This is a genomic window from Brevundimonas sp., assembly GCF_013912065.1.
Taxonomy (GTDB): Bacteria; Pseudomonadota; Alphaproteobacteria; order Caulobacterales; family Caulobacteraceae; genus Brevundimonas.
Genome location: NZ_JACESA010000001.1, coordinates 169258 through 223789 on the forward strand (window position 1 = coordinate 169258; position 54532 = coordinate 223789).

58 protein-coding genes and 1 pseudogene (2 of these 59 running past the window's edge) are annotated in these 54532 nt (G+C 66.1%); 37 read left to right on the plus strand and 22 right to left on the minus strand.

What is annotated here, in order from left to right; translation table 11 throughout:
- Positions 1–982, minus strand: the 5' end (the start) of a protein-coding gene (locus tag H2037_RS00795) for a lytic transglycosylase domain-containing protein (RefSeq protein WP_292116379.1). The gene continues 1079 nt to the left of window position 1, outside the view; only the first 982 of its 2061 coding nucleotides appear in the window; its start codon is at positions 980–982; its stop codon lies beyond the left edge, outside the window.
- A 125-nt stretch (positions 983–1107) separates the two neighbouring features.
- Here H2037_RS00795 and dapA point away from each other — a divergent pair, with 125 nt between their 5' ends.
- Positions 1108–1992, plus strand: coding sequence for a 4-hydroxy-tetrahydrodipicolinate synthase (dapA, locus tag H2037_RS00800; protein WP_292116381.1), 885 nt, complete (start codon positions 1108–1110; stop codon positions 1990–1992).
- Positions 1992–2465 carry an SsrA-binding protein SmpB gene (gene smpB, locus H2037_RS00805; protein ID WP_008259266.1) on the plus strand — a complete coding sequence of 158 codons (474 nt, stop codon included), beginning with the start codon at positions 1992–1994 and terminating at the stop codon, positions 2463–2465. The genes dapA and smpB overlap by 1 nt, the downstream gene beginning before the upstream one ends.
- Before the next feature lie 30 nt (positions 2466–2495).
- Here the strand turns inward: smpB and H2037_RS00810 are convergent, their stop codons facing one another.
- The 3 genes from H2037_RS00810 to H2037_RS00820 form a co-directional block, all read right to left on the minus strand.
- Entirely contained in the window at positions 2496–2690 is a 195-nt protein-coding gene (locus tag H2037_RS00810; RefSeq protein WP_292116384.1) for a hypothetical protein, read from the minus strand.
- 100 nt (positions 2691–2790) lie between these two features.
- The gene (locus H2037_RS00815; protein WP_292116387.1) at positions 2791–3429 is read right to left on the minus strand and encodes a uracil-DNA glycosylase; all 639 of its coding nucleotides are present in this window, start codon (positions 3427–3429) and stop codon (positions 2791–2793) included.
- On the minus strand, positions 3426–3968 hold the full coding sequence (locus H2037_RS00820; protein WP_292116390.1) for an NYN domain-containing protein: 543 nt from the start codon (positions 3966–3968) through the stop codon (positions 3426–3428). The genes H2037_RS00815 and H2037_RS00820 overlap by 4 nt, the downstream gene beginning before the upstream one ends.
- Here H2037_RS00820 and folK point away from each other — a divergent pair.
- The 10 genes from folK to H2037_RS00870 all read left to right on the plus strand — a co-directional run bounded on the left by folK (position 3967) and on the right by H2037_RS00870 (position 12974).
- Entirely contained in the window at positions 3967–4542 is a 576-nt protein-coding gene (folK, locus tag H2037_RS00825; RefSeq protein WP_292116393.1) for a 2-amino-4-hydroxy-6-hydroxymethyldihydropteridine diphosphokinase, read from the plus strand. The two genes, H2037_RS00820 and folK, sit on opposite strands and share 2 nt — an antisense overlap.
- Positions 4543–4626: 84 nt before the next feature.
- Positions 4627–4986: a DNA-directed RNA polymerase subunit omega gene (rpoZ, locus tag H2037_RS00830; RefSeq protein ID WP_292116396.1), complete on the plus strand. Its 360-nt coding sequence runs from the start codon at positions 4627–4629 to the stop codon at positions 4984–4986.
- A gap of 137 nt (positions 4987–5123) precedes the next feature.
- Positions 5124–7277 (plus strand): bifunctional (p)ppGpp synthetase/guanosine-3',5'-bis(diphosphate) 3'-pyrophosphohydrolase, encoded by a 2154-nt coding sequence (locus tag H2037_RS00835; RefSeq protein WP_292116960.1) that lies wholly within the window; start codon positions 5124–5126, stop codon positions 7275–7277.
- Positions 7278–7315: 38 nt separating this feature from the next.
- A complete protein-coding gene (pyrE, locus tag H2037_RS00840) occupies positions 7316–7900 on the plus strand; it encodes an orotate phosphoribosyltransferase (RefSeq protein WP_292116399.1) in 585 nt (194 codons plus the stop codon).
- 24 nt (positions 7901–7924) lie between these two features.
- The gene (locus tag H2037_RS00845) at positions 7925–8665 is read left to right on the plus strand and encodes a pyridoxine 5'-phosphate synthase (protein ID WP_292116402.1); all 741 of its coding nucleotides are present in this window, start codon (positions 7925–7927) and stop codon (positions 8663–8665) included.
- Positions 8662–9063, plus strand: coding sequence for a holo-ACP synthase (acpS, locus tag H2037_RS00850; protein ID WP_292116405.1), 402 nt, complete (start codon positions 8662–8664; stop codon positions 9061–9063). Before H2037_RS00845 ends, acpS begins: the two co-directional genes overlap by 4 nt.
- A gap of 58 nt (positions 9064–9121) precedes the next feature.
- Positions 9122–10069, plus strand: a complete 948-nt coding sequence (gene lepB, locus H2037_RS00855; RefSeq protein ID WP_292116408.1) for a signal peptidase I — start codon at positions 9122–9124, stop codon at positions 10067–10069.
- Positions 10069–10779 (plus strand): ribonuclease III, encoded by a 711-nt coding sequence (gene rnc, locus H2037_RS00860; RefSeq protein ID WP_292116411.1) that lies wholly within the window; start codon positions 10069–10071, stop codon positions 10777–10779. The genes lepB and rnc overlap by 1 nt, the downstream gene beginning before the upstream one ends.
- Entirely contained in the window at positions 10776–11723 is a 948-nt protein-coding gene (gene era / locus H2037_RS00865; RefSeq protein WP_292116413.1) for a GTPase Era, read from the plus strand. Before rnc ends, era begins: the two co-directional genes overlap by 4 nt.
- A gap of 15 nt (positions 11724–11738) precedes the next feature.
- On the plus strand, positions 11739–12974 hold the full coding sequence (locus H2037_RS00870) for a serine hydrolase domain-containing protein (protein ID WP_292116416.1): 1236 nt from the start codon (positions 11739–11741) through the stop codon (positions 12972–12974).
- Between the two features lie 202 nt (positions 12975–13176).
- Here the strand turns inward: H2037_RS00870 and H2037_RS00875 are convergent, their stop codons facing one another.
- Positions 13177–14688 carry an acetyl-CoA hydrolase/transferase family protein gene (locus H2037_RS00875; protein ID WP_292116419.1) on the minus strand — a complete coding sequence of 504 codons (1512 nt, stop codon included), beginning with the start codon at positions 14686–14688 and terminating at the stop codon, positions 13177–13179.
- 206 nt (positions 14689–14894) lie between these two features.
- Between H2037_RS00875 and H2037_RS00880 the strand changes: the two genes are divergently transcribed.
- The 3 genes from H2037_RS00880 to recO are packed head-to-tail and all read left to right on the plus strand — an operon-like array spanning position 14895 to position 16765.
- Positions 14895–15500, plus strand: coding sequence for a flavodoxin family protein (locus H2037_RS00880; RefSeq protein WP_292116423.1), 606 nt, complete (start codon positions 14895–14897; stop codon positions 15498–15500).
- A gap of 21 nt (positions 15501–15521) precedes the next feature.
- A complete protein-coding gene (locus H2037_RS00885) occupies positions 15522–16034 on the plus strand; it encodes a nuclear transport factor 2 family protein (protein WP_292116425.1) in 513 nt (170 codons plus the stop codon).
- On the plus strand, positions 16034–16765 hold the full coding sequence (gene recO / locus H2037_RS00890; protein ID WP_292116428.1) for a DNA repair protein RecO: 732 nt from the start codon (positions 16034–16036) through the stop codon (positions 16763–16765). Before H2037_RS00885 ends, recO begins: the two co-directional genes overlap by 1 nt.
- 7 nt (positions 16766–16772) lie before the next feature.
- Here the strand turns inward: recO and H2037_RS00895 are convergent, their stop codons facing one another.
- Entirely contained in the window at positions 16773–17255 is a 483-nt protein-coding gene (locus tag H2037_RS00895; RefSeq protein ID WP_292116431.1) for a hypothetical protein, read from the minus strand.
- A gap of 393 nt (positions 17256–17648) precedes the next feature.
- Between H2037_RS00895 and H2037_RS00900 the strand changes: the two genes are divergently transcribed.
- The 12 genes from H2037_RS00900 to H2037_RS00955 all read left to right on the plus strand — a co-directional run bounded on the left by H2037_RS00900 (position 17649) and on the right by H2037_RS00955 (position 22340).
- Entirely contained in the window at positions 17649–17987 is a 339-nt protein-coding gene (locus H2037_RS00900) for a RebB family R body protein (RefSeq protein ID WP_292116433.1), read from the plus strand.
- 32 nt (positions 17988–18019) lie between these two features.
- On the plus strand, positions 18020–18343 hold the full coding sequence (locus H2037_RS00905; RefSeq protein ID WP_292116436.1) for a RebB family R body protein: 324 nt from the start codon (positions 18020–18022) through the stop codon (positions 18341–18343).
- A gap of 100 nt (positions 18344–18443) precedes the next feature.
- Positions 18444–18809, plus strand: coding sequence for a RebB family R body protein (locus H2037_RS00910; RefSeq protein WP_292116438.1), 366 nt, complete (start codon positions 18444–18446; stop codon positions 18807–18809).
- Entirely contained in the window at positions 18806–19132 is a 327-nt protein-coding gene (locus H2037_RS00915) for a hypothetical protein (RefSeq protein WP_292116441.1), read from the plus strand. Before H2037_RS00910 ends, H2037_RS00915 begins: the two co-directional genes overlap by 4 nt.
- Before the next feature lie 25 nt (positions 19133–19157).
- Positions 19158–19385: a RebB family R body protein gene (locus H2037_RS00920; RefSeq protein ID WP_292116444.1), complete on the plus strand. Its 228-nt coding sequence runs from the start codon at positions 19158–19160 to the stop codon at positions 19383–19385.
- Between the two features lie 3 nt (positions 19386–19388).
- Positions 19389–19724: a RebB family R body protein gene (locus tag H2037_RS00925; RefSeq protein ID WP_292116447.1), complete on the plus strand. Its 336-nt coding sequence runs from the start codon at positions 19389–19391 to the stop codon at positions 19722–19724.
- Positions 19725–19743: 19 nt separating this feature from the next.
- A complete protein-coding gene (locus H2037_RS00930) occupies positions 19744–19977 on the plus strand; it encodes a RebB family R body protein (RefSeq protein ID WP_008262209.1) in 234 nt (77 codons plus the stop codon).
- A gap of 31 nt (positions 19978–20008) precedes the next feature.
- On the plus strand, positions 20009–20392 hold the full coding sequence (locus H2037_RS00935) for a hypothetical protein (RefSeq protein ID WP_292116451.1): 384 nt from the start codon (positions 20009–20011) through the stop codon (positions 20390–20392).
- Positions 20393–20414: 22 nt separating this feature from the next.
- Positions 20415–20765: a hypothetical protein gene (locus tag H2037_RS00940; RefSeq protein WP_292116453.1), complete on the plus strand. Its 351-nt coding sequence runs from the start codon at positions 20415–20417 to the stop codon at positions 20763–20765.
- An 18-nt stretch (positions 20766–20783) separates the two neighbouring features.
- Positions 20784–21047 (plus strand): hypothetical protein, encoded by a 264-nt coding sequence (locus H2037_RS00945; protein ID WP_292116456.1) that lies wholly within the window; start codon positions 20784–20786, stop codon positions 21045–21047.
- Positions 21044–21358 carry a hypothetical protein gene (locus H2037_RS00950; protein WP_292116458.1) on the plus strand — a complete coding sequence of 105 codons (315 nt, stop codon included), beginning with the start codon at positions 21044–21046 and terminating at the stop codon, positions 21356–21358. Before H2037_RS00945 ends, H2037_RS00950 begins: the two co-directional genes overlap by 4 nt.
- Before the next feature lie 427 nt (positions 21359–21785).
- Positions 21786–22340, plus strand: coding sequence for a sigma-70 family RNA polymerase sigma factor (locus H2037_RS00955; protein WP_292116461.1), 555 nt, complete (start codon positions 21786–21788; stop codon positions 22338–22340).
- Here the strand turns inward: H2037_RS00955 and H2037_RS00960 are convergent.
- Positions 22337–24067: a cytochrome c biogenesis protein DipZ gene (locus H2037_RS00960; RefSeq protein WP_292116464.1), complete on the minus strand. Its 1731-nt coding sequence runs from the start codon at positions 24065–24067 to the stop codon at positions 22337–22339. The two genes, H2037_RS00955 and H2037_RS00960, sit on opposite strands and share 4 nt — an antisense overlap.
- Positions 24068–24214: 147 nt before the next feature.
- On the opposite strand from H2037_RS00960, the gene parC reads away from it, so the two are divergent.
- Complete coding sequence (gene parC / locus H2037_RS00965) at positions 24215–26416, plus strand: DNA topoisomerase IV subunit A (RefSeq protein ID WP_292116467.1); 2202 nt, start codon at positions 24215–24217, stop codon at positions 26414–26416.
- On the opposite strand, the pseudogene H2037_RS00970 reads toward parC, so the two are convergent.
- Both H2037_RS00970 and H2037_RS00975 read right to left on the minus strand, forming a co-directional pair.
- Positions 26363–27169, minus strand: a pseudogene (locus tag H2037_RS00970) (arginyltransferase); the annotation flags it as partial. The gene parC and the pseudogene H2037_RS00970 sit on opposite strands and share 54 nt — an antisense overlap.
- Before the next feature lie 114 nt (positions 27170–27283).
- Positions 27284–28183 carry a flagellar motor protein MotB gene (locus H2037_RS00975; RefSeq protein ID WP_292116473.1) on the minus strand — a complete coding sequence of 300 codons (900 nt, stop codon included), beginning with the start codon at positions 28181–28183 and terminating at the stop codon, positions 27284–27286.
- Between the two features lie 255 nt (positions 28184–28438).
- Here H2037_RS00975 and H2037_RS00980 point away from each other — a divergent pair, with 255 nt between their 5' ends.
- Complete coding sequence (locus H2037_RS00980) at positions 28439–29299, plus strand: NAD(P)-dependent oxidoreductase (protein WP_292116476.1); 861 nt, start codon at positions 28439–28441, stop codon at positions 29297–29299.
- 3 nt (positions 29300–29302) lie between these two features.
- Here the strand turns inward: H2037_RS00980 and H2037_RS00985 are convergent, their stop codons facing one another.
- Positions 29303–29812 (minus strand): GNAT family N-acetyltransferase, encoded by a 510-nt coding sequence (locus H2037_RS00985; protein WP_292116479.1) that lies wholly within the window; start codon positions 29810–29812, stop codon positions 29303–29305.
- On the minus strand, positions 29797–31971 hold the full coding sequence (locus H2037_RS00990) for a S9 family peptidase (RefSeq protein ID WP_292116482.1): 2175 nt from the start codon (positions 31969–31971) through the stop codon (positions 29797–29799). The genes H2037_RS00985 and H2037_RS00990 overlap by 16 nt, the downstream gene beginning before the upstream one ends.
- Before the next feature lie 92 nt (positions 31972–32063).
- Here H2037_RS00990 and H2037_RS00995 point away from each other — a divergent pair, with 92 nt between their 5' ends.
- On the plus strand, positions 32064–32882 hold the full coding sequence (locus H2037_RS00995; RefSeq protein ID WP_292116485.1) for a serine protease: 819 nt from the start codon (positions 32064–32066) through the stop codon (positions 32880–32882).
- Positions 32883–32890: 8 nt separating this feature from the next.
- Here the strand turns inward: H2037_RS00995 and H2037_RS01000 are convergent, their stop codons facing one another.
- A complete protein-coding gene (locus H2037_RS01000; RefSeq protein WP_292116488.1) occupies positions 32891–34675 on the minus strand; it encodes an acyl-CoA dehydrogenase in 1785 nt (594 codons plus the stop codon).
- Between the two features lie 122 nt (positions 34676–34797).
- On the opposite strand from H2037_RS01000, the gene H2037_RS01005 reads away from it, so the two are divergent.
- Together H2037_RS01005 and H2037_RS01010 are read left to right on the plus strand one after the other, a co-directional pair.
- A complete protein-coding gene (locus H2037_RS01005; protein WP_292116491.1) occupies positions 34798–35349 on the plus strand; it encodes a cytochrome b in 552 nt (183 codons plus the stop codon).
- Entirely contained in the window at positions 35346–36275 is a 930-nt protein-coding gene (locus H2037_RS01010; RefSeq protein ID WP_292116494.1) for an L-threonylcarbamoyladenylate synthase, read from the plus strand. Before H2037_RS01005 ends, H2037_RS01010 begins: the two co-directional genes overlap by 4 nt.
- Here H2037_RS01010 and H2037_RS01015 read toward each other — a convergent pair.
- From H2037_RS01015 to metC, 7 genes are all read right to left on the minus strand, one after another.
- Positions 36272–37339, minus strand: a complete 1068-nt coding sequence (locus H2037_RS01015) for a patatin-like phospholipase family protein (protein ID WP_292116497.1) — start codon at positions 37337–37339, stop codon at positions 36272–36274. The two genes, H2037_RS01010 and H2037_RS01015, sit on opposite strands and share 4 nt — an antisense overlap.
- 24 nt (positions 37340–37363) lie before the next feature.
- Positions 37364–38221, minus strand: coding sequence for a 3-hydroxybutyrate dehydrogenase (locus tag H2037_RS01020; RefSeq protein WP_292116501.1), 858 nt, complete (start codon positions 38219–38221; stop codon positions 37364–37366).
- Positions 38222–38273: 52 nt separating this feature from the next.
- On the minus strand, positions 38274–39059 hold the full coding sequence (gene yaaA / locus H2037_RS01025) for a peroxide stress protein YaaA (RefSeq protein ID WP_292116504.1): 786 nt from the start codon (positions 39057–39059) through the stop codon (positions 38274–38276).
- 238 nt (positions 39060–39297) lie between these two features.
- Positions 39298–40710, minus strand: a complete 1413-nt coding sequence (locus H2037_RS01030) for an FAD-binding oxidoreductase (RefSeq protein WP_292116507.1) — start codon at positions 40708–40710, stop codon at positions 39298–39300.
- A gap of 48 nt (positions 40711–40758) precedes the next feature.
- Positions 40759–42834 carry a DNA topoisomerase IV subunit B gene (locus H2037_RS01035; RefSeq protein WP_292116509.1) on the minus strand — a complete coding sequence of 692 codons (2076 nt, stop codon included), beginning with the start codon at positions 42832–42834 and terminating at the stop codon, positions 40759–40761.
- Positions 42809–44158: an O-antigen ligase gene (locus tag H2037_RS01040; protein ID WP_292116512.1), complete on the minus strand. Its 1350-nt coding sequence runs from the start codon at positions 44156–44158 to the stop codon at positions 42809–42811. The genes H2037_RS01035 and H2037_RS01040 overlap by 26 nt, the downstream gene beginning before the upstream one ends.
- A 23-nt stretch (positions 44159–44181) precedes the next feature.
- Complete coding sequence (gene metC / locus H2037_RS01045) at positions 44182–45360, minus strand: cystathionine beta-lyase (protein ID WP_292116514.1); 1179 nt, start codon at positions 45358–45360, stop codon at positions 44182–44184.
- Between the two features lie 81 nt (positions 45361–45441).
- On the opposite strand from metC, the gene H2037_RS01050 reads away from it, so the two are divergent.
- Complete coding sequence (locus H2037_RS01050) at positions 45442–46536, plus strand: amino acid ABC transporter substrate-binding protein (protein WP_292116517.1); 1095 nt, start codon at positions 45442–45444, stop codon at positions 46534–46536.
- A 33-nt stretch (positions 46537–46569) separates the two neighbouring features.
- Entirely contained in the window at positions 46570–47892 is a 1323-nt protein-coding gene (locus H2037_RS01055; RefSeq protein ID WP_292116520.1) for a dicarboxylate/amino acid:cation symporter, read from the plus strand.
- On the opposite strand, the gene sseA is transcribed toward H2037_RS01055, so the two are convergent.
- From sseA to H2037_RS01070, 3 genes are read right to left on the minus strand one after another with little or no spacing between them, the layout of a single operon-like run.
- Positions 47889–48740: a 3-mercaptopyruvate sulfurtransferase gene (gene sseA, locus H2037_RS01060; RefSeq protein ID WP_292116522.1), complete on the minus strand. Its 852-nt coding sequence runs from the start codon at positions 48738–48740 to the stop codon at positions 47889–47891. The two genes, H2037_RS01055 and sseA, sit on opposite strands and share 4 nt — an antisense overlap.
- Positions 48741–48755: 15 nt before the next feature.
- A complete protein-coding gene (locus H2037_RS01065; protein ID WP_292116525.1) occupies positions 48756–49976 on the minus strand; it encodes a cyclopropane-fatty-acyl-phospholipid synthase family protein in 1221 nt (406 codons plus the stop codon).
- A gap of 19 nt (positions 49977–49995) precedes the next feature.
- Positions 49996–51441, minus strand: a complete 1446-nt coding sequence (locus tag H2037_RS01070) for a deoxyribodipyrimidine photo-lyase (protein ID WP_292116962.1) — start codon at positions 51439–51441, stop codon at positions 49996–49998.
- 118 nt (positions 51442–51559) lie between these two features.
- On the opposite strand from H2037_RS01070, the gene kdsA reads away from it, so the two are divergent.
- The 3 genes in view from kdsA to rfaD are tightly spaced (at most 18 nt apart) and all read left to right on the plus strand, a layout consistent with a single transcriptional unit that may run on beyond the window.
- A complete protein-coding gene (gene kdsA, locus H2037_RS01075) occupies positions 51560–52438 on the plus strand; it encodes a 3-deoxy-8-phosphooctulonate synthase (protein WP_292116528.1) in 879 nt (292 codons plus the stop codon).
- Positions 52439–52456: 18 nt separating this feature from the next.
- Positions 52457–53938 carry a D-glycero-beta-D-manno-heptose 1-phosphate adenylyltransferase gene (gene rfaE2, locus H2037_RS01080; RefSeq protein WP_292116531.1) on the plus strand — a complete coding sequence of 494 codons (1482 nt, stop codon included), beginning with the start codon at positions 52457–52459 and terminating at the stop codon, positions 53936–53938.
- Positions 53935–54532 carry the 5' portion of an ADP-glyceromanno-heptose 6-epimerase gene (rfaD, locus tag H2037_RS01085; protein ID WP_292116534.1) on the plus strand. Its footprint extends 404 nt past the window's final position, so only the first 598 of its 1002 coding nucleotides appear in the window; it begins with the start codon at positions 53935–53937; its stop codon lies beyond the right edge, outside the window. The genes rfaE2 and rfaD overlap by 4 nt, the downstream gene beginning before the upstream one ends.

A 54532-nucleotide genomic window follows, 5' to 3' on the forward strand; every position in this document is an offset into this window, starting at 1 on the left:
AGCCGTGGCCGTTCATCGCCTCATAGGCGGCGCGCCAGTTCCCCTGTTGCAGGGCGTCCAGATAATAGTTCCGGCGTTCGGTCCAAAGCGTGTTGTCACCTGTCGTATGGCCCGGCGCCGGCGGTAGGTTGGCCAGCAGGGGGAAGGCTTCCGACTGGCGATTTTGGGAGCGCAGGATGCGAACCCGTTCCAGCGTCACCGCAGGGTCCGTCGCCTGGGCCGAGGTCAGGCCAGCGACGACGGCGTCGGGGCTATAGGCCGTGCGCAGGCTGATGACGGTGTTCGCGACGGCCGCCCGTTCCGGCGAGACCAGCCCCAGCATGGCGAGCGTGGCCGGACCGTGAGGGCCCAGCAGCAGCAGGTTCAGTCGCGCCTCGTGATCGGCGGGGGTCAGCCAGCCGGACCAAGCGGATAGGATGCGCGATTGGGGCGCCTCGTCGAAGGAGCGGGTACGCCACCAGTCGCGAATCAGGGCGCGGGCCTGGTCGCGACGTCCGCGCTGCTCAAGCGCCGAGGCATAGGCGATGGCCCCTTCGACCGTCTCGGGCTCCTGATCGGCGAACAGGGCCAGGGCGGCGTCCGGGCCGACGCCAGAGCGGTCCAAGACTTTTTCGGTCGCCTCGCGTCGCGATTCGGCGCGTGGCCAGCCGGCGAGGGCGGTCTGGGCCTGGGCCAGTTCGGCGTAGGACAGCTGCTCGCCCGAAGTGTCGATCAGGGCCCACTCAACAAGCTTGCGCGCGGTTGGGTCGCGCAACTGGGAAATCGCCGACTGGGCGCCGAAGACGTCGCGGGCGCGGGCGGCGGCGAGCCCTTGCCGGAACAGGGCCGTGTCCTGATCATTCAGCACGCGGCCTTGATAGGTCGGGCTGTAACCCGGCACGGACTGGGACACGGACGCATAGGGAACGGGCTGGCCAGACGGCATATCCTGGGGGTTCGGCGCAAGCACGGCGAGGGCCGCAGCCAGACTGGTCGCAATCATGATCTTTCCTGTTCTCATTCATCCCGGTTGCGGCGGAGCCGCTGGCGACCTAACGTCCCGCGCTCTAAAGACAGAGGCGTTGGACATCCGTCCTTCGCCCCTCCCCACGCAGGCTAGCTAGTCCCATGACCGCCCCTTTGTTCAAGGGCGTGATCACCGCCCTGATCACACCTCTTCGTGACGGAAACGTGGACGAAGCCGCATTCGCCACCCTGATCGACCGTCAGATCGCCGCAGGCGTCAGCGGGCTCGTGCCCGTCGGGACGACCGGCGAAGGCGCCAGCATGGATCTGGACGAGCATAAGCATGTGATCGAACTGTGCGTGCGGCTGGTGGCGGGCCGTGTCAGCGTCATCGCTGGAACAGGGTCGCCCTATACCAAGGAAGCGCTCGAACTCACGCGCCACGCCAAGGCGGTGGGCGCGGATGGGGCCCTGATTGTCACGCCCTACTATATCCGCCCGTCGCAGGCGGGCATGGCGGCGCATTTCGAGACCATCGCCGACGCCGTCCAACTGCCGATCCTGCTCTATAACGTGCCGGGGCGAACGGGGGCCGATCTGGCCAATGAGACCGTGGCGCGGCTGGCGGCTCATCCGAACATTGTCGGCGTCAAGGACGCCACCGGCGACATGAGCCGGGCCGCTTGGATGCACGCCAACATCAGCGGCCAGTTCGACCTGATCTCGGGCGATGATTCGAGCTATCTGGGTTATCATGCCTGCGGCGGCGTCGGACTGATCTCGGTGGCGTCCAATGTCGCGCCCGAGGCCATGGTAGCCCTTCACAATGCGCTGGCGGCCGGCGATTACGCCACCGCCCGAGACTGGCAGGACCGGCTGATCGGCCTGTGCAAGGCGCTGTTCCTCGACAATTCTCCGGCGCCGACCAAATACGCCCTGGCCCGATTGGGTCTGTGCAGCGAGGAGGCTCGCCTGCCGCTGTCGCCGACCTCGGATGAGGTCAAACCGCTGATCGACCGCGCCATGGCGGACGCAGGCGTGGTCTGATGGCGCCACAACCCCAGTCGAAGTCCAAGGTCATCGCCGAGAACCGCCGCGCGCGGTTCGATTATTTCCTCGAGGACAATATCGAGGCCGGCATCCAGCTGCTGGGCACCGAGATCAAGGCGCTGCGCGACGGGCGGGCCAATATCGCGGAAAGCTATGCGGCGGTGGAGGGTCGCGAGATCGTGCTGATCAACGCCGACATCCCGCCGTACAAGCAGGCCAACCGCTTCAATCACGAGCCCCGTCGGCCGCGCAAACTGCTGCTGCACAGAAAGCAGATCGACCGGTTGATCGGGGCGGTGCAGCGCGATGGTCAGACGATCATTCCGTTGAAGCTATATCTGAACGACGCCGGCAAGGCGAAGCTGGAAATCGCCCTGGCCAAGGGCAAGAAGCTGCACGACAAGCGCGAAGCCTCGGCCGAACGCGACTGGCAGCGGGACAAGGCGCGGCTGATGCGGGACAAGGGCTAGGTCGCCAGCCCTGATCTTTGATCCTCAGGCCTAACCCAGGGGCCTGGCGTCCATGACGCCGGGAAGATCGGCGACCCTGTATCCGGCCCGTCCGCCAGTGCCGGCGGAGGGGGAGAAAAGCCCGCCCGTGATCAGCGTCAGCAGCGTAACGGCGACGACGACGATCGCGGCCAAGGCCGCGAGCCGGCGCTCGCGTTGAGTGAAAATCCCGTTGGTGCGTCGCATGGTCCAGCCTCCCGCTGGGAAACGAACGCGATGCGCCCGCCTCTGTTCCGCCTCAATTCAGAATGGCAGAGTCGTGCGACACACAAGCAACAGTTGATGGTTAGTTTTGCACGATCTCGCGCGCGCGTGCGAACACCGCCTCGAACATCGCCGGCGTCAGACGGCCCGTGTTCGTGTTGAGGCGTGAGCAGTGATAGGAGTTCAGGATCACATAGCCGCCGGCTTCGCCCTCTGACCCGTGGCCCGCGGGCATTGAGGCGGCGGGGCGGCCGAAGGCCTTGAGGATGTTGCGGCGTGAAACGTCGCCCAGGGTCACGATCACCTTCAGATTGGGCAGCAGCGCCAGCCGGTCGATCAGGAAGGGACGGCAGGTAGTTTCCTCGATCGGCAGAGGCTTGTTGCCGGGCGGGGCGCAACGAACGGCGTTGGTGATCATGCAGTCGACCAGGGTCAGATCGTCGTCGCCGTTCGGGTCGTAGGTTCCCTTCGCGAAACCCGCTTTCTTCAGCGTGTCGTACAGAAGCCAGCCGGCATGGTCGCCGGTGAAGGGGCGGCCGGTGCGATTGGCGCCGGTGCGGCCGGGCGCCAGACCTGCCACCAGCAGCCGGGCGTTCGGATCGCCGAAGGAGGGGGCGGGACCGTTCCACCAATCGGGGTTCTGACGGGCGTTCTCGCACCGGTACTCGACCAGGCGCGGGCAGAGCGGACAGTCGCGGGGGGGCTCTGGCGTCAGGCTCATTGGGCGGCGCCGGTCTTGGGGCGACTGAACTCGGCCATCAGGTCGTTGAGGTCCAGGAAGGCGTCGGCCTGACGGCGCAGTTCGTCGGCGATATGGGGCGGTTGGGTCTTCTGGGTTGAAATCACGGTCACCCGCACGCCTCGCGCCTGAACCGCCTGGACCAGCCGACGGAAGTCGCCGTCGCCGGAAAACAGGACCGCATGGTCGATCGCCGGCGCCAGTTCCAGCATGTCCACCGCGATCTCGATGTCCATATTGCCCTTGATGCGGCTGTGGCCGGAAGAGTCCGTGAACCGCTTGACCGGCTTGGTCACGACTGAAAACCCATTGTAGTCCAGCCAGTCCACTAAAGGCTTGATCGGTGAGAACTCTTCGCCCTCGACCACCGCCGTGTAATAATAGGCCCGTGTCAGGATGGATTTCTCGCGAAACCAGTCCAGCATGCGCCGGAAGTCCATGTCGTGCTGAAGGGCGCGGGCGGCGGAATAGAGGTTCGAACCGTCGATGAAGATCGCCAGCCGGTCGGTGGAATGAAACATGAAAGACGCCGTCGAAAGGGATGAAGAATATGACGTCCGGCCAGACGGCGGCCTCGACGTGGGAATCGAGGAGACGCTGGAATTGGACGCCGCAGTCATCGTGGCGCTGGGCTGTAATGACAAGGGGGTCTGGGCTTCCTGTCGCGAGGCGCTGGAGGCGGCGTTGGCGCGGTTCCGCAGCGAGGGGATCGACGTGGTGGCACGGTCGTCCTGGTGGTCGTCCCGGGCCTGGCCCGACCCCGAAGACCCGACCTTTCTGAACGGGGCGGTGATCGTCCGCACCGATCACGATCCTCATGAGCTGATGGCGGCGTTGGGTCGGATCGAGGAGGTGTTCGGCCGCGAACGTTCGGTCCGCAATGCGCCGCGCACCCTGGACCTGGACCTGATCGCCTATGGTCGGCTCAGCGGCGATCTGGACGGGCTTATCCTGCCCCATCCGCGCGCCGCCGAGCGAAAGTTCGTCATGGGCCCGATCGCCGAGATGGCGCCCGCCTGGGTGCATCCGCATGGGGGGGAGGCGGGGGTGCTGGCCGCCGCTGCGTTGGTCGGTACTGACGCTCATCCGGTCTGAGGCCAAACTTCCGCCGCTCTGGCGTTGCAAAATATAGTCCCCATCTGTATTTGACGCGGTTCTCCCCCGCGTCCGAGGAATTTCATGGCCCGCGTCACCGTCGAAGATTGCATCGAGAAGGTCCCGAACCGCTTTGGTCTGGTTCTGCTGGCCGGCCACCGTGCCCGCAGCATTGCCAATGGCGCCGCCCTGACGATCGACCGCGACAACGACAAGAACCCCGTCGTCGCCCTGCGCGAGATCGCCGACGACACTGTCGTGCCGGACGAACTGCAGGAAACCATCATCACCACGCTGCAACGCGTCGATGAGCGCACCGAAGCCGAGGACGAGGCCGAAACCGTCGCCCTGCTGGCCGAGCCGCAGCACATGAACATGGCCGAGGCGGAACTGATCCGCGCCCTGCAGAGCGACCGCGACGGCGGTCAGGAGGAGCGCTACTGACTCCCGAGGGAGCTCCTGGCGTCACTATCCTGCCGGCGCGGACCGAAACGGTTCCGCCGGCGCCCCAAGCTGCGAACAAAAACGACCCGGTATCGGCCGCCGAACCTGGCCAGCCGGTTCAGAAGCGCGCGCCCGTTCTGCGTCAGTTCGAGCTGATTGAGGCCGTCAAGGCCTATGATCCCACCGCCGACGAAGCGCTGCTGAACCGCGCCTATGTCTATGCGATGAAGATGCACGGCTCGCAGTTGCGGGCCTCGGGCGATCCGTATTTCGCCCACCCGATCCAGGTCGCGGGCATTCTGACCGACTACAAGCTCGACACGGCCACCATCGTCACGGCCCTGCTGCACGACGTGGTCGAGGACACCTCGGCGACGCGCGATGACATCGCCCAGATGTTCGGCGAGGAGGTCGCGGTCCTGGTAGAGGGCGTGACCAAACTGAGCCGCCTAGAGCTGCAGGCCGAACATACCCGACAGGCCGAAAACCTACGGAAATTCATCCTGGCCATCAGCCGCGACGTGCGGGTGCTGTTGGTCAAGCTGGCCGACCGGCTGCACAACATGCGCACCCTCCAGTATGTGAAGCCGGAAAAGCGCGAGCGGATCAGCCGCGAGACCCTGGAGGTCTATGCGCCCCTGGGCCGGTCCATCGGCATTCATTCGATCGCTTCCGAACTGGAAGAACTGGCCTTCACCTATCTGAACCCGACCGCCAAGACCGCCATCGAGCGGCGGCTGGAGGCGCTGAAGCTGGAGCATGGCCGCGCCATCGAAGGGGTGGCCGCCGAGGTCGAGCGCGTCCTGTCGGAAGCCGGGGTCGGGGCCCATGTGTTCGGGCGACAGAAGACGCCCTATTCGATCTGGCGCAAGCTGCAGCGCAAGTCCGTCGGTTTCTCGTCGCTGTCGGACATCTACGGCTTCCGCGTCCTGGTCGAGGCTGAGGACGACTGTTACCGCGCCCTGGGGGTGATCCATCGCGAATGGCCGATGGTGCCGGAGCGGTTCAAGGACTTCATCTCGACGCCCAAGTCGAACAACTACCGCTCCTTGCACACGACCGTCGTAGGACCGCGCGGTCTCCGGATCGAGATGCAGATCCGGACCGAGGCCATGGACCGGGTCGCCGAGGACGGGGTCGCCGCCCACTGGCGCTACAAGAACGAATCCTATGGCTTCGATCGGGAAGCGATGGCCAAGGGCGGTGGTCGCGACCCGCTGCAGAACCTGCGCCACCTCGTCCAGGTGATCGAGCATGGCGAAGGCGGCGAAGACTGGGTCGAGCACGCCAAGCTCGAAATGTACCTGGATCAGGTCTTCGTCTTCACGCCCAAGGGACGTCTGGTGACCCTGCCGCGCGGCGGCATGCCGCTGGACTTCGCCTATGCGGTCCATACGGAGGTCGGCGACACGGCCGTCGGGGTCAAGGTGAACGGCGAACTGAAGCCGATGCGCACGCCGCTTCAGAACGGCGACGTGGTCGAGATCATCCGGGGCGCCAAGCGGGAAGTGCCCGCCGACTGGCGCAGCCTGACCGTCACCGGCCGGGCGCGTTCGGCCATCCGCCGCCACATCCGCACTTCCGAGCGGGAGGAGTTCGTCAAACTGGGACGGGTGGCGTTGCAACAGACCCTGGCCCGCGTCGAAAAGACCCTGGCGGAAGTCTCGCTGAAGCCGATCCTAGAGACCCTGGCGGTCGCCAGCGACGACGATGTCTTCGAAAGCCTGGGCCGGGGGCGTCTGTCGCCGACGGCGGTGGCCGAAACCCTGTTCCCGTCGCTGCAGGGTCGATTGAAAGCTGGACCGGAAAAGCAGAGAATCGAAGGGGAGACCGCGCGCCTGTTCGTGCGCGGCGGCGGTCTGACGCCCGGCGTCAGCGTCCATTTCGGCCAGTGCTGCACCCCGGTGCCCGGCGACCGGATCGTCGGCATCCTGGAGCCCGAGGTCGGACTGACGGTCCACACCATCGATTGCCAGACCCTGGCCGCGTTCGCGGACGACGATTCGGTCTGGCATGACCTGCAATGGACGCCCCAGGCCGAGACAGACGCCGTCGCGGCGGTGCGGCTCAAGGCGACCATCCGCAATGCCCCGGGGGTGCTGGGCCAGGTCACGACCCTGATCGGCGAGGCGGGCGGAAACATCATCAATCTGTCGATGGCCTATCGACAGCAGGACTTCTTCGACGTGACCATCGACGTCGAGGTCGAGGACGCGAAACATGCGACCATGCTGATGGCGGCGTTGCGGGCCAATCCGTCGGTCGACAACGTGGACCGCGGTCGGGGCTGAGCCTTTTACTCGCCCGTGCGACCCGCTAAGACCGCGCCATGAACACCGAAGACGTCCTGAACGAATTCCGCGACGCCGGCGCCCTGCGCGAAGGCCATTTCGTCCTCTCCTCCGGCCTGCACAGCCCGGTCTTCCTGCAGAAGAACCTGGTCTTCATGCAAACCAACCGCTGCGCCCGGCTGTGCAAGGCCTTGGCCGAGAAGATCATCGCCGCCGTCGGGCCGGTCGATGTCGCCATTTCACCGGCGGTGGGCGGCATCATTCCCGGCTACGAGACCGCGCGTCACCTGGGCGTGCCATCCATGTATGTCGAGCGGGAAGGCGGGACGTTCAAGCTGCGTCGTGGCTTCTCTGTCGAACCTGGCCAGAAGGTGGTGATGGTCGAGGATATCGTCACCACGGGCCTGTCGTCGCGGGAATGCATCGCCGCCATCCAGGCAGCGGGTGGCGACGTCGTGGCGGCCGCCTGTATCGTCGATCGCTCGGGAGGCAAGGCCGATGTCGGGGTTCCCCTGATCGCCCTGGCCTCGCTGGAGGTCCCGGCCTATGCGGCCGACGCCCTGCCGCCGGAACTGGCCGCCCTGCCGGTCGAGGATCCCGGCAGCCGCAGACTGTCGAAATGATCCCCGTCATGAGCAGGAACTGAGATGCGCGAACGGGTCAGGCTGGGCGTCAACATCGATCACGTCGCGACGGTGCGAAACGCGCGCGGCGGAACCCATCCCGACCCGGCCCGCGCGGCCGAGGCGGCGCTGGCGGCTGGCGCTGACGGCATCACCGCCCATCTGCGCGAGGATCGCCGCCACATCACCGACGCCGATATCGAGGTGCTGAGCGCCCTGTGCGCGCGGGCCGGCAAGCCGTTGAACTTCGAGATGGCGGTCACGGATGAAATGCTGGCCATCGCCCTGCGCCATCGCCCCCACGCCGCCTGCCTGGTGCCCGAGCGGCGTGAGGAAGTGACGACCGAGGGAGGATTGGCGGTCGCCGGTTTCGAGGCGCGTATCGCCCCCGTGGCCAAGGTTCTGGCCGAGGCCGGGGTGCGCGTCTCCCTGTTCATCGAGCCGTCCGAAGAACAGGTCGAGGCCGCTGCGGCCGTGGGCGCCCAGGTCGTCGAACTGCACACCGGCCGCTATTGCCATCTGACTGACCCGGCCGAGCGGGAGGTGGAGTTCGAACGGATCGCCGCAGCCGCCGCCCAGGCCGACATCCTGGGGCTCGAGGTCCATGCCGGACATGGACTGGATTACGACACCGCGCCGCGCATGCTGGCCATACGCGAGATCCGCGAGCTGAACATCGGCCATTTCCTGATCGGCGAATCCATCTTCATCGGCCTGGACGCCGCGATCCGGCGAATGCGGGCGGCGATGGACGCGGCCAAATGATCGTCGGCGTCGGCGCCGACCTCTCGGACATCCGGCGCATACAGGCCTCGCTGGACCGGTTCGGCGAGCGGTTCAAACAGCGCTGTTTCACCGAAATCGAGCGGACGCGGTCGGATCGCAAGCCAGACCCGGCCTGGAGCTACGCCAAGCGGTTCGCCGCCAAGGAAGCGTGCGCCAAGGCGCTGGGGACCGGAATGCGGGCGGATGTCTACTGGCGCGACATGGGGGTGGTGAACCTGCGTTCGGGGCAGCCGACCCTGGCCTTGACCGGCCATGCGGCCGATCATCTGGCGCGGCTGATCCCCCCCGGTCACGAAGCCAGGATTCACCTGACGCTGAGCGACGAGAACCCCTATGCGCTCGCCTTCGTGGTGATCGAAGCCTTGCCGCTGTCGTAATCGCGATATACCCGTCTCTCGACGACCGCGCCGACGCGGCAAGGGGATGCCTGATCGCATGAGCGAAGACCAGAAGCCGCACGACGCCGATGCGATCGAAACCAAGGTGGACGACGCCACGCCGGAGGAAGTCTTCGCCGCGTCCGAGGCCGATGCGCCTGTCGAGGCGGTGCAGGAGCCCACGTCGGCGAAGCGTCCGATCTGGAGCGACGACGGCGACGCGCCCTTCGAGGAGACTCCTGCTCAGCCCGCGCGCGCCGCCAAGCCGGAAGAGCCCGCTGGGAACGAGACGGTCGAGATCTTCAAGACCATCGCCTTCGCCCTGCTGATCGCCATGGTGCTGCGGATATTCCTGTTCCAGCCCTTCACCATTCCGTCGGCCTCGATGGAGCCGAACCTTTACGAGGGCGACTATATCGTCGTGTCGAAATGGTCGTACGGCTATTCGAAACACTCGATCCCGTTCAGCCCGCCGCTGTTCGACGGCCGGGTGATGGGTTCGGCGCCGAAGCGCGGCGACATCGTCGTGTTCAAGCTGCCTCGCGACGACAAGACTGACTTCATCAAACGGGTCATCGGCCTGCCGGGCGACCGTATCCAGATGATTTCCAACAAACTCTATATCAACGGCCAGCCGGTTGAGGACGTCGTCGTATCTGAGCGTGAGCTTAACGACATCTTCGGCATGCATCCGGTCGCCGAGGTCCGCGAGACCCTGCCGGAAGGCAAGAGCTTCATGACCCAGGACTTCGGTCCCGGAAACGACCTGGACGACACCGGGGTCTATGAGGTGCCGGTCGGCCACTACTTCATGATGGGCGACAACCGCGACAACTCGATCGACAGCCGCGTCGAACAGTCCAGCGGCGTGGGCATGGTCCCGGCCGAGAACCTGGTCGGCAAGGCGCAGATCATCCTGTTCTCATGGAAGCCCGGTTCGTCGCTGTGGAACCCGGTGAGCTGGTTCAACGTGCGGCTCGACCGGTTCTTCAACGTTCTGCACTGATGGCTAATGTGAGAGCAGAGGCGGTCGCGGCGCTGGAAACGCGCATCGGACGCCCCTTCAAGGACAAGGCGCTGCTGGAGCGCGCCCTGACCCATGCCAGCGTGGGAGAGGGTGCGCCGGTCGGTGTTCACGGACCGCGCGACAACGAGCGGCTGGAGTTCCTGGGCGACCGGGTGCTGGGCCTGCTGGTGGCTGAGCGGCTGACGCGCGAGTATCCCACGGCGGACGAGGGACAGCTGTCGTCCAGCCTGCACGCCTTGGTCGACAAGACCGCCTGCGCGCGGGTGGGCGAGGCCCTGGGGGTTGGGCCGGCCCTGCGGCTGTCGCCCGGCGAGACCAAGACGGGCGGGCGGCGAAAGGCCGGGGTCATCGCCGATGCGGTGGAGGCCCTGTTGGCGGCCGTCTATCTGGACGGCGGGCTGGACGCGGCGCGGGCCTTCTTCGACAGGGCCTGGGCTGAGGAACTGTCGGCCCCGCCGTCGCGCACCGTGACCAATCCCAAGTCGGCGCTCCAGGAATGGGCCCAAGGCAAGGGACGACCGCTTCCGACCTACCGCGTGGCGGACCGGACGGGTTCGGATCATGCGCCGACATTCACCGTCGAGGTGGAAGTCGAGGGGGTTCAGCCCTTGACCGCGCAGGGGCGTTCGCGTCAGGAGGCGGAGAAGGCGGCCGCGACGGCCCTGTTGAAACGCGAAGGCATGATTTGACCGATATCGAAAACCAGCGGGCGGGCTTCGCCGCCATCATCGGCGCGCCGAACGCCGGCAAGTCGACGCTGGTGAACAGACTGACCGGATCCAAGGTCTCCATCGTCACACAGAAGGTGCAGACCACGCGCTTTCCCGTGCGCGGCATCGCCATGGACGGCGACGCCCAGATCGTGCTGGTGGACACCCCCGGCATCTTCACCCCGCGCCGTCGCCTGGACCGGGCCATGGTCGCCTCGGCCTGGGGCGGGGCGCAGGACGCGGACGTGGTGGTCCATCTGATCGACGCCCAGTCGCACATCAATTCCGAAGGCCGTGAAGGCACGGCGGCGGATCGCCGCTCGGCCGAGGACACCGAGACCATCATCGCCAATCTTCAGTCCACGGGGACGAAGGTAATTCTGGCGCTGAACAAGATCGACGGCATGCGCCGCGACACCCTGCTGGCCCTGTCTCAGAAACTGTTCGAGAGCGGCGTCTATGAAGAGGTCTATATGATCTCTGCGGCCAATGGCGACGGGGTCGAGGACCTGAAGCAGCGGCTGGCGCGGTCGATGCCCCAGGGGCCGTGGCTCTATCCGGAAGATCAGGCGGCCGATGTGCCCGTGCGGGTTCTGGCGGCCGAGATCACGCGCGAGAAGGTCTATCTGCGCGTCCACGAGGAACTGCCCTATTCGGCGGCGGTGGAGACGACCAGTTTCGAAGACCGCGCGGACGGTTCGGCCCGGATCGAACAGACCATCTATGTCGAGCGCGAGAGCCAGCGGCCCATCGTCCTGGGCAAGGGCGGCCAGACGCTGAAGTGGATCGGCCAGAAGGCGCGCGAGGAGCTGAACGAGATCCTGGGCCGCCAGGTCCACCTGTTCCTGACGGTCAAGGTCGATCCGAAGTGGCAGGATTCGCGGGCGCTCTACGCCCAGTTCGGTCTGGATTTCGACGTCTGAGTTCCCGTGTTTGATGTGCCGCGTACCGCCGGGTCCCATCCCCGGCTCGTTCTGGGCGCCCTGGGGGCGCTGATCCTCGGCGGCGCGGTCTGGGCCGGGATCGCCACGGCCACCCGGCCCCCGAGCGACGCGGTCCAGATCGCGTTGCGTCCTGCGGCTCCACCCCGTCCGCCGCTTGTGGTGGTCGAGGATCTGCCGCAACTGGCGGCGCGCCTGGATCGCGAAGCCGCCGCCGGGCGATTCATGGGTGCTGTCCTTGTCGCAAAGGGGGATCGGGTCCTGTTCCGCCAGGTCTATGGCGAGGCCGACCGGGAACAGAACCGCGCGATGAAGCTGGATTCCCGCTTCCGCCTGGCTTCGATCTCGAAACAGTTCACCGCGACGGCGATCCTGCGCCTGCAAGACGAAGGCAGGCTTCGCGTCTCGGACCCTGTCTGCCAGTGGATCCAGCCGTGTCCGAAGGCTTGGGAGCCTGTGCGGATCAGCCATCTGTTGTCCCACACCTCGGGCATTCCCGACCTGATGGCCCGACCCGGCTGGGGGATGCGGCGTACGACCCCGGCGACCCTGGCCGAACTGACCGAGGACTCGAAACGGTTCGGCCTGCAGTTCGCGCCGGGAACCAAGGTCCGTTACGACAACGCCGGCTTCAATCTGGCGGCGGCCATCGTCGAGAAGGCCAGCGGCAAGCCGTTCGAAACCTATATGCGCGAAACCTTCTTCAAGCCTCTGGGCATGAAGGACAGCGGGCTGGATCTGGACGGCGGGGACCACAGGGTGATCATGGGCTATGCTCACTTCCCCGCGGGCCTGGCCCCGCAGCCGAACGCCAACACCTCGATCGTGGCTGGAGCGGGCGCCGTCTATTCTACGCTGGACGATCTGCTGGTGTGGCAGAGGGCGCTGCACCGGGGCGAGCTGCTGAAGCCGTTCAGCTATCAGCAGATGCTGGCCGATCATGCGCCGGAAAATACGCCGAAGGAGCGCGGGCATCCGCGCCGCGACTGGGGCTACGGAATCTTTTCGAACCGGCTGGGCGATCAGGTTCGGCCCAGTTTCCAGGATCGCCAAATCTATCACACCGGCAGCTGGGGCGGGTTCCGCAATCTCATGCTCTATCAGCCAGAGGCCGATGTGACGGTGATCGTGCTGTCGAACAATTATCATCTGCGCGACCAGGTCTTCCTGATCAGCCAGCAGGCGATGGCCGAGGCCCTGGGCCGCGAGTTCCCGACGACGCTGGACCGATAGGTCCACGCTGGCGGCGTGGCGCAAAAAAGAGGGCGCCAAACGCGCCAAAGGCGCCAAACCTGCCAAACGCGCCATCCGTCAGTCTCTCCATCAACGGCTCCAGTCTAAGGGCGTTTGAGGGAGTGGTGAGGTGAAGGGTGAAAACGGGGCGCAAAGCCTTGCGCCGCCGTAGTCGGGATGGGTGGGAAATAAATCTGGACCGTCAGACCGGCAGCATCGACCCCGTGTCGATGAACCTCTGGTGCCAGGACAGGGCCTCGTTCAGCAGGTGGGGCGACTGCAGGCCGTAGGAGCCCTTCAGCGCCCGCTCGTAATAGTCAGTCAGGCCGTCGCGGTATTTCGGGTGGGCGCAATTGGCGATGATCAGACGGGCCCGCTGTTTCGGCGACAGGCCCCGCAGATCGGCGAGCCCCTGTTCGGTGACGATGACCTGGACGTCCTGGGTGATGTGATCGACGTGGCTGGCCATGGGAACGATGGCCGAGATGGCGCCGCCCTTTGCCGTCGAGGGGGTCACGAAACAGGAGATGAAGGCGTTGCGCGAGAAGTCGCCCGAGCCGCCGATGCCGTTCTGGATACGGGAGCCCATCACCTGGGTCGAGTTGACGTTGCCGTAGATGTCGGCCTCGATCAGGCCATTCATGGCGATACAGCCCAAGCGACGGATCAGTTCGGGATGGTTCGAGATTTCCTGGGGCCGCAGGATGATCTTGCCCCGGAACTGCTCCATCCGGCTGTTCATGTCCGCCGCCGCCTCGGGGCTGAGCGAAAAGGCGGTAGCCGAGGCGACCGTGAGCTTGCCGGCGTCCAGCAGGTCCAGCATCCCGTCCTGGATCACCTCCGTATAGGCGGCCATACGCTCGAACGGACTGTCCATCAGACCCGCCAGCACGGCGTTGGCGACATTGCCGACGCCGGATTGCAGCGGCAACAGGGCGGACGGCAGTCGGCCGACCTTCACCTCATGCTTGAGAAATTCGATCAGATGGCCGGCGATGGCGCGGGCGGTCGCGTCGGGCGCGGCGAAGGGCAGGTTGCGGTCGGGGGCGTCGGTTTCGACGATGGCGACGATCTTGTCCGGATCGCAGCGGAAGGTCGGCTGGCCGATCAACTGTTCGGGTCGGGTCAGCGGAATGGGCACGCGGTCGGGCGGCAGGGCGGTGCCGTAATAGATGTCGTGCATCCCCTCCAGCGCCGGGTTCTGCCAGGCGTTGACCTCCAGGATCACCCGCTCGGCCCGGTCGAGCCAGGTCTTGTTGTTGCCGATGGAGGAGGAGGGGACGAAGGTTCCGTCGGCGTTGATGGCCGAGACCTCGACCACGGCGGTGTCCAGCGGCCCCAGCACCCCCTGCCAGACGACCGGGGCCAGCTGGCTGAGGTGCATGTCCAGATAATCCATCTGGCCTGAGTTGATCTTCTCGCGAGCGATGGGATCGGAGTTGTAGGGCAGGCGGCGTTCGATGCCGTCCGCCTTGGCCAAGGCGCCGTCCAGCTCGGGGCCGGTGGAAGCGCCGGTCCAGACGTTCAGTCGAAATTTTTCGCCCGCCTCATGGGCCGCCTCGATCCGCTGGGCCAGTGCCGGGGGCACTCGCTTGGGATATCCGGAGCCGGTGAAGCCGCTCATGCCCACGGTCGAGCCGGCGGGGATCAGAGCGGCCGCGTCCTCGGCCGACATCAGTTTGGAGCGCAGGGATTGGCTGCGGATACGCGACATTGAGGTCTTCGGGTTTGCGGCCGGGGAGAGGCCTGAAGGTCGTTGGGGTTAAGCGGGGTCGCCAGGCTGATCCATTCGACCTTGGTCGAGGGTGGGCGAAACATCCATGATCTCCATCAAAAGAAGACCTTGGCGAATGGAGGCCTTGGATCAGGAACGCCGGGCGCGACGGTGGGTTAGCGAATGACCGATAGAAAGGAGCGCCGATGAAAGCCCTGATCCTGAACTGCACCCTGAAACCCTCTCCGGCGACGTCCAGCACCGAGGCCCTGGCCCAGGTGGTGATCGACGAACTGGCCAGGGGCGGGGCCGAGACCGAACTGGTTCGTCTGGTGGACCTGAACCTGAAGCCGGGCGTGGCGACCGACGAGGGCGAGGGGGATGACTGGCCCTCGGTTCATGAGAAGATCATGGCGGCGAACATCCTTATCTTCGCCACCCCGACCTGGGTCGGCCAGATGTCCAGCGTCTGCATGCGGGCGCTGGAGCGTATGGACGCCCTGTTCGAGGAGACCGACCACAGCGGTCGCCCGGTCGCCTTCGGCAAGGTCGCCGGCATCGTCATCACCGGCAACGAGGACGGCGCCCACCATATCGTCGCCACCGTGTCCCAGGCCCTGATCGACATGGGGTTCACCATCCCGGCCCAGAGCTGGACCTACTGGCACCTCGGCCCTGGCGCGGGACCGGACTATGTCGAGACCGATCAGGGGCACGATTATTCGGACCGGGTCGGACGCAATGCGGCGCGGAATGTGATGGCCCTGGCGAAGGTGCTGAAACCGGACACCTATCCGGTTCCCGAAAGCTGAGAACAGGACTAGAACAGCGGCATGATCGCCGCCCTGCTCACCGTTCTGGTTCTTCAATCCCCGCCGCCGCTGGCGGCGATGGTCCCCGCGCGAGACGACAGTGTCGGCATCGCTGCCCAGCGCGGGGCCGACGAGGCGGCGGCGACTCTGGATCGGATGCACCAGGCGGCTGCGGACGCGGACGGCGCGACCTATTTCGCCCAGTTCAGCGACGGCGCCCGTTTCGTCGGGACCGACGCCTCAGAGCATTGGGATATGCCAGCGTTCAAGGCTTATGCCGAGCCGGTCTTCGCAAAGGGCCAGGGCTGGACCTATCGGCCGCATGATCGGACCCTGATCATCTCCGGGGACTTCGCGTGGTTCGATGAGAAGCTGGAGAACGATGCCTACGGCGCGCTTCGTGGATCCGGGCTGCTGAGGCGGACCGGTCCGGGAGAGATCTGGAAGATCGAGCAATATGTGCTCAGTTTCACGGTGCCGAATGATCGGACCGAAGCAGTTGTCGACGCCATCAAGTCCGCGCCTGTCGACTGATGGATTTTCAGGAAGAGGCTTTCGTCCTGTCGGCGCGCGCCCATGGCGACACCGGCGCTGTGGTGGATCTGCTGACCGAGAGCCACGGTCGGCGCGCCGCCTATGTAGCGGGCGGGGCGTCGCGCAAGATGCGGCCGTTCCTGCAGCCGGGCGCGCGGGTCGTCGCCGACTATAGGGCGCGGACCTCGGATCATTTGGGCGGGGCGCGGCTGGAGCCGATGGGCGAAGGGCCCAGTGCGCTGTTTGACGACGCCTTGGCCCTGACTGGTCTGGCTGCCGCGTCAGGCGTGGCCCAGGGCGCCTTGCCGGAACGCGAGCCGCATCCGGGCGTCTTCCTGGCCTTCGAGGCCCTGATGAGCGCCTTCGCCTTACCGGAGGTCTGGCCCGCCATCTTCGTGCGGTTCGAGGCGGGACTGCTGGAAGACCTCGGGTTCGGGCTGGACCTGTCGAAATGCGCGGCGACGGGGACCGCCGACGACCTGATCTATGTCAGTCCTCGCACCGGCCGGGCGGTCAGCCGCGAGGCCGGCGCGCCCTATGCCGACAAGATGCTGGCCCTGCCGCCCTTCATGCTGGGCGCGCAAGCGGGACTGGTCGAGGGTGACGTCAAGGCCGGGCTCGACCTGACCGGCCATTTCCTCGAGCAGTTCGTCTTCCACCCGCAGAACAAGCCTCTGCCGCCCGCGCGGGTGTGGATGCTGGACAAGCTGGCGGAAGCCGGACGGCTTTAGCGCCCGGCTAGAAGATCAGGGTGGCGATGCCGATCTCGCCGCCCGGCGTATAGCTGATCTGATAACCTGCAAGCAGGGCGAGTTGGTCTTCCGTTTCCGGCGAGAAGAACAGACCCACCGAAATCTTGCCGGCGGCGTCCAGGCCCATCCGCATTCCACCGCCCAGCTTCCAAGTATCGTAGCGAAGCCCATCGACGAAGCCTGCCCAGTTTCGCAGCGACTCGCATTTCAGCTCGACGACGATCTCGTCCGCCGCGGGGTTTTCGAAGGGATTGTTGACCAGCAGATCGGCGCGTCCGCCGTCGGGATAGACGCGAGCCTCGCGTTCTATCCAGCTGTCCTCGACATTGGCGTTGATATAGCCGGCGATTTCGGCCTGCGCCCAGGCTTCCCATCCCCCTGCCAGAGGCCAGACCAGTCTTATTCTGTCGACGTTGGCGGCGGCCCATTGGGAGACCAGGGTCACGAAGTCTGCGGTTGACATCGGCATCTGAGCTATTCCTGATTTGAACGCCGCATGCGGCGACTGATCTGGGGGCGCTGTGGGTTCGGACCTGGTCTTTCGCCCGTCCGCGACGAGATGGAGCAGGGCCAGGCTGAGCATTCTCGTCATGAATGAACTCCTTGTTTTCACGGCCCTTCCGCGTCTCAGCCGCGTCCCGGAAGACTGCGACGCGTCGGATGGTGTCCCGAAGGCCAGACGCGGTCGGAAGGCGTCTGTGAAAGAGCGGGCAGCGTTTCGTTCACTCAAGGCGAGTTAAAAAATCAATCTGTAGTCGTTCACACAGGGGTGCGTCGGGCGTCATGGCTATCGGGGGTCGCCTTCAACGGGGCCATGCGACCTTCGAGCCACCGGCCTCAATCCAATGGAAGGAGACAACTCATGGCTATTCCGACACCCGTGAACGGTCAGATCACCGACGCCGTCACCCAGGCGAATGTGAAGGTCCTCGGCGACGCCCCGGCGATGGCCATGGGCGCGATCTACCAGTCGCTGGCCCACTCGACCGGCATTCTCTACGAAAACGCCACCTCGTCGCAGCAGCAACTGGCGATCGCCGCCCAGGCCGCGACCAATCAGGGCGTGATCCAGATCTACAGCGTCGACACCATGGCCGGCGCCGTGGCGACCTCGAAGATCGCCCAGTCCGACACGCCCGACAACATGCTGGCCCTGCTGACCGCCCTGCGCGCCGTCGGACCGTCGGCCGCCGTCTCCTGACGCTCAACCCACAACAAAGAAGGACTTGAGACATGGCGCTTCCCACACCCGTCAACGGCATGATCACCGACGCCGTCACCCAGGCCAACGTGAAGGTTCTGGGCGACGCTCCGGCTATGGCCATGGGCGCGATCTACCAGTCGCTGGCTCACTCGACCGGCATTCTCTACGAAAACGCCGCCTCGTCGCAGCAGCAGCTGGCGATCGCCGCCCAGGCCGCGACCAACCAGGGCGTGATCCAGATCTACAGCGTCGATACGATGGCCGGCGCCGTCGCGGCGAGCAAGATCAGCCAGTCGGACACGCCCGACAACCTGATGTCGCTGTTGACCGCCCTGCGGGCTACGGCGGTCTGACGCCGATGCGTTCGGCGACGCCAGCGCGCGTCGAACGGCCAGACCTTGACTGCCGCGGCGGGAGACTGGAGCCCGCCGCGCCCACCCCTGGAGGACGACCGTGGCCGAGGCGAACGAAAAGAAGCCGGCGAGCGAAACCGGACGGACCAACCTCGGCGATTATGAGGAAGTCCTGAAGCTCGCCATGGAGCTGAGCCGGAATCCGGCGACGGCGCCCATAGCGGAATCTGTGGCCAGCACCCTGCTGACCGTTATCGGTTCCGGCCCAAGCTTCGCCGCGATGCAGAGCCTGGTCGCCGCCAATCAGGCCAGCGGGATGATGTATCACAATGCGGTCGCCAACCAGCAGACCACCAACATCCTGGGCATGGTGGCGACCATGAACTGCGTACAGGCGCTGATGGACAAACCGTCCGTCGTTCCCTGGCCCGACATAGGTCCGCGTCGCGAGGAGCCGTTCGAATGACACGAGAAGAGAAGCATATCAGGGAAGACGAGCGACTGGAGCGCTGTCGGGACGACACCCTCCTGTTTTGCGCAGGGGCCGGGGTCTGCAACGCTGGTCTCATAACCCTTATGGCCTCCGCGGACGCCTTCGCGGCCCGGCTCGCCGCATCGACGCAATATGCGTCAGAGCTGTCGACTTTGCAGCTTCGCCAACTCGCCTTGAGCCTGGCTGATATGCAGCCGTCGCGCACCGCCAGGACCACCGAGGTGGGGGTCCGTTCGGTGTCGCGGGTCACGCGCGAACCATCGTCGGCGTTCTACGGCGCGCCCGTCGTCACTTGAATTTCCAGAGGGAGGAGGCGTCGTCATGACAGAGACCGTCAATGCGCAAATCACCGACGCCGTCACACAGACCAACGTCAAGGTGTTGGGCGAGGGACCGGCGGAGGCCGTGGCCATCTCGGTCCAGGCGCTCGCGCACGCCACCAGTCTGTCGGTCGAAAACGCCAGTCAGACCCAGGGCGGGATGCAGCAGATCAACAACGCCGCCGTCGGCGCTCTGATCGCCAAGATTCTCGAAATTCCGGTTCCCTGAGCCATGGCCTATCCGACCGCCGTCAACAGCCAGATCACCGATGCGGTGACGCAGCAGAACCTGATGGTTCTGGGCGCGGCCTCGACGATCGCCATGGGCTCCATCTACCAGAGCGCCGCCCATTCGACGGCGATCGTGTTCGAGAACGCCGTCCAGGCCCAGCGCCAGGCTTCGATCTGCGCTCAGGCCGCCACCAACCAGGGGGTGATGCAGGTCTACGAAGTCGGCGGGATGGTCTCGGCCATCGCCACGACACGGATCGCTGGGCGATCGGCTGCGCCCAGTTCGCTCGAAACCGCCCTCGTCCTGCTCGTCGCCCTTAAACTTCTGAACCTCTAGAATCGTCAGGATCTGAACCATGGCCGCCGACACGCCCGTCAACTCGCAGGTCACCGACGCGGTCACCCAGACCAACGTCAAGGTGCTGGGCGAAGCGCCGGCCCAGTCGATGGCCCTAGTCTATCAGAGCATGGCCCATTCGATCTCGCTGGCCATGCAGAACGCCCAGCAGGCGCAGGGCGGCCTGCAGCAGATCGGCAACGCCGTGACCTCGAGCGCCGTCACCATGATCATGAACGCGGCGCAGAAATAGCGCCTGCCTCTGAAACGAAAGCCTTCGCGCCGTGACCGATCCGACCGTCAACACCCAGATCAAGGACGCCGTCCAGACCTCGACCAACTGGGCGCTGGGGTTCGCGCCGCTGGAGAACGGCACGCCGTCCAGCGCGACCCGGGTCTCGGCTGGGGGCGTCATCGCCTATGACAAGGCGACCCAGGCCGCAGCCCTGTCGGTTCAGGACGCGGCCGACTACCAGCGCAACGTAATGTCGATCAGCACCACCGTCCAGGGCAAGGCCATGGCCATGATGCTGGCTTCGGGCGGCATGAGCGAACCCGCCCTGATCGCCTACGCCATGGCTTTGGTCAGTTCGTTCGCGGCGCCGATCGCGGCGGGTCTTGCGGCGGAATCCGTCACCAAGGCGGTCGAGTCCTTCCCCAGAAACTGAACCCAGAAACAAGGAGCATGCCATGTCCCGATTGACGGTGTTGAAGACCAGCGAAGCCCAGGCGGTTGTTTATGAGGCGGAGGCGCTGGAAAGGGAAACGCGACGCGAAACCGAAAGATGGCAGTGTGACGCCCAGGATCTGCCGACCAGTGAACGGTTCGAGGAAAGCCAGGCGCGGTACTGGGAGCTGCGCGAGGCGGCCGGGGTCGTCGTGGACCTGCTGTATCGCATGCAGGAGCCGTTGCGGACCGATCCCTATGCGATCTGGGCTGCCAAGATGATGGGCAAGGCCAAGACGCTGCTGACCGAAATCGAAGACGGCCAACTGGTGGAGAAAATCTCGCTTGTTCCGGCTTCGTCGGAAAAGGAATGAGCCGGAGGGGCGCGCGCCATGACTGAAGATCAGCCCTCCACCGATGAAGCCCCATCAGGGGAAGCGGGGTCGTTCAAGGATCCCGTCGTCCTGGCGGCCCAGAGGATGGTCGTCGAGATATTCGCCATGGCCACGGCACAGTTTCCGGAGCTGTTGAAAACCCAGACGCCGGCCGGCGCCGAGGTCCAGAAATTCACCGACGCCATGCTGGTTCAGCTGCAGGCTCAGGTGACGCGGGCCCTCGGCGTGGGGCCCGACGATGACGGAGAAAGCAAGACGTGAGCGACGCCCAAGGCGCAGCCGGACGCCATCTCTATGATTCCATCTCAGAGCAGAAGCATGCGGTCGTGGACGGCTTTGCCGATCAGCGCGAGGTTCTGAAACGCGCCGTAGCCGACCAGAGGCTGTCGGCTATGCCGGAAGAAATGCGCCGCGCGGCGATGGGTCCGTCCGCTCAGGTCAGTCTCGAAATCGTCGAGGCGCTGCGCGGCATCATCACGCGGGAGGTCACTCGGCAGTTGGATCTGGCCATCTGCGCTATGATCGACCAGGCGGCCAGAGCGCCGGCTAAGGACGTGACGGCCGGCGAATAAACGCCAGAAGGCCAGATTATTTTCGCAAACCCTGCGTTCCAAGCTTCACAAAAATCAAAAATACCCGTCTAAGTTGTATCAGTGAATGTGTCGGCTTGATATGCGCGCGTTGACCGAGGTCAGACGCGGCCGGGGCGACTGCATCCGCTGACTGCCAGGACGCTGTGCGCGGGAATAGGCCCCTTTCGTCGACCAAGGGCCGGTCCGCCGCCGCGGGGGAGTGACGGATATGAATGTCTTCCGGCTGTTTCCGGAAATAGAGGGGCAAGAGGAAAAAGAGTCGGAGGCCGCTGAAACGCGGGTTGCGCCGGTTGGGAAAGCGCGTCGCTCCTTCCCAAGCCCCAAGGCTTCACGCTCTCCGACCCCAGTCGAGGTCCTGGCCAGGGCCGCCCAGGGCCGAGGCGGCGGTCGGTTCGTCGGCGCAGCCATGACGCCCGCCGCGGTGATCGCGCGCTCCCTCGACCGGCCGCCGGGTCTGGACGCTTTCTGGGCGATCTGGATGGCGCATCAAAACACCCTGCGGCAACGAAGCCTTCGCCTGTCCGGCGGAAACCGCGCCGACGCCGAGGATGCGCTGAGCGCGGCCATGGTTCGCGCGGCCCAGGCCTTTGGTCGGCAACCGGTTCAGAATCCCGGCGCCTGGCTGGTGCGAATTCTACACAATACCTGCATGGATCAGCATCGGCGGAACGCTCATCGCATCCCGATCGAGACGGACGACGCCGACCTGCCGTCGCCGTCCCCCGCAGCTTGGGTGAAGGCGGCGCCGTCGCCCGAAGAGGCCTTGTCGCAGCAAGAGAGCGAGGCGGCCTGGAACCGGGCGATGAGCGCCTTGCCCGCGAGCCTGGTCGAACCCCTGCGGCTTCATCTGGACGACTGGAGCGACGAACGGATCGCCGCTCATCTGAACATCAGCCGAGAACTGGTGCGCAAGCGGCGTCAACTGGCCAAGAACCGGCTGCGGTTGCTGTTGGACCTCTAGCCGAAAGTGAAGGCGAAGACCTGGACGCCGGGGTCGAGGAATTCGATCTCGAAATTGCGTTCTCGCACCGGGCCGGACTGACGGACCAGTTGATACAGACGCTGCTGGTCGATTCGGCCCATGCCCTGGGCGTCGATATCCGATCCGGCGTCCGCGCCGGGCGCCTGTCCGTCGATCAGGACGCGGAATCGAGGTGTCCCGCCGGTCGTCCCCGGACCCATGACCAGATGAAGGTCGCGGGCCTTGAAGCGGAACGAGACCCGGCCGCCCGCCGCCGCCAGCTCGGCGTGTTCGCGCGTCACGCGCCAGCGACCGACCAGGCTCCAGTCGTTCAGGTTCAGCGGGCTGGCGACATAGGCCTTGACCGCATCGCGGGCGAAGCCGCCGGGCGAGCGGAAATTCTCGGCCCGAGCATAGCCGACATAGGTCTCGGGAGAGCCTAGCTGGCCCATGTCGGCGGCGGCCTCGGCGCCCTGAGCCTGAACCTGAACCAGATTGTTTGAAACCCGCGCCGCCCCGGCCTCAGTCAACAGTTGCTGGATGACGCGTTCGGACCCCTCGTAGTCGCCTTCGCCGAAGTGATGGTGGCGGATCCGGCCCTTTGCATCGATGAAATAGTGGGCGGGCCAGTACTGGTTTTTGAAGGCGCGCCAGATGGCGAAATCATTGTCCATGGCGACCGGGTAGTCGACGCCGAGGCGACGGATCGCGTCACGCACATTGGCTTCTAACTTCTCGAAGGCGAACTCGGGCGTGTGGACGCCGATCACCACCAGGCCCTGGTCCTTGTACTTCTCGGCCCAGGCGCGGACGTAGGGCAGGGCGCGCAGGCAGTTGATGCAGGAATAGGTCCAGAAGTCGACGACCACGACCTTGCCGCGCAGCTGTTCCGGCGTCAGGGGCGGCGAGTTGATCCATGTCGTGGCGCCGGTCAGGGGCGGCATCTGCCCCTCGACCGGCAGGTTGGCGAGGTCAGTGGGGGCGGCGTTCATCGGTGCGCCGCGTCCGATGGTCGTCAGCAGCGCCTGTTCCAGCCGACCTGTGCTGCCGGCCGAGATCCGCGTCAACAGGCCGGTATCCAGCCCCAGGCCGATGGCGACCACGCCGATCAGGACCAGGGCGCCGAGCCCGCGACGAAGCCATTCGCCGGCGCCCAACGCCCCCTTCATCGCCTTGAAGACCCGGCCTCCGACGACCAGGGCGAGGGCGAGCGAGGTGGCCGCGCCCAGGGCATAGGCCAGCAGCAGGACCGTCGTGCCCACGCCCGCCCCCTGAAGCGCGGCGCCGGTCAGGATGACGCCCAGGATCGGCCCGGCGCAGGGCGCCCACAGCAGGCCCGTGGCCACGCCCAGCAGGAGAGAGGCGCGGACGTCGCCTTGATCGCTCGACTGGCGCTCGGCCCTCTCGGTCAACCAGGAACCCAGGACCACGAAGGGGCGCATCAACCGATCACCGACCGACGGGATCAGCAGACTGAGCCCCAGCACCGCCATGACCGCAAGAGCGATCCACCGGCCGACCTCGTTGGCGCGAACCGCCCATCCGCCGCCCAGGGCCGCCAGGGTCGCCACCCCGGCGAAGGTGATCGCCATGCCGACCAGCAGCGGGAAGCCGTTGCGGATGAAAGGGCGGTCGGCGCGGGCGAAGACGAAGGGCAGGACCGGCAGTATGCATGGGCTGACGATGGTCAAGGCGCCAGCGAGATAGGACAGCAGAAAGAGGATCATTGAGCGGCCTGACGTGACGGAGGTCCTTCACATACGAAGGAAGTCGGCGTTCGGTTACCCTCCACCGCAATATCTCCCACAGATAGACGCCCTGTCGTGCGCCGCAGGGGCTAGACTTCCGGCTTCCCATCCCCGATTCGCTGGCCCATGACGATCCACGCTCCGCCGCCGGAAGGCGGCCGTATCATCGACGAGCCGATGGAGACGGCCCTCAGCCGTCGCTATCTGGCCTACGCCCTGTCGACCATCACCAACCGCGCTCTTCCCGACGTGCGCGACGGGTTCAAACCCGTGCACCGGCGCATCCTGTACGCCATGCACCAGATGCGGCTGAACCCGCAGGCGGCGGCGCGCAAATGCGCCAAGGTCGTCGGCGAGGTCATGGGCGGCTATCACCCGCACGGCGACGCCTCGATCTATGAAGCCCTGGTGCGTCTGGCCCAGGACTTCGCCCAGCGCTATCCGCTGGTCGACGGACAGGGCAATTTCGGCAATATCGACGGCGATAGCGCCGCGGCCATGCGCTATACCGAGTGCAAGCTGACCCCGGCCGCCGTTCTGCTGCTGGACGGGATCGACCAGGACTCGGTCGATTTCCGCGCCACCTATGACGATCAGGACGAGGAGCCGATCGTCCTGCCGGCCGGCTTCCCCAACCTGCTCGCCAACGGCTCGTCCGGCATCGCCGTGGGCATGGCCACCTCGATCCCGCCGCACAATGTCGGCGAACTGATCGACGCCTGCCAGATGCTGCTGGACCGGCCCGAGACGACGACCGCCGAGCTGGTGCAACTGGTCCCCGGACCGGACTTCCCCACCGGCGGCGTCGCCGTGGAGGGCCATGCAGCCATTCTGGACGCCTATGAGACGGGCCGGGGCGGGGTGCGGCTGCGCGCGCGCTGGGAGACCGAGGATCTGGGGCGCGGCGTGTGGCGGATCATCGTCACCGAGATGCCGTACCAGGTGCAGAAGTCGCGCCTGATCGAGGCGCTGGCGGACCTGATCGAGCACAAGAAGGCGCCGCTGCTGGGCGATGTGCGCGACGAGTCGGCCGAGGACATCCGCCTGATCCTCGAGCCCAAGAACCGCACCATCGAACCTGAGATGCTGATGGAGAGCCTGTTCAAGCTCTCCGATCTGGAAGTCCGTTTCCCGATCAACATGAACGTGCTGGATGCGGACGGCACGCCTCGGGTCATGGGGCTGAAGGCCTGTCTGAGGGCCTTCCTGGATCACCGGCGCGAGGTGCTGAACCGGCGCTCGCAATGGCGGATCGCGCGGGTCGAGAAGCGGCTGCACCTGCTGGAAGGCCTGCGCGTCGTCTTCCTCAACATCGACGAAGTGATCCGCATCGTCCGCGAGGAGGAACAGCCCAAGGCCGTGCTGATCGCGCGCTTCGGCCTGACCGAGGTCCAGGCGGACTTCATTCTCGACACCCGGCTGCGTCAGTTGGCGCGTCTGGAAGAGATGACGATCGAGAAGGAGTTCAAGGAACTGTCGGAAGAACTGGCCAACCTGCAAGCTCTGACGTCCTCGGAAGGCAAGCAGTGGAAGGCCATTTCCAAGGAGCTGGAGGCGGTGCGCAAGGCCCTGATCTCGCCGCGCCGCACGACCATAGCCGACGCCGTGGACACGTCCGCCTTCGTTGCGCCCGAGGCCTTCATCCCGCGCGAGGCGATCACCGTCATCCTGTCGGAGCGTGGCTGGATCCGGGCCGCCAAGGGCAAGGTGGAGGATCCGTCGGAGCTGAAGTTCAAGGAAGGCGACCAGCTGGCCTATCTGGTGCCGGCCTATACGACCGACAAGCTTCTGGTGGGAGCGTCAGACGGGCGTATCTTCACCATCGGGGCCGACAAGCTGGCGTCCGGTCGGGGGCATGGCGAGCCGCTGCGGCTGATGATCGATCTGGACGAGAAGGCCGAAATCATCAACGTCCTGGCGCACCAGCCGGGCGGGAAATTGTTGATCGCGTCGAAGGCCGGATATGGGTTCATCGCGCCGGAGGACGATACGCTTGCGCAGAAGCGGGGCGGCAAACAGGTGCTGAACGGTGAGATGCTGGCCATGCTGCGCGTCAACGGCGATCACGTCGCCACCATCGGCGAGAACATCAAGACCCTGATCTTCCCGCTGGCCGAGCTGCCCGAGATGGGCCGAGGCAAGGGCGTGCGCCTTCAGAACTTCAAACAGGGCGGCCTGGCCGACGTGACCCTGTTCAACGCCGAACAGGGGCCGGAATGGGCCGACGGCGGCGGGCGCCGTCGCAACTGGCCCGACTGGAAGGACTGGCTGGGCAAGCGCGCCGGGGCCGGGCGTCAGGGCCCCAGAGGCCTGAGAAAGTTCCGCTAGGCGGCCTCGCGTCGCCTAGTCTTCCAGTCGCATCCAACCCAAGGGCCGCAGAACCTCCATCGGGCGGAAGCCGGACTTGTAGTCCATCTTGTCCGAACCCTGGACCCAGTAGCCCAGATAGACGAAGGGCAGGCCGACCTGGGCCGCCTGGCGGACATGGTCGAGAATGGCGAACCGGCCCAGGCTGCGGCGCTCCAGGGTCGGATCGTAGAAGCTGTAGACCATCGACAGGCCGTCCTTGAGCAGGTCGGTCAGGGTCACGGCCACCAGGTCGCCGGGGCCGCCGTCGACGGACGGCAGGCGGTACTCGATCAGATGGGTGCGGACGGCCGTATCCTCGACCATGGCCACATAGTCGAGCCAGCCCATGTCGCTCATCCCGCCGGTCGGATGGCGGGCGGTCAGATAACGGCGCAGCAGCTGAAACTGTTCGGTCGTGGCTTCGGCCTCGACCAGACTGCGGGACAGGTCGTCGTTGCGGCCGAGGACCTTGCGCTGGGAACGGCTGAAGGCGAACTCCGGCACGGGCAGGCGGACGGAGATACAGGCGTCGCAGGCTTCGCAGGCCGGGCGATAGGCGATGTTCTGGCTGCGGCGGAATCCGGCGACGGTCAGTTCGTCGTTGACATGGGCGCCGTCCGAGAAGGGCAGATTGGCGAAAACCTTTCGCTCGGTCCTGCCCGGCAGATAGGGACACGGGGCCACCGACGTCATGAAAAACCGGAGCTGTCGTGTCGGAACGTGCTGCGTCACGGCTCTATGTCCGCATCCCATCTGGCCAATAATACGACAGCTGAACGCCCATGCAGCGATTTGGCGTCATTCTTCGAATGGCCGCAAGCGCGTTCGCGCCACAGCCGAGCGAGATCATAGGGATGTATCCATCGGCAGGACCGGCGCCTCGCGCAGCAGGACGATGGCGATCCGGCGGTTGCCGGCCAGGCTAGGGTCGTCGGGATAGAGGGGGTCGGACCCCGCCTTGCCGGCGACGGAATAGACGCGGTCGGCATCGACCCCGGCGCCCTGTAGCACCAGGCGCGACCCGTTGGCGCGTTCGGACGATAGACCCCAATCCGCCGGCGCGCTGGCGCGGTTCGATCCGGGCGTGGCGCTGGTATGGCCGGTGATAGAGATGCGGTTGGGCAACTGGTTGATGACCTTGGCGATGGCGCGCAGCAGGACCTGGGCGCGCGCGTTCGGCCGGGCCGAATTATTGTCGAACATCGAGCGGCCCTCCTGGTCGACCAACTGGATGCGCAGGCCCTCGGGGGTCTGATCGACGATCATCTGTTTCGACACTTCGGCCAGTTCCGGCATCGACTGCATGGCCTGGCGCAGGGATTCGGCCGCGCTGGAGAACTCGGCGGCCTCGCGCTTCTGAATTTCCGCTTGAAGCGCGGCCTCGCTGGCCGACGAAAGATCGGCGCTGACACCGGGGTCGCGCGCGTCGGCGGGGGCCTCGGGCGCAAGCTGTTCGATCACCGATTGGGAGCCGGAGCTCTTGGGACCGTCGTCGCCGAGCGCGGTGCCGCCGAGAATGCCGCCGGACCCGGAGGTGGTCTCGGACACGCTGGCCGGGGCGAAATAGTCGGCGATGCCCCGCTTCTGCTCGGGGTCGGTCGTATTGATCAGCCACATCAGCAGGAAGAAGGCCATCATGGCGGTCACGAAGTCCGCATAGGCCACCTTCCAGGCGCCGCCGTGGTGACCCCCGCCGGAGACTTTCTTGACCTTCTTGATGAGGATCGGACGATCGCTCACGGACATGGATGCTTACCCCGAGTATGACGCCTCATCCTGAGGCACCAAGGTTAACCGGGCGTTGAGCCTGAAGCCGCGCCTTGAAGCGCGGGGCCGTGCGGCCTAGAGCGAAATCGGCTGAGCTGGACGCAGTCCAACTCAGCTCAGATTTCGCTCCAGCATTAATCTGGAGCCTGATTCACGGCATCAGTGGAATCGCGAAGCGATTCCACCTCAGCCGATCAGGCTCTAGTCCGATGTTCCGGATCAAGGAGTTCAGAGATGAAGATCGCATTCGCCGGCCTGGGCGTCATGGGCGCCCCGATGGCCCGCCATCTGGTGGACGCCGGCCACGACGTCGTCGGCTACAACCGCACTCCGGCGAAGGCCCAGGCGTGGGCCGCCGCGACCGGCGGTCGACATGCCGCCACCGTGGCCGAGGCGGCGAAGGCGGTCGAGCTGTTCATCCTGTGCGTCGGCAATGACGACGACGTCCGCGCCGTCGTCACCGAGGCGCTGCCGCATCTGGCGCCGGGTGCGGTGATCGTCGACCATACGACGACCTCGGCCCGCGTGGCGCGCGAGATGGCCGATCTGGCCGCAGGGCAGGGGCGCTGCTTCATAGACGCGCCGGTATCGGGAGGACAGGCCGGGGCCGAGAACGGTCAGCTCAGCGTCATGGCGGGCGGGGATGCGGCCGCCCTCGCAACGGCCGAACCGACGCTGAAGTCCTATTCCAAGGCGATCAAACACATGGGACCGGCGGGATCGGGGCAGTTGACCAAGATGGTCAATCAGATCGCCATCGCCGGAGTGGTTCAGGGTCTGGCGGAGGCGGTGCATTTCGCCCAGGTCGCGGGCCTGGACACCGACGCCGCCTTTGAGGCCGTGTCCAAGGGAGCGGCGCAGAGCTGGCAGATGGACAATCGCTGGAAGACGGCGGCGAAAGGCGAGTTCGAATTCGGTTTCGCCGTCGACTGGATGCGCAAGGACCTGGGCCTGGTGCTGGACGAGGCGCGGTCGAACGGCGCGCGCCTGGCCCTGACGGCCCTGGTCGACCAGTTCTACGCCGAGGTCCAGGCCATGGGCGGAAATCGCTGGGACACCTCCAGCCTGGCGGCGCGACTACAGGCCCGCGACTGAGGCTTACAGTCGTCTATACATGATGTGCAGTCCCACGAGGCCGTGGGTGGGGTGGTCGAAGGCTTCGGGCGTTGTGCCGATGATATCGAACCCCAAGGCGCGCCACAGGGCCACCGCATGGGCGTTGGTCTCGACCACTGCGTTGAACTGCATGGACCGGAAACCGGCGTCGCGGGCGACGGCAAGGGCGGTCTCCCCAAGCCGGCGGGCAACGCCGCGCCCTCGAGCCTCAGGCGCGACCATGAAGCTGCCGTTGGCGACGTGGGCGCCGTTTCCCTGCTGGTTGGGGACGATCTTGGCCGCGCCGAGCACCCGACCGTCCTCGATCGCGACCAACGTCCCGCCCGGCGGAGGCGGCGTCCACAGGGCGCGAGCCGCCGCCTCGGTCATGTCGATCGGATAGGCGTAGGTCTCGCCCGCGCGGACTACGGCCTCGATGATCGGCCACAAGCCCCGCCAATCATCGTCGGTCGCGGGGCGAATAATCAGGGCGGCGATCAGGCCTTCTCCCACCCCTTTTCGGCCGCCCAGACGGCGAAGGCGTAGTCGTGGGCGACTTCCTTCAGATAGTCGAACCGGCCGGCCGCGCCGCCGTGCCCGGCCTCCATATTGATCTTCAGCAGCACCGGCTTGCCCGAGGTCGTCGCGGGCCGCAGCTTGGCGACCCATTTCTCGGGCTCCCAATAGGTGACGCGCGGATCGGACAGGCCGCCGGTCGCCAAGATGGCCGGATAGGGCTTCGGCCCGACCTGATCATAGGGACTGTAGCTCATCATATAGTCGTAGGCCTCGGGATCCTCGATCGGGTTGCCCCATTCGGGCCATTCCGGCGGCGTCAGCGGCAGGGAGGTGTCGCTCATGGTGTTGATGACGTCGACGAACGGCACCTGGCCGATGACGCCGGCCCACAGGTCTGGCCGCATATTGTTGACGGCGCCCATCAGCAGGCCGCCCGCCGATCCGCCCTGGGCCACGATGTTTCCGGAAGCGGCGTAGTTCCGGTCGATCAGGTGTTCGGCAGCGGCGATGAAGTCGGTGAAGGTGTTCTTCTTCGTCATCCGGCGCGCGTCCAGGAACCAGCCCCAGCCCTTGTCCGATCCGCCCCGGACATGGGCGATAGCGTAAATCCAGCCGCGATCGACTAGCGACAGCCGGTTGGTCGAGAAGCCGGCCGGCATCGGAATGCCGTAGGAGCCGTAGCCGTAAAGCAGCAAGGGCGCCGAACCGTCGACCGGCGTGGACTTGCGGCGCAGAACCGTGACCGGCACCAGCTGTCCGTCGGAGGCGGGGGCGTTCAGCCGCTCGACCACATAGTCGGCGATGTTATGGCCCGACGGGATTTGCTGAGTCTTGCGCAGGGTCCGTTCGCGCGTCGCCATGTCGTAGTCGAAGGTCTGGGTCGGGGTGGACGGCGAGTTGTAACTGTAACGTGTGTTGGTGGTCTCGAACTCGGAGGCGCCCGACAGCGACAGGGCGAAGGCCGGTTCGTCGACCGCGATCTCGTGCTCGGCTCCGGCGCGGTCGCGGATGATGATCCGGGTGTTGGCGTCGGCGCGTTCCTGGCGGGCCATATGACTATGGGTCAGGTCGAGCCCTTCGATGAAGCGGCCCGGCGTGTGGGACACCAGATCGGTCCAGTGGGCCTTGCCCGGGGTCTCGGTCGGGGCCTCGACGATCTTGAAGTCGACCGAGTCGTCGGCATTGGTGCGGATCACCCAGCGGTCGCCCCAGTGGTCGGCGTCATAGCGGAGAGCCACCACGCGCGGTTCCAGCACGACCGGCGTCGCGGTCGGGGTCGAGGCGGGGATGTAGCGGGCTTCGCTGGTTTCCTGGTTCTGGATGCCGATGACGATGAACCGGTCGTCGGCGGTGCGGCCGACGCCGATGAACATGCCGTCGTCCTCTTCCTCATAGACCAGGGTGGTCACGCCGCCCTTGGCGGGACGGCGGAAGATCTTGTCGGGCCGGCCGTTGTCGTCGCGATTGGTCCAGAAGATCCACTGGCTGTCGGGCGAGAAGGTGAAGTCGCCGGTGGCGTTCTCGATCGCTTCGGGAAGAACGGCGTCGGTCGTCAGATCCTTCACATAGATCTTGTGGACCTCGGACCCCTGGGCGTCCTCGGCATAGGCGAACAGGGCGTGGTCGGGACTGTGGGAGGCGGCTGAGACTTCCGAATAGGCCTTGCCCTCGGCCAGAACGTTTGCGTCCAGCAGGATCGTCTCCGCCCCGCCGCCACGCGGCCGGCGGCAATAAAGCGGATGCTGATCGCCGGTGTTGTAGCGGACATAATAGTCCCATGCGCCGTCCGGTGCGGGGACGGAGGAATCGTCCTCCTTGATGCGGCCGCGCATCTCCGCGAACATCTCGGCCTGGAGGGGCAGGGTGGAGGCCATCATCGCCTCGCGATAGGCGTTCTCTGCGGTCAGATGTTCCTTGACGTCGGCCTTGATCAGGGTGGGATCCTTCAGCACGGCCTGCCAGTTGTCATCCTTCATCCATTGATAATCGTCGGTCCGCGTGCGGCCGAGTTGTTCGATGACGACGGGGATTTTCTTGGCGACGGGCGGCTGAGGCATCGAGGCTCCGGGACTCTGGACGGACTTGGAAAGGGCGGGAGACGCCGCAGCGACGGCCGTCGCTGCGGTGGAAAGGATCAATTGGCGACGGTTCATTGTCGGAGCCCCCGATATTTGGATGACCGGACCTTGTGCGTGGCCTATGGGCGACGTCAAATGAAGAAAAGTCGGGGAAGCGCTTTCCATTGATGTTCGACCTTCAAACCCAGCCGACCCCCTATGTCGAGGCGGCGACGACCGAATCACGTCCCGCCTGGGATTTCGCCGTATCCCTGATCAGCGCCACGGTGCAGATCGACCAGCCCTCCGGCGATGGAACACGGACCGTCGGCACCGGCTTCCTGCTGAACGCGCCCCGGCCCGACGGTTCGCCGCGCATCGTCCTGGTCACAGCCGACCATGTGCTGGAGCGAATGCCGGAGCGGGAGGCGCGGATCGGCTGGCGCACCGAACTCCCGGATGGAGGCTGGCGGTTCGACCCCCAGCCCCTGACCATCCGCGACGCCGCCTCCGACCCGTTGTGGGTCAAGCCGGCTGACCGGGACGTCGCCGTGATGGAGATACAGGCGCCGGAAACCTTCGCCCGCGCCGCCATTCCGATGGCCTGGCTGGCGGACAAGGACACCTTCGACGCCGCCGAGGTAGGACCGGGCGATGACATGCAGTCGCTGGGCTTTCCGCGCGGCCTGTCCGCAAATCGCGCAGGGTTTCCCATTCTCCGCGTCGGGCGGATCGCGTCCTGGCCCCTGACGCCGATCAGCGCCTTCCCGACCTTCCTGCTCGATTTCGCCGTCTTTCCGGGAAATTCGGGCGGGCCGGTCTTCTGGACGCCCACCCCGCGCCGTGCGGGCGAGCCGGAGACGCCGCGACATCCCTACGTCGCCGGCGTGCTGACCCAGGAGGTCATCGTGCAGGAGGAACGGCTGGGAATCGGCGTGGTGGTCCACGCCGACTATATCCGCGAGGCCGTCGCCGTTCTCGATCGGCAGGCCGCGCCGGCTCCCTGATCGGGCGCCTAGCCGGCCAGGGCGGCCGGCGTCAGCCGTCGCAGCAGATCGCCGCCCTGTCCCACGGCCGCCAGACGGCTGGAGACATGGCCCAGCACATTGGCGGCATAGACTTCGTACAGGTCCAGCTTGCCTTGCAGCCAGGCCGGGTCGCCGTCGTTCGCGTCCAGTTTGACCTTGGCCGCCAGTGCGCCCTTGGCCAGCATCCAGCCGCCGACGACGTCGCCCAGCAGCTTCAGATAGGCGTCGGCGGCGGCCAGGACATCCGCAGCGGCCGCCGGGTCAGCCTTGCGGTCCAGCAACCATAGCGTGGCGTCCACGACCGCCTCGATCCCGGTCGCGAAGCGTTCGATCGGTTTTCCGGAATAGAGAACGGATAGGTCCGCCAAGGTGACTTTCATTTCGGCGATCAGCGCCTTGGCTGCTTCGCCTCCATCCATCGAAAGCTTGCGGCCGACCAGATCCATGGCCTGGATGCCGTTGGTGCCCTCGTAGATCGGGGCGATTCGAGCGTCGCGATAATATTGGGCCGCCCCTGTCTCCTCGATGAAGCCCATGCCGCCGTGCACCTGGACGCCCATGGAGGCGACTTCGCAGCCGACATCGGTGGACCAGGCCTTGGCTATGGGGGTGAACAGGTCCTCGCGGGCCTTCCAGCGACGACGCTCCTCTTCCGTTCCGGCATGGCGGGCCAGGTCGGCGGCGACCCCGGTGGACAGGCAAAGGGCGCGGGCGGCGGAGGTCTTGGCCTTCATCACGCCCAGCATGCGGCGCATGTCGGGATGATCGAAGATCGGGGAATTGGCCTCGCCGGTCCAGACGGAACGGCCCTGACGCCGGTCCAGGGCATAGGCCAGGGCGTGCTGATAGGCGCGCTCGGCGATGCCGACGCCCTCGACGCCGACGGCGAGGCGGGCGGCGTTCATCATCACGAACATATGGGCCAGGCCCTCGTTCGGCCGACCGACCAGTTCGGCGCGGGCGCCTTCATAGCTCATGACGCAGGTAGGGGAGGCGTGGATGCCCAGCTTGTGCTCGACCCCGACGGGACGGAAGGCGTTACGGTCGCCCAGGCCGCCGTCGTCCTTGACCTCGAACTTGGGCGCCAGGAACAGGCTGATGCCCTTGGGTCCTTTCGGCGCATCGGGCAGGCGGGCCAGGACCAGGTGGATGATGTTGTCCGTCGCGTCGTGATCGCCCCAGGTGATGAAGATCTTCTGGCCGTTCAGCGCATAGGTCCCATCACCATTCGGGGTGGCGGTCGCGGTCAGGGCGCCCAGGTCCGAGCCCGCGCTCGGTTCGGTCAGGACCATGGCGCCGGTCCATTCGCCGCTGACCAGCTTGGTCAGATATTTGGCCTTCTGTTCCTCGGTCCCGACCTGTTCCAGCGCCTCGATGGCGGCCAGCGACAGCATGGGGCACAGGCCGAAGGCCATGTTGGCGGAATGGACAGTCTCATAGGCCGCCAGCTCCAGCGCCTTGGGCAGGGCCTGTCCGCCGGACTCGACCGGCGCCGACAGGCCGGTCCAGCCGCCCGCGGCGAACTGGCGGTAGGCGTCGGCGAAGCCGGGCGCCGCCGTGACCGCGCCGTTCGCATAGACGGAGCCTTGCTGATCGCCGATCCGGTTCAGCGGGGCCAAGACCTCTTCGGAGAACTGCCCGGCCGCCTCGAGCACCGCGCCGGCTACGTCAGAATCATAATCCGGGAAGGCGCCGGTGGCGACGACGTCGGCCATACCGGCGACCGCCTCCAGGGTGAAGGCCAGATCACGAACGGGTGCGCGGTAGCTCATGGGTTTCCTCAATGTCCTTTCCGGCCTAAGTGCCTCGCCGCAGCCCCCTATCGCAAGGGACTTGGCGGGCGGACCTCAGTCGTTGCACAGTGACGCCATGCCGTCAGGGAAGGGAAGTCGTCATGGCCGAACCGCGCAACCGCTATTCGCCGGTGTCTTTGGCTCTGCACTGGATCATCGCCCTGGCCATCCTGGCTCAGGTGCTGCTGATCACGGCGCATGAGAACACCGAGGGCGCCCTGTCGGGTCAGTTCGTCATGCTGCACAAGTCGCTCGGGATCACCATCCTTGTGCTGACCCTGGCGCGGATCGGCTGGCGGCTGGCGCATCCGGCCATTCCCTTGCCCGCCGAGATGCCGCGTTGGGAAAAGCTGGCGGCCCGTGCGACCCATGTGCTGTTCTATGTCATCCTGATCGTCATGCCGATGTCGGGCTGGCTGGCCTCTTCGGCGGCGAGCCGCGACTTCGCCTGGTTCGGCCTGTTCGACTGGCCTCTGTTGCCGGTCGGCGGCGGTCGCGAGACCGCCGCGCGGTTCATGAATGTCCATGGTCTGGTTGTGAAGGGACTGTATGTCCTGATCGGCCTTCATGTGCTGGCGGCGCTGAAGCACCAGTTCATCGACCGCGACAATGTCCTGCACAGGATGATCCCGCTGATCCCGCGCCGACCATGAGCGCGCGGTCTGGCGATACGCCCGATCAGGCGGCCACGGCGCTGAGGCGCGGCGAACTGATCCTGCTGCCGACCGAGACCGTTTATGGGCTGGGAGCGGACGCCTCCAATCCAGCTGCGGTGGCAGCGATCTTCGAGGCCAAGGGAAGACCGCGCTTCAACCCCCTGATCGCACACGTTGCGGATGCCGCTGCGGCCGAGACGATCGGGGTGTTCGATGAAAAGGCGCGGACCTTGGCCGAGGCTTTCTGGCCAGGTCCGATGACGCTTGTCACGCCAGTACGCGACACGCGACGCGTCTGCGACCTGGCTCGCGCCGGTCTCGACAGCGTCGCCATCCGGGTTCCTGGACATGCAATGGCGCGGGCTGTCCTGTCGGCCTTCGACGGGCCGGTCGTGGCGCCATCGGCCAATCGATCCGGGCGGCCAAGCCCGACGAATTTCGCCGACGCCGTCGAGGAGACGGGGTTTGCGGTTACGGCGGCGGTGGACGGCGGATCCTGCGCCGTGGGGCTGGAAAGCACCGTCGTTTCGATCCTGGATGGTCGGGTGGCGCTGCTACGGCCGGGCGCCGTGACGCGGGCCGAGATCGAGACGCTGGTCGGCCCTCTGGCGGACAGCGGGGAGGGCCACAGGTCGCCGGGACGGCTGGCCGCGCATTACGCCCCGGAGGCGCCGGTCCGCATAGACGCCCACGCGGCGCGAGACGGCGAGATATTGCTGGGCTTCGGCCCCGGCGTCGGGGATCCGCGCTGGAGCCTCAGCGTATCAGGCGATATGCAAGAAGCCGCTGCCAACCTATTCAGATTGTTCAGAGAAGCGGATCGAACCCAGCCGGCCGGCATCGCCGTGTCCCCGGTTCCGACACAGGGTCTGGGCGAGGCGATCAACGACCGTCTGCGCCGCGCCGCCGGCTTCGTCGGCTAGCCGAACCGGGCCGGGAGATCGACGCTGGACTCGCGCCCGACGCTGGGCAGACAGGTTGCCAGCCAGTCTTCGGCCGCCGCCCGACCGCGCGCCTTCAGATCGTTGAGGAAGCTCCATTCGGTGTTGAATTTGGAACGCAGCGACAGGTCGGACAGCCAGCCGTCCGCCTCGATCGCGTGCAGCCGCACGTGGCGATAGGGGCCGCTGCCGCCGCCCTTGAGCTGACCCTGGGCGATCATCTCGCCGGCCAGGGCGATGGCGCGCAGTTCGGCGATCAGAGGGGCGTTGAAGACGATTTCGTTAAGCCGGTCCACGATGTCCCCGGCGCCGCGAGGCGTCTCGTCGCGGACCATGGGGTTCAGGGTGACCAGCAGGACGTCGTCGGGCGTATCGTCGCCGGTCAGGGGCCATAGCGGCGGATTGGTCAGGTAGCCGCCGTCCCAATAGGGTTCACCGTCGATCTCGACCGCCTGGAAAAGGTGCGGCAGGCAGGCCGAGGCCATCAAGACGTCTGCGTTGATCTCGCCGGCCTCGAAGATGCGGGCCCGAGCCTGACGGACGGCGGTGGCGGCGACGAAGAGCTTGATCTCCGAGGCCTGGACGGCGTCGAAATCGACCGCTGTCCTTAGAACCCGTTTCAGAGGATTGTGGTTCAGTGGATTGAATTCATATGGGCTCATCGACAAGGCCAAGGTCTCACCGGCGCGCCAGAAGGGATTGTCCTTGATCCAGTCCGGGGCCTGGGCCGGGTTCCACATGGCGCTGTCGCCGAAGACATTGCGGCCGCCCGACTGATTGATCTCGCGCCAGAGCTTGTCCAGCGCCGCGCGAGCGTCACCGGCGGCCAGGCCCGAGACCAGGGCCGCCCCATTCATCGCCCCGGCCGAGACACCCGAGATGGCCCGGATGTCGAGACGGCCGTCTTCCAGCAGCCGATCCAGAACCCCCCACTGGAAAGCGCCGTGCGCCCCGCCGCCCTGAAGAGCCAGGCAGAGGGGACGGCGCGCCGACGATACGGGGGCGAGGTTCGCCAACTCGGCGGTCTTGCGTCTGAAGATCGCCATGCCGCAGCCCCCGTTTTCAGTCGTCTATTGGGCGGTCCAGCCGCCGTCGATGGAGAAGCTGGCGCCATTGGCCGAGGCGCCGAGATCACTGACCAGATAGAGGAACAGGCCCACCAACTGGTCGGTCGTCACGAACTGTTTGGTCGGCTGGGCCGCCAGGATCACGTCGTGCAGCACCTGCTCCTTGGAGATGCCGCGGGTACGGGCCTGATCGGCGATCTGTTTCTCGACGATCGGGGTCTCGACGAAACCGGGGCAGATGGCGTTGCAGGTGATATTGTCTTGCGCCAGCTCCAGCGCCGCCGTCTTGGTGAAGCCTATCACCCCGTGCTTGGCGGCGACATAGGCGGATTTGAACGGACTGGCGACCAGACCATGCGCGGAGGCCATGTTGATGATCCGGCCGCGTCCCTGGGCCTTCATGATCGGAATGGCCGCCCGTGTGGCGTAGAAGGCCGAGGACAGGTTGATGGCGATGATCTGTTCCCACTTGTCGGTGGGGAATTTCTCGATCGACTCGACGTGCTGAATACCGGCGTTGTTCACCAGAATGTCGAGACGGCCGAACGTATGCCGCGCGAAGCCCACCATGTCGGCGATCTCCTCGCCCCGGGTCATGTCGGCGGCGTGGTAGCGGACGCGGCCGCTGGACGAGGCTTCGAGTTCGGCGCGGGTGCGTTCGATCTCGGCAGGATCGCCCAGACCGTTCAACACGACGTCGCCGCCACGTGCAGCCACGGCGCGGGCCAGGGCCAGGCCGATGCCGGAGGTCGACCCGGAAATCACCGCGACCTGACCCTTCAGGTCGCCGATGTCGCGAAACTTCGGTGTTTCGCCATGGGCGGCGGCGCCGCTCTTGGATGACTTAGCCCACTGGAACATGGATCCGCCCTTTGTTCTTTGGCGAGAGACTAGCGGCAGGATGGGGCGGGGATCAAGAATTTCCCGATCTGATGAATATCCATTCGTTGTCCGTGGATGCGGCCTTGTCGAATCGATAGCCGTCCCGGTCGAAAGCCTTCAAGTCCTCGACCCGTTCCACCCGCTCGTCGATGGCGAACCGGGCCATGGCGCCGCGGGCCTTCTTGGCGAAGAAGGAGATGATGCGGCTCTCGCCGTTCTTCTGTTCACGGAACTGAGGGGTGACGACCGGCAGCTTCAGCGCCTTGGCGTCGACAGCCCCGAAATATTCCTGGCTGGCCAGATTGACGAGGGTTTGATCGGACTGGCCCTTCTTTGTCAGATCCTCGGCGTCGGCGTTCAGCTGTTTCGAGATACGGTCGCCCCAGAAGTCATAGAGGCTGGATCCGCGCCGGGTCTTCAGCCGGGTGCCCATTTCGAGCCGGTAGGGCTGGATCCGGTCCAGCGGACGCAGCAGGCCGTAGAATCCGGACAGGATGCGCAGGTGGTCCTGGGCGAAGGCTAGGGCCTCGGCGTCGAGATCGCGCGCCTTGAGGCCTTCGTAGACGTCTCCGGCGAAGGCGAAGGCGGCCTGGACCCCTTCGGTCGATTCGGGGTCGAAAGCCTTGAACCGCGCGACGTTCAGGGTGGCGAGATCATCGGAAATGCCCATCAGGCGGCGCAGGTCGGCCTTGGTCTGGCGACGGGCCGTGATCGTCAGGCTGGCGGTGTCTTCCTGGAAGCGACGGTCCGTGCCGGGAATGGACGGGTCGGCCTCGGCGAAGTCGAGCCGCTTGGCGGGAGAAAGAACAATCAGCAACAGGCGGCTCCGTGGTGGCGCCGCTCACATAGGCCGCTTCGGTGACGATTTGAACCGGGTGCGGCGACGGCCGATGTCTCCTCCCTGCCAGCGGGGAGGTGGCGCGGCGCGGTTTCGCGCCGTGACGGAGGGGCTCTTCACCGCATCACAAGCGCCAGTGGGCGTCCGTAGCCTCTCCACCACGCTTCGCGCGGTCCTCCTCCCCATTTCATGGGGAGGAGACGGTGGGACTTTGAGCTTAGAACAGAACCGACGGGTTCATGATCCGCTTCGGGTCCAGTGCGCGACGGATGGTGGCCATGGTCTCAATCTCCAGGGGGGATTTGTAGCGTTTGACCTCTTCGGTCTTCAGCCGGCCCAAGCCGTGTTCGGCGGAGATGGAGCCGTTGTAGGTTCCGACAACATCGTGAACCACTTGCGAGCCTTCCTTCCAGCGACCGATGAAGGCGGGGATGTCCTGACCCACGCCCGGCAGAATGTCGTAGTGCAGATTGCCGTCGCCGACGTGGCCGAAGACCGAGATGCGCGCTCCCGGATGGAAACGTTCGACGGCGGCGGAGGCTTCGTCGATGAAGTCGGCGATGCGGCTGATGGGCACCGAAACGTCGTGTTTCCATCCGCCGCCTTCGGGCTTCAGGGCCGCCGAATGTTCTTCGCGCAGGCGCCAGAAGGCGGCGCGCTGGGCGTCGTTCTGGGCGATGGCGGCGTCGGTGATCAGGCCTTGCTCGAAAGCGACCTCCAACAGGGATTCCATCTGGGCCTCGGCGCCGCCGGGCGTGCCTGAGGCGATCTCGATCAGGACGTACCAGTCAGGGGTCGAGTCCAGCGGTTCGCGGGTGTCGGGGATGTTCTTGAGCACCAGTTCCATGCCCAGCCGCTTCATCAGTTCGAAGGCCTCGACCCCGCCGCCGGTTTCGGCCTTGGCGCGGGCTAGAAGCTCGACCGAGGCGGCGGCCGTTTCCAGGCCGACGACGGCCACGGCGCGCGAACGCATGATGGGGAAGAGTTTCAGAGTGGCGGCGGTGACGATACCCATCGTGCCCTCGGCGCCGATCAGCAGCTGTTTCAGGTCATAGCCGGTGTTGTCCTTCCTGAGGCGTTTCAGGCCCCGGAAGATTTCGCCATTGGGCATGACGGCCTCGAGGCCCAGCACCAAATCTCGCATCATGCCGTAGCGCAGCACCTGGGTGCCGCCGGCGTTGGTGGAGATGACGCCGCCGACGGTGGCCGATCCCTCGGCCGCGAGGCTGAGCGGGAAATAGCGGCCGGCGGCCGTGGCCGCCTGCTGCGCCTCCAGCAGGGTCAGGCCGGCCTCGACCGTCATGGCGTCGTCCAGCGGGGTCACGTCGCGGACCGCCCGCATCTTCCGCGTCGACAGCAGGACCTCGCCGAAGGGGATCTGGCCGCCGACCAGGCCGGTGCCGCCGCCCTGGGGCGTGATGGCGACGCCTTCGCGGGCGCAGATGGTCACGGCCTTGGCCGTCTCCTCGGTCGATCGCGGGGTCAGCAGGATCGTCGTATGGCCCGTCCAGCGGTTGCGCCATTCAGTCAGTGACGGAGCAATGACCTCGGGATCCTGGGTCCAGCCGCCGGGACCCAGGGCGGCCTTCAGTTCGTCGAGCACGGCGGAGGAGGGGGCGGGCGTCTGCATGCTCTCCTTGTGTCAGGCGTCGGCGTCGGTTGGAAGGCCGGGACGGCGTCAGACGTCCAGATCTTCCTTCACGAATTGCGCGTTTTCCTGGATGAACTGGAAGCGGGCGTCGGCGCGCTTGCCCATCAGGCGTTCGACCAGGTCTTCGACGCCGGCCTCGGCATCGGGGACGGTGATCCGGGCCAGGGTGCGCTTCTTGGGGTCCATGGTGGTCTCCTTCAACTGAGAAGCCATCATTTCGCCCAGGCCCTTGAACCGGCCCATTTCGGTCTTCTTGCCCTTGAACACCGTGGCCAGCAGTTCGTCGCGGTGGGCGTCGTCGCGGGCGTATTCACTCAAGGGGCCGGCGCTGATCCGGTAGAGCGGCGGCAGGGCCATGAAGACCCGACCCTGGCGGATGGTCTCGGGCATGACGCGGTAGAAGAAGGTGATCAGCAGGGCCGCGATATGGGCGCCGTCCACGTCGGCGTCGGTCATGATGACGATCCGCTCGTAGCGCAGGTCGTCGATGTTAAACCGGTTGCCCGGCTGGACGCCCAGGGCCAGGGCCAGGTCGGACAGTTCGATATTCTGGCGCAGCTTGTCGGCGGTGGCCGACGCCACGTTCAGGATCTTGCCGCGCAGGGGCAGGATGGCCTGGGTCGTGCGGTCGCGCGCCTGTTTGGCCGAGCCGCCGGCCGAATCGCCTTCGACGATGAAGAGTTCGGTGCCCTGGGCCGACTGTCGGCTGCAGTCCGACAGCTTGCCCGGCAGGCGCAGCTTGCGGGTGGCGGCGGCGCGCTGGACCTCCTTGTCCTTGCGGCGGCGCAGACGGTCTTCGGCGCGATCGACGACGAAACCGAGCAGGGCGTTGGCCTGTTTTGGGCTTTCGGTCAGCCAGTGGTCCAGGGGGTCGCGCAGCAGCTGTTCGACCAGGCGGGCGCCCTCGGGCGAGGACAGGCGGTCCTTGGTCTGGCCCTGGAATTCGGGATTGCGGATGAAGACGCTGATCAGGGCGCCGGCGTTGGCGACGACATCCTCGGCCGTGATGATGGCGGCGCGCTTCTCGTTGGTCAGTTCGCCGTAGGATTTCAGACCCTTGACCAGGGCGGCGCGGAAGCCGGCCTCATGCGTGCCGCCGTCGGGGGTGGAGACGGTGTTGCAGTAGGACTGGATGAAGCCGTCAGCCTCGCCAAAGCCGATGGGCGACCAGGTAACGGCCCACTCGAAGGCGCCCGCCTCGCCCTGACGCTCGGCGCGGCCGGCGAAGGTGGGGGTGACGGTCTCCAGTTCGCCGATCCGGTCGGTCAGGGCGTCGGCCAGACCGCCGGGGAAATGAAGCAGGGCCTGGGGCGGGGTGGCGTCGGTGATCCGTTCCGGCGCGCAGGTCCATCTGATTTCCACTCCCCGGAACAGATAGGCCTTGGACCGGGCCATGCGGAACAGGCGGGCGGGTTTGAAGGCCGCGCCCATGCCGAAGATTTCGTCGTCCGGCTTGAAGCGGATCAGGGTGCCGCGCTTCTTGGACGGCTGGACCTGCTGGATCGGGCCGAGGACATTGCCGCGCGAGAAGGATTGTTTCCACTCGAAGCCGTCACGCCAGACCGTGACGTCCAGATGTTCGGACAGGGCGTTGACGACCGAGACGCCGACGCCGTGCAGGCCGCCCGAGGTCTCATAGGCCTTGCCCGAGAATTTGCCGCCCGAGTGGAGCACGGTCATCACCACCTCCAGCGCCGACTTGCCGGGGTGTTTGGGGTGGGGATCGACCGGGATGCCCCGGCCGTCGTCGCGGACCGACAGATAGCCGTCGGCGTCCAGATCGACGGTGATCAGCTTGGCGTGGCGGGCAACGGCCTCGTCCATCGCATTGTCGAGCACTTCGGCGAACAGGTGGTGCAGGGCGCGCTCGTCGGTGCCGCCGATATACATGCCGGGCCGTTTGCGGACGGGCTCCAGTCCTTCCAGCACCTCGATCGACGAGGCGGAATAGGCGTTCGTGCTGCCTGCCGCCTGAGGTGCGACAGGGACCGGAGAGGGCGCAGGGGCGGGGGCGGCCTCGGGCGGTTTCACCGCGGCGGGCTTGGTCGGCTCGGGCTTGCGAGCTTCGGGTTCGTCATCAAAAGCGAAGAGGTCGGCGGCCATTCACATAGTCTGCGGCGATTCGGAGCCGGTTCTGGTAGGCGCGTGAAGCCGCTCGGGCAAGCGGCGGTCGAACCGGAACCGGATCGAAGGTCACGGCGCGGGCCAGAATGGCCAGCATCAGCACCCACGGCAGGTTGGCGTGGGTCAGAAGCACGCTCTCGGACAGGCTCAGGGCGAAGAAGACGGTCAGATAGGCCAGGCTCCAGAAGCCTTCGCGCGCGCCCTGGCCATTCAACCGCGACAAGATCAGGACCGCCGAAACGGCCATCAGCACACCGACCGCGACGGCGCCGGGCCAACCCAATTGGACGAGCAGATCGATCCAGCCGTTGTGGGCCGAGGGGACAGGCCATTGTGTCTCCAGCCGGATTTCACGCGCGGGGATAGAATCCTTGCCCCAGAAGGCACTGAAGCCGTAGCCGGTCCAGGGCCGTTCGGCGACCTTGCGCATCAGGGCCTCCCAGATGAGGGTCCGGCCGGTCAGCGACGGATCCTTGCCCAGCGCCTCCAGTATGGCCCCGGAATCGGTGTTCCAGATCCAGGCGCCCACAGCGGCGGCGACGACGCCGAGCCAGACGGCCGCCACGCTGATCGCCGCGCCGCCTTGCCTCAACGTCCACCAGGCCCCGACCATGCCGACCCCGAGCACCCAGCATAGCAGGGAGGTCTTGGACTGGGTGGCGATCACCAGAAGCGTGGTCAGGCCCAGGGTCAGCAGTCCGACCCAGGGCTTGCGGCCGTTCTGCGCCAGGTGATCCGCGGCGAGGGCGGCGGCGGCCGAGACGGCCCCGACGACCATGACCAGACCCATCTGGTTTTTCTCGTACCAGAGACCCCGCCACAGGCCGGCGTTGTCATACTGGTGCACGCCGATCTGAGGGAAGGCGAAGACCATGATCAGACTGCCCACCGCCATGACCAGACAGGTGTGCATCAGGACGCGAGGCAGGGCCGCGTCCCGGAATACGGCGCCCAGATAGACGGCAAAGGCGCTGTTGACGGCCATGGCGATGACCCGACGGTCGGTGACGCCAGGGTCGATGGACCAGTATTGCGAGACATAGGCCAAGCCCACCAGGGCGCCGACCATCAGCCAGGCCGGCCAGGCGCGGACGACCTTTTCGAAGCGGAAGATGATCAGGCCGATGGTCACGGCATAGACCGGCAGCCAGACCAGACGCAGGATCGGGGTTTCGCCTTGGTCCGGGGCCAGGACGGGGGCGATCAGGGCGCCGGTCAGCATGAAGACGACGAAGCCCGCCGCCCATTGTTCCCACGGGGGCGGTTGGTCCGAATCGTCGATCTGGACAGGCGATGCGCGCACCGGCGCACAGTCGGTCGGGCCGCTTAAGGAAGCGTGAGCGCCGCATTGAAGGCGGCGAAACCCTTCTCGAGATCGGCGATCAGATCGACTGGATCCTCCAGCCCGACATGCAGACGGATCAATTCGCCTTCCAGCGCCTGCGGATGATCGCGATAGGCCATCTGATGGGTCTCGTGGGTAATCAGGCTCTCGAACCCGCCCCAGGAATAGCCCATGCCGAACAGACTGAGCGCGTCGAGGAAGGCCTGACCGGCGGCCTCGGTCCCGTCCTTCAGCACCACGCCCATCAGAGAGGCCGCGCCCGTGAAATCGCGCTTCCACAGGTCGTGGCCGACCGAGCCAGGCAGTGGCGGATAGAGGACCCGCGCCACCTCGGGCCGTGTCTGCAGCCATTCGGAGACGATCAGGCCGGACCGAGCCTGTTCGGCATAGCGCAGCGGCAGGGTGCGAAGACCGCGCAAAGTCAGCCAGGCGTCGTCGGGCGAGACGTGCCAGCCCAGGTCCTCGATCGTGTCGGCGATGGCGCGCCGACAGGCCGGCGCGTTCGTCGCAATCCCGCCCATCAGGACATCGGAATGGCCGGAGGCGTATTTGGTCAGGGCCTGGATGCTGACGTCGACGCCATGGGCCAGGGGTTTGAAGCCCAGGCCCGCGCCCCAGGTGTTGTCGAGCAGGGTCAGGACGCCGCGCGCGCGACAGGCCTGGGTCACAGCGGCGACATCGATCATCTCGAAGGTCAGAGAGGCGGGCGATTCCATCAGCACCAGCCGGGTTCGGTCGCCGACGGCGGCGATCAGGCTCTCGGCGTCCGTATCGGCGGGAAGAAACCGCGTGGCCACGCCCCGGGCGGCCTGATAGCGGGCGAGGAAGCGGCGCGACGGTCCATAGAGGGCGTCGGTCGTGATGACCTCGTCGCCCGGCCGGGTCAGGGCCAGCAGGGGCACGGTGACTGCGGCGAGGCCGGAAGGGACGATAAAGGCCTCCGCCGCGCCTTCGAGATCGGCCAGGGCGGCGCGAAGCGCGCGGGCGGCCGACCCGCCGTCGAGGCCGTAGGTCGGCCCCTCGGCGTCGTCGCGCATGGTTTCGGCACGGTCGCTGAGCATGGTCGAGGCCCGCTCGACCGGCGGATTGACCGGGCGGCGTCCCTGGCCTCGCCGGGTGGCGGAGGCGATCAGGCGGGTGCGGTCCGAAAGCGGCGACATGGCCTCTCCGATGGGTTGCGGATCAGGGCCTAAAGGCCTCTAAAGTCCATGGGGCGCAAGCGGCGAGGGATGCGAAACGCGATGCGGGTCTTGATGATCGGAGCGATGGCGGCGGTGCTGCTGGCGGCGGGTTGCGGACGCCGGGACGCCGAGCCGACTCTCGAGGAAACAGGCGCGACCGCCCTAACGCCCGCCGTCGCGAGCGATCGTCCCGCCAGCCCGACCCTGACCGCCGTCAAACGCCGCGGACGGCTGAATTGCGGCGTGCATCAGGGACTGGTTGGTTTCGCCTATACCGACAATCGAGGCCAATGGCGTGGATTCGACGCCGACTTTTGCCGCGCCATGGCGGCGGCCATCTTCGGCGATGGAGACGCCGTGCGGTTCGTGCCCCTGTCAGCCTCAGAACGGTTCGATGCTCTGAACGAGGGGCGTGTGGACGTCCTGTGGCGTAACTCGTCCTGGAACATGAGCCGGGACGCCGGCGACGGCTTCGTCTTCGCAGGGATCAATTATTACGACGGCCAGGGTTTCCTGGTGCGTCGGTCGCTGAATCTGAACAGCGCCACCGAACTGAACGGCGCCCGCGTCTGCGTCCAGGCGGGATCGACGGCCCAGGCTAACGCCGACGACTTCTTCCGCTCGCGCGGCATCGCCTATCGCCCGGTCGTGCTGCAGACCGAGGAGGCGGCGCGGGACGCCTATGGCCGTGAGGATTGCGACGCCTTCAGCGCCGACATTTCCGCCCTGGCGGCCGCACGCACGGTGCTGGCCGATTCCCAAGCGCACACGATATTGTCAGATGTCGTCTCGAAGGAGCCGCTGGGCCCCGTGGTCAAGGCCGGGGACGAGCGTTGGGCGGACGTGGTGCGATGGACCCTGAACGCAGTGATCCTGGCGGAAGAACTCGGGGTCACCAAGGAGAACGCCCAGGCTCTGTCCAAGGATGCGAAAGACCCACGCATCAAGCGTTTGCTGGGCGTGGAGGGGGAGTATGGCGCCATGCTGGGCCTGTCGGAAGACTGGGCTCTGGACGCCCTGCTGTCGGTGGGCAACTACGGCCAGATATTCGACCGGAACCTGGGATCTCAATCGCCGCTCGACCTGGCGCGTGGATTGAACGCACAGTGGAACGGGCGACCGGCCGGCTTGATCTATGGATTGCCGATCCGTTAAGCGCCACAGCTTGAGTCTTTTTCCGGGGGACAGATGACCGAGACGAAACGCGGCGGCCTTGCCCTGCACTGGCTGATGCTTATCGGCTTCGCCGTGGGGCTGGGCGGCGGCCTCTGGGTCAATCTGACCCTGGGCGCCGATACGGCTTGGGTCGTCTGGGTCACAGACAACATCACGGGACCGGCGGGACAGATCTTCCTGCGTCTTCTGTTCATGATGGTGATCCCTCTGCTGTTTTCCGCCCTTGTGATCGGCGTGGCAGAGATGGGAGATCTGAACTCTCTGGGCCGGGCCGGGATCAAGACCCTGCTTCTGACCATTCTGGTTTCAGGCATCGCCGTGGTCATCGGCCTGGTGATGGTCAATCTGCTGCAACCCGGTCGGGGCGTGGATCCGGCCATGGCGCAGCAACTTCTGGAACAGGGCCGCGACGGCGCGGCCGGCATCGTGGACAGGGCGCCCGAGAGCATCCAGTTGGGCGACTTCTTCCTGGACCTGGTGCCGTCGAACGCCGTGGCGGCGGCGGCCGAGAACCAGATCCTGCCGCTGATGGTGTTCGCCCTCTTCTTCGGCATCGGTCTGGTCATGGCCAAGAGCCCCGCCACGGACCGCCTGCAAGAGGTGATCGCGGGACTGTTCGAAGTGACGATGAAGCTGATCAACCTCTTCATCAAACTGGCGCCCATCGCCATCGCCTGCCTGATGTTCAACCTAGCCGCCCTGTTCGGCTGGGACCTGCTGGTACGTCTGGCGGCCTTCGTCGGCGTCGCCGTCGGAGCCATGGCGATCCATATGTTCGTGGTCTATCCGCTAGTGATCTGGATTCTGGGGGGGCGGTCGCCCTTCGCCTTCTTCCGCGCAGTGCGTGAGCCGATGGTCGTGGCTTTCTCGACCGCCTCGTCCAACGCCTCCCTGCCGGTGTCGCTGAAGGCGGCGGAGCAGGAACTGAAACTGCCCAGGAAGATCGCCCGCTTCGTCCTGACGGTCGGCGCCACCGCCAACCAGAACGGCACGGCCCTGTTCGAGGGGGTCACGGTGCTGTTCCTGGCCCAGTTCTTCAATATCGAACTCAGCATCACCCAGCAGGTGATCGTCATGCTGGTCTGTATCCTGGGCGGGATCGGCACGGCAGGGGTGCCGGCGGGCTCCTTGCCGGTCGTGGCCATGATCCTGGTCATGGTGCGGGTGCCGCCGGAAGGAATCGGCCTGATTCTAGGCGTCGACCGCTTCCTCGACATGTGCCGCACCACCCTGAACGTCACGGGCGACCTTGTGCTGGCCACCGTCGTGTCGCGCGGAGAAAAGGACGAGGAGATCGACGTCCCTCTCCCGGACGTCGCGCCGGCGAAGTCTTAGGCTTCCCTAACGATGGGGGTGTCCGAGCGGCGCCCCCACTCGGCCCAAGAACCATCGTAGAGGCGGGAGGGGCGGTCCAGGGCAGCCAAAGCCAGGGTGATGATGGCGGCTGTGACGCCGGACCCACATGTCGTGACGACCTGCTGCCCAATATCGATCCCTGCCGAGACAAAGGCGTCTTGCAACGCCTGGCCGGACTTGAGCCGGCCGTCCGCTGCGATCAGGCTTGAATAAGGCAGGTTGAACGCACCGGGCATATGACCCGGCTGAACGCCCGGACGCGGATCCGCCGCCTTACCGCTGAAGCGGGCCGCGCCGCGCGCGTCGGCCACCTGGGTCCCATCTTCCAGCGCCGCGCGTACATCATCCAACGAAGCCACGGCCTGAGCGTTCAAGGCGGCAGCGAACACGGCTCTCGCCGGAGGGTTAGATACGGCGCCGGTTTCAACCGGGCGGCCCTCGGCCCTCCATCGCGGCAAACCTCCGTCCAGCACCTGGACCTGCGCCGCCCCCATGACCTTCAGCGTCCACCACACTCGCGCGGCTGAAAACAGGCCTGCCGCGTCATAGACGATGATCCGGTCGGTTTCAGAGACCCCGAGATCCGCCATGGCCGCAGAGAAGGCCTCCGGCGACGGCAGCATGTGAGGCAGGTCGCTCGATTGGTCCGACACGGCATCCAGGTCGAAAAAGCAGGCGCCCGGAATGCGCGCCGCCGCGAACTCGGCTCGACCGTCGCGTCCGTCCATATGCCAGCTGCCGTCGATCACCCGCAGTGAGGGATCGCCCATAAGGGCGGCGAGATCCTGGGTCGAGATCAGGGGGAACAGGGGCGCGGACAGGCTCATGCGGTCAGACTAGTGTCAGGCGCGGTCCAGCACCAGTTGCACCACGTCCGTCCGGCCAGAGCGGAAACCCGCCTCGCAATAGGCGAGGTAGAAGCGCCACAGCCGGCGGAACCGCTCGTCGAAACCGGCGAGACGGCGGATGTCGGTCCAGGCCGTCTGGAAACGATCGTCCCACAGTTTCAACGTCTCGGCATAGTCCTGACCGAACCGTTCGACTGGTCCCCATGCGAGGCTGGCCTCGGCGACGACAGGCTTCAGGCGCTCCTCCGACGGCAGCATGCCGCCGGGAAAGACGTATTTCTGGATGAAGTCGGTGCGGGCGTTGTATTCGTCGAACAAGACGTCCTGGATGGTGATGATCTGCAGGCCCGCGCGACCGCCCGGCTTCAGAACCTCGTGTATCTTATTGAAATAGGACGGCCAATATTCCATGCCCACCGCCTCGAACATCTCGATGGAGGCGACCCGGTCGAACTGCCCCCGGACGTCGCGATAGTCGATCAGCTCCACCCTGGCGCGGTCGGACAGACCGGCGTTGAACAGTCGCTGGCGGGCGAAGTCGTGCTGTTCCTTGGATATGGTGACGGCGGTGACGTCAGCGCCGATCTCACGGGCCGCGAACTCGGCGAACCCGCCCCAGCCACACCCGATCTCCAGCACCGACATGCCTGGCCGCAGATCCATCATGCGTGCAAGGGCTGCGTATTTGGCCTTCTGCCCCGCCTCCAGCCGCGCCTCGGCGCCTTCGAACCGGGCCGAGGAATAGGTCATCGAGGGGTCCAGCCAGGCCGCGTAGAAGGCGTTGCCCAGGTCATAATGGGCGTGGATATTCTTCTTCGAACCGGTCCGGCTGTTGCGGTTGCGGCGATGCGCCAGCCAATTCACCGCCATCATCGCCCAGTTGCCGTCGAACAGACGCCGGATGTGGTCGTAGTTCTCGACCAGTGTCTCCAGAAGGGCTGCCAGGTGCGGAGACTCCCATTCACCGGCCATATAACCCTCTGCGAAACCTATATCCCCCGCCGCCAGGACGCGCCGTGCAAACCCGTAGTCCTTTACGTCGAGCACGCCGCTGGGACCGGCGACCCGTCCCTCCAGCACATGGGTTTCGCCATTGGGTAGCAGGACGGTCAGTCGACCGAAGGTCCAGTTCGAAGCCAGAAGCCGCAAAAGCATGGCGAACATGCGAGGCGTTCGGGCCGTGGCGGCCTCGATATCGACGGTGGCGACACTCATGATGGGACCTCTGTTCGCGTCAATCACGGTCGGTCAGATCGCCGCGTCCGGAAACCGCCTTCAGGGCGTCCAGAGCACGTGAGCGGGCGTGGCCATGATCCAAGATGGGGTGGGGATAGGTCTTGCCAAGGCTCACGCCGGCTTCTCGCAGAACTTCGTTCGACGCCGTCCAGGGCGCATGCAGCCATCGCGCGGGCAGGCGGCGCAGTTCGGGAACCCAGCGGCGGACATAGTCCCCTTGAGCATCGAACTTCTCTCCCTGGGCTATGGGATTGAAGATACGGAAATAGGGGGCGGCGTCGGCGCCGGAACCGGCGACCCACTGCCAGTTCTGCACATTGCTGGCCAGGTCTGCATCGACCAGGGTGTCCCAGAACCAGGCCTCGCCCTCGCGCCAGTCGATCAGCAGATGTTTGACCAGGAACGACGCCACCACCATCCGCACGCGATTGTGCATCCAGCCGGTGGCCCAGAGCTGACGCATGCCCGCGTCGACCAGTGGATAGCCGGTGCGGCCTCGCTTCCACGCCTCAAGCCCCTCTGGATCGTCACGCCACGGCATGGCGTCGTATTCCGGACGAAAAGCCCGGTCGGTCAGGGTCGGGAAGTGGTGCAGCAGATGGGCCGAGAAATCGCGCCAGCCCAGCTCCGCCACGAACTTCTCGGCCTCGATGGCCGGCGCCTTGCCCGTTTCCACCGCCTCGCGCGCCCTCGTGACCGCCCGCCAGGGGCTGATCTCGCCCCAGTGAAGATGGGGGGACAGGCGACTGGTGCATGAGACGCCGGGATGGTCCCGGTCTTTCGCATAGGTCTTCAGGCCTCGGGCCAGAAAGTCGGACAGGGCGGATGCGGCCCCGTCCTCGCCTGGCGTCCCGTCGAAGTCTTTCGCCCAGTCGGGCCGACGGGGATGAAGTTCCCAGTCGTCGACCTGTTCGCTATCGACGCCCGCAGGCGTGTCTATGCGACGCGGTCCGGTCGTGTGCTGCGGAGGCTGGGCGTTGGCCAGCAGCGATTTCAGGAATGGCGTGAAGACCTTGTAGGGACCGCCTGATCCATTCAGCACGCCGCCGGGCCGACACAGATGGGCGGCGTTGAAGCCGCGACAATCGACGCCTTCTGACGCCAGCTCATGGGCGATATCGGCATCGCGGGCGAAGGCGGCCGGCTCGAACAGACGGTTCATGAAGACGGCGTCGGCGCCGGTTTCCTGGATCAAGGCGCGTAGCTGGATCAACGAATCGCCGCGCCGCAGGATCAGCCGTGATCCACGTTCGGCCAGGCTCCGGTCCAGGGCGCGCAGCGACTTGTCGAGCCACCAAAGGGAGGCGGCGCCTTCGGGTCGGTCTGGCGCGTGATCGAGGACGAAGACCGGCAGGATCGGTCGTCCCGTCTCGGCGGCGTGGTTCAATGCGGGATTGTCGTTCAGGCGGAGGTCGCGGCGGAACCAGAGAATGACAGGCTTCATGGCCACGCGGGCGAACTCCATAATCACTTGCGTTCATCGGTCCGGCGCGCCACCTGATGGCCGCATAGATACGGCAAACGCCGCCTCCATCACGCCCGAACCTAGAAAGAGCCGCCCCGTGAGCCGACCCAACGCCATCATTACGTTGTCTGAAGGTCTTCGGACGCCTGTCGTCATCGGCGGCGGCGCTAGAATCGCCTTCATCGCCGGTCCCTGCCAGATGGAAAGCCGTCAGCACGCGCTGGAGACGGCCCATGCGCTGAAGGAAATCGGCGAGCGGCTGAACGTCGGCATCATCTACAAGACCAGCTTCGACAAGGCGAACCGCACGAGCGCCAGCGCCGCGCGCGGCATCGGCCTGACCGACGCCACGCCGATCTTCGCCGAGATTCGCGAAGTCACCGGCCTGCCGACCCTGACCGACGTCCATTCCGAGGCCCAGTGCGGTCCGGTCGGCGAGGTGGTCGACGTGCTGCAGATCCCGGCCTTCCTCAGCCGCCAGACCGACCTGCTGCTGGCCGCCGCCGCGACCGGCAAGGCGATCAACATCAAAAAGGGTCAGTTCCTGGCGCCCTGGGACATGAAGAACGTCATCGCCAAGGTCGTCGGGGCCGGCAATCCCAACGTCATGGCCTGCGAGCGGGGCGCCAGCTTCGGCTACAACACCCTGGTCAGCGATATGCGCGCCCTTCCTGTGCTGCGAGACATCGGCTGCCCGGTGGTGTTCGATGCGACCCACAGCGTGCAGCAGCCGGGCGGGCAGGGAACCTCCTCGGGCGGACAGCGCGAGTTCGTGCCGGTCCTGGCGCGCGCCGCCGTCTCGGTCGGCGTCGATGCGGTCTTCATGGAGACCCACCCGGACCCCGACAACGCCCCGTCGGACGGTCCGAACATGGTTCCGCTGGACCAGTTCGAGGCCCTGGCCGCACAGCTGATCGCCTTCGATGACTTGGCCATCAAGATCGGGGCCAAGGCGCCGGTGGCGCAGGCCGCCTGAATCCTCTAGGTCGGGCGAATGTCTGACAGCCTCGATCTGGGCGCCCTGCAGAAGCTGCTGGAGCGCGTGCGCGACCTGAAGGTGGCCTGCGTCGGCGACCTGATGCTGGATCGCTACGTCTATGGCGAGGTCAGCCGCATCTCGCCCGAGGCGCCGATCCCGGTATTGCGCACTCGCCGCACCGTGGCCATGCCCGGCGGCGTGGGCAATGTGGCGCGCAATGTCGCGGCCCTGGGCGGTGTGGCGCAATTGGGGGCCGTCGCCGGCGAGGACGAGGCCGGGAAGACCTTGCGCGACCTGATTGACGCCGAGAACCGGATCGTCGATTTCATCGTCAGCCCGGTAGGCGCCGCAACCATCGTCAAGACGCGCTTCGTCGCCGCCGGACAGCAGCTGCTGCGCCAGGACGACGAGACGACCGTCTCTGTGCTGGATGATACTGATGCGTTTTCAGGTGCATCCGCCATTCTTCTGTCGGACTACGCCAAGGGTGTAGTCGGAGACGCCCTGATCGCCTCGGCTCTGAAGGCGGCCCGGGAAACCGGCGCGCCGGTGATTGTCGATCCCAAGGGGCGCGATTTCGCCCGCTATGGCGCGGTCGATGTGGTCAAGCCGAACGCCTCGGAACTGGCGGGCGCCACGGGACTGCCCGTAGAGACCGACGACGAAGTCGAGACAGCACTGGCGGCGTTGCTCGCCGCCACCACGGCCAAGGCCGTCGTCGTCACCCGTGCTGGCAAAGGCATGAGCCTGGCGCGGCGCGGCGAGGGAGTCAGACATTTCCCCGGCCGCGCGCGCGAGGTGTTCGACGTGTCCGGCGCCGGCGACACGGTGTTGGCTTCGCTGGGACTCGCCCTGGGAGCGGGCCTGACTCTGGAGCAGGCAGTGCAGTTCGCCATACTGGCGTCCGGAGTGGTGGTCGGAAAGGCCGGAACGGCCGTGGTCACGCCCGCCGAACTGATCGAGGCGGAACTGAGCCAGCACGCCGTCGCGGCCCAGGCCAAGGTCACGCCGATGGACGAACTGGCCGCCGAGGTCGAGACTTGGCGGCGTCAGGGTCTGAAAGTCGGCTTCACCAACGGCTGTTTCGACATCCTGCACCGGGGCCATGTGGCCTATCTGGCCCAGGCGCGCGGCTGGTGCGACCGGCTGGTGGTGGCGCTGAACACTGACGCCTCGGTCCGGCGGCTGAAGGGCGAGGGGCGGCCGGTCAACGACCTGGACAGCCGCGCCGTCGTCATCGGTGGCCTCAGCAGCGTGGATCGGGTGACGTCGTTTGACGATCCCACGCCCATCGCCCTGATCGAACGGCTGCGGCCTGACGTGCTGATCAAGGGGTCTGACTATACGCGTGAGGGGGTGGTCGGCGGCGATCTCGTGGAAAGCTGGGGCGGCGTGGTCCGGCTGGCCGACTTCAAGGACGGCTTCTCCACGACCCGGACGATCGAGAAGATGACGACTGGTCCTCAAGCAGCGCCAGCGATAGGACAGACGCAATGACGCCCCGCATGATCGTGGTGACCGGCGGCGCCGGTTTCATCGGCTCCAACATCGTGGCGCGGCTGACGGCCGAGACCGCCTATGACGTCGTCGTCTGCGACCGGCTGGAGACCGCCGACCTGGCCAAGTGGAAAAACCTGGCCAAACACGCCATCGCCGACTTCTGGTCGCCGGAGGAGTTGTTCGAACAGCTGGAACGCCATGCCGATCGGATCGAAGCCGTGGTGCATATGGGCGCCATCTCCTCGACGACAGAGCCGGATGCCGACCTTATCCTGCGCACCAATTTCACCCTGTCGCGCGACCTGTGGGACTGGTGCACCATCCGCGACGCCCGCCTGATCTATGCGTCGTCTGCGGCCACCTACGGCGATGGCGAGGCGGGCTTCAATGACGATGACGATGCGGAGTCCCTTGCACAGCTTCGCCCTCTAAATGCTTATGGCTATTCGAAAATGCTGTTCGATCAGCATGCGGTGCGCCAGGCGGATCGGGGCCAGGCGCCGCGTCAGTGGGTAGGGCTGAAATTCTTCAACGTCTATGGCCCCAACGAGGGCCACAAAGGGTCGATGAAGTCGGTCGTGGCCCAGATCT

What these genes read in the sequence shown, in the direction of transcription:
- dapA (WP_292116381.1), top strand. Translation starts at nt 1,108, where the DNA reads ATGACCGCCCCTTTGTTCAAGGGCGTGATCACCGCCCTGATCACACCT.
- smpB (WP_008259266.1), top strand. Translation starts at nt 1,992, where the DNA reads ATGGCGCCACAACCCCAGTCGAAGTCCAAGGTCATCGCCGAGAACCGC.
- H2037_RS00810 (WP_292116384.1), bottom strand. Translation starts at nt 2,690, where the DNA reads ATGCGACGCACCAACGGGATTTTCACTCAACGCGAGCGCCGGCTCGCG.
- H2037_RS00815 (WP_292116387.1), bottom strand. Translation starts at nt 3,429, where the DNA reads ATGAGCCTGACGCCAGAGCCCCCCCGCGACTGTCCGCTCTGCCCGCGC.
- folK (WP_292116393.1), top strand. Translation starts at nt 3,967, where the DNA reads ATGAAAGACGCCGTCGAAAGGGATGAAGAATATGACGTCCGGCCAGAC.
- H2037_RS00820 (WP_292116390.1), bottom strand. Translation starts at nt 3,968, where the DNA reads ATGTTTCATTCCACCGACCGGCTGGCGATCTTCATCGACGGTTCGAAC.
- rpoZ (WP_292116396.1), top strand. Translation starts at nt 4,627, where the DNA reads ATGGCCCGCGTCACCGTCGAAGATTGCATCGAGAAGGTCCCGAACCGC.
- pyrE (WP_292116399.1), top strand. Translation starts at nt 7,316, where the DNA reads ATGAACACCGAAGACGTCCTGAACGAATTCCGCGACGCCGGCGCCCTG.
- H2037_RS00845 (WP_292116402.1), top strand. Translation starts at nt 7,925, where the DNA reads ATGCGCGAACGGGTCAGGCTGGGCGTCAACATCGATCACGTCGCGACG.
- acpS (WP_292116405.1), top strand. Translation starts at nt 8,662, where the DNA reads ATGATCGTCGGCGTCGGCGCCGACCTCTCGGACATCCGGCGCATACAG.
- lepB (WP_292116408.1), top strand. Translation starts at nt 9,122, where the DNA reads ATGAGCGAAGACCAGAAGCCGCACGACGCCGATGCGATCGAAACCAAG.
- rnc (WP_292116411.1), top strand. Translation starts at nt 10,069, where the DNA reads ATGGCTAATGTGAGAGCAGAGGCGGTCGCGGCGCTGGAAACGCGCATC.
- H2037_RS00875 (WP_292116419.1), bottom strand. Translation starts at nt 14,688, where the DNA reads ATGTCGCGTATCCGCAGCCAATCCCTGCGCTCCAAACTGATGTCGGCC.
- H2037_RS00880 (WP_292116423.1), top strand. Translation starts at nt 14,895, where the DNA reads ATGAAAGCCCTGATCCTGAACTGCACCCTGAAACCCTCTCCGGCGACG.
- H2037_RS00885 (WP_292116425.1), top strand. Translation starts at nt 15,522, where the DNA reads ATGATCGCCGCCCTGCTCACCGTTCTGGTTCTTCAATCCCCGCCGCCG.
- recO (WP_292116428.1), top strand. Translation starts at nt 16,034, where the DNA reads ATGGATTTTCAGGAAGAGGCTTTCGTCCTGTCGGCGCGCGCCCATGGC.
- H2037_RS00895 (WP_292116431.1), bottom strand. Translation starts at nt 17,255, where the DNA reads ATGCCGATGTCAACCGCAGACTTCGTGACCCTGGTCTCCCAATGGGCC.
- H2037_RS00900 (WP_292116433.1), top strand. Translation starts at nt 17,649, where the DNA reads ATGGCTATTCCGACACCCGTGAACGGTCAGATCACCGACGCCGTCACC.
- H2037_RS00905 (WP_292116436.1), top strand. Translation starts at nt 18,020, where the DNA reads ATGGCGCTTCCCACACCCGTCAACGGCATGATCACCGACGCCGTCACC.
- H2037_RS00915 (WP_292116441.1), top strand. Translation starts at nt 18,806, where the DNA reads ATGACACGAGAAGAGAAGCATATCAGGGAAGACGAGCGACTGGAGCGC.
- H2037_RS00920 (WP_292116444.1), top strand. Translation starts at nt 19,158, where the DNA reads ATGACAGAGACCGTCAATGCGCAAATCACCGACGCCGTCACACAGACC.
- H2037_RS00925 (WP_292116447.1), top strand. Translation starts at nt 19,389, where the DNA reads ATGGCCTATCCGACCGCCGTCAACAGCCAGATCACCGATGCGGTGACG.
- H2037_RS00930 (WP_008262209.1), top strand. Translation starts at nt 19,744, where the DNA reads ATGGCCGCCGACACGCCCGTCAACTCGCAGGTCACCGACGCGGTCACC.
- H2037_RS00940 (WP_292116453.1), top strand. Translation starts at nt 20,415, where the DNA reads ATGTCCCGATTGACGGTGTTGAAGACCAGCGAAGCCCAGGCGGTTGTT.
- H2037_RS00945 (WP_292116456.1), top strand. Translation starts at nt 20,784, where the DNA reads ATGACTGAAGATCAGCCCTCCACCGATGAAGCCCCATCAGGGGAAGCG.
- H2037_RS00955 (WP_292116461.1), top strand. Translation starts at nt 21,786, where the DNA reads ATGACGCCCGCCGCGGTGATCGCGCGCTCCCTCGACCGGCCGCCGGGT.
- H2037_RS00960 (WP_292116464.1), bottom strand. Translation starts at nt 24,067, where the DNA reads ATGATCCTCTTTCTGCTGTCCTATCTCGCTGGCGCCTTGACCATCGTC.
- parC (WP_292116467.1), top strand. Translation starts at nt 24,215, where the DNA reads ATGACGATCCACGCTCCGCCGCCGGAAGGCGGCCGTATCATCGACGAG.
- H2037_RS00975 (WP_292116473.1), bottom strand. Translation starts at nt 28,183, where the DNA reads ATGTCCGTGAGCGATCGTCCGATCCTCATCAAGAAGGTCAAGAAAGTC.
- H2037_RS00980 (WP_292116476.1), top strand. Translation starts at nt 28,439, where the DNA reads ATGAAGATCGCATTCGCCGGCCTGGGCGTCATGGGCGCCCCGATGGCC.
- H2037_RS00990 (WP_292116482.1), bottom strand. Translation starts at nt 31,971, where the DNA reads ATGAACCGTCGCCAATTGATCCTTTCCACCGCAGCGACGGCCGTCGCT.
- H2037_RS00995 (WP_292116485.1), top strand. Translation starts at nt 32,064, where the DNA reads ATGTTCGACCTTCAAACCCAGCCGACCCCCTATGTCGAGGCGGCGACG.
- H2037_RS01000 (WP_292116488.1), bottom strand. Translation starts at nt 34,675, where the DNA reads ATGAGCTACCGCGCACCCGTTCGTGATCTGGCCTTCACCCTGGAGGCG.
- H2037_RS01005 (WP_292116491.1), top strand. Translation starts at nt 34,798, where the DNA reads ATGGCCGAACCGCGCAACCGCTATTCGCCGGTGTCTTTGGCTCTGCAC.
- H2037_RS01010 (WP_292116494.1), top strand. Translation starts at nt 35,346, where the DNA reads ATGAGCGCGCGGTCTGGCGATACGCCCGATCAGGCGGCCACGGCGCTG.
- H2037_RS01015 (WP_292116497.1), bottom strand. Translation starts at nt 37,339, where the DNA reads ATGGCGATCTTCAGACGCAAGACCGCCGAGTTGGCGAACCTCGCCCCC.
- H2037_RS01020 (WP_292116501.1), bottom strand. Translation starts at nt 38,221, where the DNA reads ATGTTCCAGTGGGCTAAGTCATCCAAGAGCGGCGCCGCCGCCCATGGC.
- H2037_RS01030 (WP_292116507.1), bottom strand. Translation starts at nt 40,710, where the DNA reads ATGCAGACGCCCGCCCCCTCCTCCGCCGTGCTCGACGAACTGAAGGCC.
- H2037_RS01035 (WP_292116509.1), bottom strand. Translation starts at nt 42,834, where the DNA reads ATGGCCGCCGACCTCTTCGCTTTTGATGACGAACCCGAAGCTCGCAAG.
- metC (WP_292116514.1), bottom strand. Translation starts at nt 45,360, where the DNA reads ATGTCGCCGCTTTCGGACCGCACCCGCCTGATCGCCTCCGCCACCCGG.
- H2037_RS01050 (WP_292116517.1), top strand. Translation starts at nt 45,442, where the DNA reads ATGCGGGTCTTGATGATCGGAGCGATGGCGGCGGTGCTGCTGGCGGCG.
- H2037_RS01055 (WP_292116520.1), top strand. Translation starts at nt 46,570, where the DNA reads ATGACCGAGACGAAACGCGGCGGCCTTGCCCTGCACTGGCTGATGCTT.
- sseA (WP_292116522.1), bottom strand. Translation starts at nt 48,740, where the DNA reads ATGAGCCTGTCCGCGCCCCTGTTCCCCCTGATCTCGACCCAGGATCTC.
- H2037_RS01065 (WP_292116525.1), bottom strand. Translation starts at nt 49,976, where the DNA reads ATGAGTGTCGCCACCGTCGATATCGAGGCCGCCACGGCCCGAACGCCT.
- H2037_RS01070 (WP_292116962.1), bottom strand. Translation starts at nt 51,441, where the DNA reads ATGAAGCCTGTCATTCTCTGGTTCCGCCGCGACCTCCGCCTGAACGAC.
- rfaE2 (WP_292116531.1), top strand. Translation starts at nt 52,457, where the DNA reads ATGTCTGACAGCCTCGATCTGGGCGCCCTGCAGAAGCTGCTGGAGCGC.